The 57671-nt window shown below is 55.0% G+C and carries 45 protein-coding genes (2 of these 45 running past the window's edge); 23 read left to right on the top strand and 22 right to left on the bottom strand.

All coding sequences use genetic code 11. The features are described 5' to 3' along the window. The 8 genes from E0L35_RS04420 to E0L35_RS04385 form a co-directional block, all read right to left on the bottom strand. Positions 1-3365, bottom strand: partial view of a non-ribosomal peptide synthetase gene (locus E0L35_RS04420; RefSeq protein WP_138799734.1) — the beginning only. It extends 8536 nt beyond the left edge of the window; the window shows 3365 of its 11901 coding nt (coding positions 1-3365); it begins with the start codon at positions 3363-3365; its stop codon lies beyond the left edge, outside the window. 3 nt (positions 3366-3368) lie between these two features. Next, a complete protein-coding gene (locus E0L35_RS04415) occupies positions 3369-8723 on the bottom strand; it encodes a non-ribosomal peptide synthetase (RefSeq protein ID WP_138799733.1) in 5355 nt (1784 codons plus the stop codon). A 51-nt stretch (positions 8724-8774) separates the two neighbouring features. Further along, positions 8775-9776, bottom strand: coding sequence for a TauD/TfdA family dioxygenase (locus E0L35_RS04410; RefSeq protein WP_138799732.1), 1002 nt, complete (start codon positions 9774-9776; stop codon positions 8775-8777). Beyond that, positions 9709-10521 (bottom strand): 4'-phosphopantetheinyl transferase superfamily protein, encoded by an 813-nt coding sequence (locus E0L35_RS04405; RefSeq protein WP_138799731.1) that lies wholly within the window; start codon positions 10519-10521, stop codon positions 9709-9711. Before E0L35_RS04405 ends, E0L35_RS04410 begins: the two co-directional genes overlap by 68 nt. Continuing rightward, on the bottom strand, positions 10499-11239 hold the full coding sequence (locus E0L35_RS04400; RefSeq protein WP_138799730.1) for an alpha/beta fold hydrolase: 741 nt from the start codon (positions 11237-11239) through the stop codon (positions 10499-10501). Before E0L35_RS04400 ends, E0L35_RS04405 begins: the two co-directional genes overlap by 23 nt. Continuing rightward, positions 11229-11474, bottom strand: a complete 246-nt coding sequence (locus E0L35_RS04395; RefSeq protein WP_138799729.1) for an MbtH family NRPS accessory protein — start codon at positions 11472-11474, stop codon at positions 11229-11231. Before E0L35_RS04395 ends, E0L35_RS04400 begins: the two co-directional genes overlap by 11 nt. 228 nt (positions 11475-11702) lie before the next feature. Next, positions 11703-11909, bottom strand: coding sequence for a DUF4880 domain-containing protein (locus E0L35_RS04390; RefSeq protein ID WP_138799822.1), 207 nt, complete (start codon positions 11907-11909; stop codon positions 11703-11705). A gap of 141 nt (positions 11910-12050) precedes the next feature. Then, complete coding sequence (locus E0L35_RS04385) at positions 12051-12560, bottom strand: RNA polymerase factor sigma-70 (protein ID WP_236557244.1); 510 nt, start codon at positions 12558-12560, stop codon at positions 12051-12053. Between the two features lie 272 nt (positions 12561-12832). Between E0L35_RS04385 and E0L35_RS04380 the strand changes: the two genes are divergently transcribed. From E0L35_RS04380 to fhuF, 7 genes are all read left to right on the top strand, one after another. Beyond that, entirely contained in the window at positions 12833-15013 is a 2181-nt protein-coding gene (locus E0L35_RS04380) for a TonB-dependent siderophore receptor (RefSeq protein WP_138799727.1), read from the top strand. Between the two features lie 89 nt (positions 15014-15102). Then, on the top strand, positions 15103-16017 hold the full coding sequence (locus E0L35_RS04375; RefSeq protein WP_171051113.1) for an ABC transporter substrate-binding protein: 915 nt from the start codon (positions 15103-15105) through the stop codon (positions 16015-16017). Positions 16018-16164: 147 nt separating this feature from the next. Beyond that, positions 16165-17730, top strand: a complete 1566-nt coding sequence (locus E0L35_RS04370) for an ATP-binding protein (protein ID WP_138799725.1) — start codon at positions 16165-16167, stop codon at positions 17728-17730. Between the two features lie 68 nt (positions 17731-17798). After that, positions 17799-19370, top strand: a complete 1572-nt coding sequence (locus E0L35_RS04365; RefSeq protein ID WP_138799724.1) for an ATP-binding protein — start codon at positions 17799-17801, stop codon at positions 19368-19370. Between the two features lie 110 nt (positions 19371-19480). Further along, a complete protein-coding gene (locus tag E0L35_RS04360) occupies positions 19481-20278 on the top strand; it encodes an inositol monophosphatase family protein (protein ID WP_138799723.1) in 798 nt (265 codons plus the stop codon). 167 nt (positions 20279-20445) lie between these two features. Beyond that, the gene (locus tag E0L35_RS04355) at positions 20446-21213 is read left to right on the top strand and encodes an ATP-binding cassette domain-containing protein (protein ID WP_027957190.1); all 768 of its coding nucleotides are present in this window, start codon (positions 20446-20448) and stop codon (positions 21211-21213) included. Positions 21214-21362: 149 nt separating this feature from the next. Further along, positions 21363-22151: a siderophore-iron reductase FhuF gene (gene fhuF / locus E0L35_RS04350; RefSeq protein WP_138799722.1), complete on the top strand. Its 789-nt coding sequence runs from the start codon at positions 21363-21365 to the stop codon at positions 22149-22151. 24 nt (positions 22152-22175) lie between these two features. Here fhuF and E0L35_RS04345 read toward each other — a convergent pair whose 3' ends face one another. The 5 genes from E0L35_RS04345 to E0L35_RS04325 all read right to left on the bottom strand — a co-directional run bounded on the left by E0L35_RS04345 (position 22176) and on the right by E0L35_RS04325 (position 29009). Beyond that, positions 22176-23828, bottom strand: coding sequence for a multidrug ABC transporter permease/ATP-binding protein (locus tag E0L35_RS04345; protein ID WP_138799721.1), 1653 nt, complete (start codon positions 23826-23828; stop codon positions 22176-22178). 183 nt (positions 23829-24011) lie between these two features. Further along, positions 24012-25100 (bottom strand): DUF1513 domain-containing protein, encoded by a 1089-nt coding sequence (locus tag E0L35_RS04340; protein ID WP_138799720.1) that lies wholly within the window; start codon positions 25098-25100, stop codon positions 24012-24014. A gap of 3 nt (positions 25101-25103) precedes the next feature. Then, positions 25104-26129, bottom strand: coding sequence for an imelysin family protein (locus tag E0L35_RS04335; protein ID WP_009286895.1), 1026 nt, complete (start codon positions 26127-26129; stop codon positions 25104-25106). Between the two features lie 23 nt (positions 26130-26152). Beyond that, positions 26153-27622: a di-heme oxidoredictase family protein gene (locus E0L35_RS04330; RefSeq protein WP_009286894.1), complete on the bottom strand. Its 1470-nt coding sequence runs from the start codon at positions 27620-27622 to the stop codon at positions 26153-26155. 91 nt (positions 27623-27713) lie between these two features. Beyond that, positions 27714-29009: an imelysin family protein gene (locus E0L35_RS04325; protein WP_138799719.1), complete on the bottom strand. Its 1296-nt coding sequence runs from the start codon at positions 29007-29009 to the stop codon at positions 27714-27716. A gap of 208 nt (positions 29010-29217) precedes the next feature. Between E0L35_RS04325 and E0L35_RS04320 the strand changes: the two genes are divergently transcribed. Beyond that, complete coding sequence (locus E0L35_RS04320) at positions 29218-30084, top strand: LysR family transcriptional regulator ArgP (protein ID WP_027957195.1); 867 nt, start codon at positions 29218-29220, stop codon at positions 30082-30084. A gap of 206 nt (positions 30085-30290) precedes the next feature. Further along, positions 30291-32096, top strand: a complete 1806-nt coding sequence (locus E0L35_RS04315; RefSeq protein WP_138799718.1) for a diguanylate cyclase — start codon at positions 30291-30293, stop codon at positions 32094-32096. 16 nt (positions 32097-32112) lie between these two features. Here E0L35_RS04315 and E0L35_RS04310 read toward each other — a convergent pair whose 3' ends face one another. Then, complete coding sequence (locus E0L35_RS04310; RefSeq protein ID WP_009286892.1) at positions 32113-32670, bottom strand: cytochrome b; 558 nt, start codon at positions 32668-32670, stop codon at positions 32113-32115. Between the two features lie 129 nt (positions 32671-32799). Then, complete coding sequence (locus E0L35_RS04305) at positions 32800-33672, bottom strand: LysR substrate-binding domain-containing protein (protein ID WP_138799717.1); 873 nt, start codon at positions 33670-33672, stop codon at positions 32800-32802. A 101-nt stretch (positions 33673-33773) separates the two neighbouring features. Between E0L35_RS04305 and E0L35_RS04300 the strand changes: the two genes are divergently transcribed. Next, the gene (locus tag E0L35_RS04300; RefSeq protein ID WP_138799716.1) at positions 33774-34652 is read left to right on the top strand and encodes a DMT family transporter; all 879 of its coding nucleotides are present in this window, start codon (positions 33774-33776) and stop codon (positions 34650-34652) included. Positions 34653-34783: 131 nt separating this feature from the next. Here the strand turns inward: E0L35_RS04300 and E0L35_RS04295 are convergent, their stop codons facing one another. After that, positions 34784-36229: a hypothetical protein gene (locus E0L35_RS04295; protein WP_138799715.1), complete on the bottom strand. Its 1446-nt coding sequence runs from the start codon at positions 36227-36229 to the stop codon at positions 34784-34786. Positions 36230-36554: 325 nt separating this feature from the next. Between E0L35_RS04295 and E0L35_RS04290 the strand changes: the two genes are divergently transcribed. The 3 genes from E0L35_RS04290 (at position 36555) to E0L35_RS04280 (ending at position 40993) form a co-directional block, all read left to right on the top strand. Beyond that, complete coding sequence (locus tag E0L35_RS04290; protein WP_027957199.1) at positions 36555-36935, top strand: septal ring lytic transglycosylase RlpA family protein; 381 nt, start codon at positions 36555-36557, stop codon at positions 36933-36935. 242 nt (positions 36936-37177) lie between these two features. Continuing rightward, positions 37178-38176 carry an NADP-dependent oxidoreductase gene (locus E0L35_RS04285; protein WP_138799714.1) on the top strand — a complete coding sequence of 333 codons (999 nt, stop codon included), beginning with the start codon at positions 37178-37180 and terminating at the stop codon, positions 38174-38176. 261 nt (positions 38177-38437) lie between these two features. Continuing rightward, the gene (locus tag E0L35_RS04280; RefSeq protein WP_022523620.1) at positions 38438-40993 is read left to right on the top strand and encodes a glucose/quinate/shikimate family membrane-bound PQQ-dependent dehydrogenase; all 2556 of its coding nucleotides are present in this window, start codon (positions 38438-38440) and stop codon (positions 40991-40993) included. A 93-nt stretch (positions 40994-41086) separates the two neighbouring features. Here E0L35_RS04280 and E0L35_RS04275 read toward each other — a convergent pair whose 3' ends face one another. Then, on the bottom strand, positions 41087-43150 hold the full coding sequence (locus E0L35_RS04275) for a TonB-dependent receptor (protein ID WP_138799713.1): 2064 nt from the start codon (positions 43148-43150) through the stop codon (positions 41087-41089). Positions 43151-43304: 154 nt separating this feature from the next. Here E0L35_RS04275 and E0L35_RS04270 point away from each other — a divergent pair, with 154 nt between their 5' ends. The 6 genes from E0L35_RS04270 (at position 43305) to E0L35_RS04245 (ending at position 48716) form a co-directional block, all read left to right on the top strand. Further along, complete coding sequence (locus E0L35_RS04270) at positions 43305-43478, top strand: YqaE/Pmp3 family membrane protein (protein ID WP_009722289.1); 174 nt, start codon at positions 43305-43307, stop codon at positions 43476-43478. Between the two features lie 192 nt (positions 43479-43670). Next, a complete protein-coding gene (locus tag E0L35_RS04265) occupies positions 43671-44648 on the top strand; it encodes a GlxA family transcriptional regulator (protein ID WP_022523622.1) in 978 nt (325 codons plus the stop codon). A gap of 183 nt (positions 44649-44831) precedes the next feature. Next, positions 44832-45818 (top strand): TRAP transporter substrate-binding protein, encoded by a 987-nt coding sequence (locus E0L35_RS04260; protein WP_022523623.1) that lies wholly within the window; start codon positions 44832-44834, stop codon positions 45816-45818. 60 nt (positions 45819-45878) lie between these two features. Beyond that, entirely contained in the window at positions 45879-46376 is a 498-nt protein-coding gene (locus tag E0L35_RS04255; RefSeq protein ID WP_022523624.1) for a TRAP transporter small permease, read from the top strand. Beyond that, the gene (locus tag E0L35_RS04250) at positions 46373-47653 is read left to right on the top strand and encodes a TRAP transporter large permease (protein WP_138799712.1); all 1281 of its coding nucleotides are present in this window, start codon (positions 46373-46375) and stop codon (positions 47651-47653) included. The genes E0L35_RS04255 and E0L35_RS04250 overlap by 4 nt, the downstream gene beginning before the upstream one ends. A gap of 46 nt (positions 47654-47699) precedes the next feature. Next, positions 47700-48716, top strand: coding sequence for a proline racemase family protein (locus tag E0L35_RS04245; protein ID WP_138799711.1), 1017 nt, complete (start codon positions 47700-47702; stop codon positions 48714-48716). A gap of 44 nt (positions 48717-48760) precedes the next feature. Here the strand turns inward: E0L35_RS04245 and E0L35_RS04240 are convergent, their stop codons facing one another. Next, positions 48761-50023: a dicarboxylate/amino acid:cation symporter gene (locus E0L35_RS04240; protein WP_138799710.1), complete on the bottom strand. Its 1263-nt coding sequence runs from the start codon at positions 50021-50023 to the stop codon at positions 48761-48763. Positions 50024-50086: 63 nt separating this feature from the next. Further along, positions 50087-51031, bottom strand: coding sequence for an AraC family transcriptional regulator (locus tag E0L35_RS04235; protein WP_138799709.1), 945 nt, complete (start codon positions 51029-51031; stop codon positions 50087-50089). A gap of 210 nt (positions 51032-51241) precedes the next feature. On the opposite strand from E0L35_RS04235, the gene E0L35_RS04230 reads away from it, so the two are divergent. Beyond that, complete coding sequence (locus E0L35_RS04230; RefSeq protein WP_022523629.1) at positions 51242-51982, top strand: SDR family oxidoreductase; 741 nt, start codon at positions 51242-51244, stop codon at positions 51980-51982. A gap of 404 nt (positions 51983-52386) precedes the next feature. Next, a complete protein-coding gene (locus E0L35_RS04225) occupies positions 52387-52593 on the top strand; it encodes a cold-shock protein (protein ID WP_007111402.1) in 207 nt (68 codons plus the stop codon). A 139-nt stretch (positions 52594-52732) separates the two neighbouring features. On the opposite strand, the gene E0L35_RS04220 is transcribed toward E0L35_RS04225, so the two are convergent. Beyond that, positions 52733-53599, bottom strand: coding sequence for a putative RNA methyltransferase (locus E0L35_RS04220; RefSeq protein ID WP_138799708.1), 867 nt, complete (start codon positions 53597-53599; stop codon positions 52733-52735). Between the two features lie 36 nt (positions 53600-53635). Continuing rightward, on the bottom strand, positions 53636-54565 hold the full coding sequence (locus E0L35_RS04215) for a DMT family transporter (RefSeq protein WP_138799707.1): 930 nt from the start codon (positions 54563-54565) through the stop codon (positions 53636-53638). A gap of 97 nt (positions 54566-54662) precedes the next feature. Here E0L35_RS04215 and E0L35_RS04210 point away from each other — a divergent pair, with 97 nt between their 5' ends. Further along, positions 54663-55598 (top strand): LysR substrate-binding domain-containing protein, encoded by a 936-nt coding sequence (locus tag E0L35_RS04210; RefSeq protein WP_138799706.1) that lies wholly within the window; start codon positions 54663-54665, stop codon positions 55596-55598. Between the two features lie 39 nt (positions 55599-55637). Here the strand turns inward: E0L35_RS04210 and E0L35_RS04205 are convergent, their stop codons facing one another. Continuing rightward, positions 55638-56375: a helix-turn-helix transcriptional regulator gene (locus E0L35_RS04205; RefSeq protein WP_138799705.1), complete on the bottom strand. Its 738-nt coding sequence runs from the start codon at positions 56373-56375 to the stop codon at positions 55638-55640. A 159-nt stretch (positions 56376-56534) separates the two neighbouring features. On the opposite strand from E0L35_RS04205, the gene E0L35_RS04200 reads away from it, so the two are divergent. Beyond that, positions 56535-57671: the 5' portion of an acyl-[ACP]--phospholipid O-acyltransferase gene (locus E0L35_RS04200; RefSeq protein ID WP_138799704.1), read on the top strand. The gene runs 2337 nt beyond the window's last position; only the first 1137 of its 3474 coding nucleotides appear in the window; it begins with the start codon at positions 56535-56537; its stop codon lies beyond the right edge, outside the window.

Here is a 57671-nt window from a genome sequence, read left to right as displayed (position 1 = left end):
TCCAGCATCAACGACTGGTTCCAATGGTGTGGCTCGGCGAAGTTCTGCTCGAAGAACCAGCGCTGTACCGGCAGCAGTGCGAAGGGGGCCACCTTATCGGGCGCAGCCGCTTGTTTAGGAGCGGTAGCAGCTAGAGGCGTGGCCATCGCCGCCACGGCGGCAACGGTCTGCCCTTCCATCAACTGCTTGGGCGTTACCTTGTAGCCACGCTTGCGCGAGCGCGCGACGATCTGCAAGCTGAGGATGGAGTCACCACCCAGTTCGAAGAAGTTGTCATTACGCCCCACCTGCTCACAGCCGATTACATCGGCCCAGACCGCTGCCAACACCTCCTCTGCTTCTCCCTGGGGAGCTTCAAAGGTTTTACCACTACCGGCTTGCACTGGCTCGGGTAATGCCTTGCGATCCAGCTTGCCATTGGCGGTTAGCGGCAGAGCCTCCAGCCGTACCAGGGCGCTGGGCACCATATAGTCCGGCACGCGCTCGCCAAGCTGCGCGAGTAACACAGCATCATCAACGTCGCTCCCGGCTGCCATAACCACGTAGGCGTACAGTTGCGCGCGGCCTTCCTCGTTTTCTCGTGCAATCACCTCAGCCTCCGCGATGCACGGTTGATCGCGCAACAGGGCAGCGATCTCGCTCGGCTCCACCCGATAGCCGCGAATTTTGACCTGATCATCCACACGGCCAAGAAACTCCAGGCTACCGTCGGCCAGTTGGCGCACCCGGTCACCGCTGCGATAGAGCCGTTCCCCTGTATGGAAAGGGCTGGCGACGAAACGCTCCGCCGTTTGCCCCAGGCGCTGTAGATAGCCTTGAGCCAGTCCCGGCCCGCCCAAGTAGAGCTCCCCAGCTACTCCCTTCGGCACCGGATTAAGCCAGGGGTCAAGTACCCAGGCCTGAGCATTGGCCAGCGGTGTGCCGATCGGCAGTGTGCTGGCACCTCGATCGGCCATTTCGGCTTGTTGGGTGAGAACCCCTACCGTGGTTTCAGTGGGGCCGTAGTGATTAAGCACCCGGCAGGTTGGCTTGAGCTCGGCGATACGCTCCAGTAGCGCCCAGTCGGTAGCCTCTCCACCTAGAACCAAGCGCTCGTGCGGAAGTACATCTGCCGGATTTGCAGCACTCAGCAGCGCCCGCAGATGGCTAGGCACAATTTTGAGCACATCCACCTGCTGTTCCCGCATATAAGCCGCAAAGGCATCCGGGTCGAAGGCGCACTCGGGGGAAATAAGATGCAAGGTACGCCCGGTGCACAAGGCACCAAACAGCACCGTATGCCCCAGATCCGCCGCCACCGTCGAGACCATCGCCATGTTGCGGGCACCCTCTGGTAGCGCCAACGCTTCCAGAACGCTCTGTACGTAATTGACCAGAGCACCGTGACTAACCGCCACCCCTTTAGGCTTACCCGTGGAGCCAGAGGTATAAATCACATAGGCCGTCTGCTGGGGATGGATGACGGGGGATTCACTCTCTACGGCAGCTGGAATATCGTCGGCAAACGCCAGCTCCATTACCGGAACGTCACCATTCCAGTCGCAAGCCGTACTGCTCAGCATTAAGCGAGCGCCACTGTCAGCCAGTTGATAGGCCAAGCGCTCGCTCGGCAGTTGTGGATCAAGCGGTATGAAAGCCCCGCCCGCTTTGAGTACGGCGAGAATACCAAGTACATATTCGCATGAGCGTTCAGCGTGAATGGCAACGCGTACTTCGGGGCCGACTCCCTGTGCCATTAACTCTGCCGCTAACCGTTGGGCCTGGGCATCCAAGCTGGCATAGGTGGCTGCATTATTCGGTTCATCTTGCATTGCAAGTTGTTGGGAATGCTCTTCGACGGCTCGATCCCAAAGCTCTATAACGCTCCCAGAAGTGAATGTGGTTGTATTTCCTTCAAGCACCGAAGTGGGGGCGGGGATTTCGAGCAATGCCAATGGCGTACTCGGCGTTTTCAGCACTTGCTCAGCCAGGCTTTGTAGTGCTTCGGCGAATCTCTTGACTGTTGTTTCGTCGAACAGTGCCGCCGCATAGGCGAATACACAGCGAATACCATCAGTAGTATCAGTAAAGTCAAAGCTCAGATCGAAGTGCGCATCGCCGCCGCTGAGTCCTTCAAGATATACCTTTAAGTCACCTACGGTCTTTTCCCTCTCCAGCTCTTTCTGTTGGGTGCACTTGACCTGAAATAGCGGATGTACTCCCGGTTGGCGCTCAGGTTGTAACGCTTCTACCAGAGTATCGAAAGGAATATCCTGGTAGTCCTGTGCATCAAGCACGGTTTCTTTAACGGCGCCTAATAAACTGGTAAACCCCTTGGTAGGCTCTAATAAGGTTCTCAGCACTTGAATATTGAGCAGGTAACCAATCAAACCATGTGTTTCAGCTTTGTTCCGATTAGCACTGGGAGAGCCTATACGTATGTCGCTTTGTCCACTGAAACGATGTAGCGTCAGCTTTAAAAGTGACAGCATCACCATATACAGTGAAGCGCCATACTCACGGGCTAGCTGATGAATACCATGGCTCACCTCTCGAGATAATTGAATATGGCACAGACCGACTTTCGATGTCGCCTGTGAGCCTCTTGGCCGATCCAAAGGAAGATCGATAGGCGAATGCGAGTCACCCAGACGCTGGCGCCAGTGGTCTAGCTGCCGCTCCATTTCGCCAGCCTCGAACCAGCTTCGTTGCCAAACAGCATAATCACCAAACTGAATGGGTAACGAAGGTAATGCAGCATTGCGCTGTTGGACTCGGGCTTCGTAAAACTCGAACAACTCATTGATGAGCAACTGAATCGACCAACCGTCACAAGCGATATGGTGCAATACAATGGCAACTGCATGATGGTTAGTATCTAACTGGTAGATTGCCATGCGGAATGACGGCTCAACATCAATCGCAAACGGGTGCTGAGAGAACCTGCCAATGAGGCGCTGTAGCTCTTTTTCCTGTTCGAACTCGGTATATTGCTGTAAATCATCGTGTAATACGGGAACACGCCAGTCATTGAAAACCTCCTGGAGGGGTTCTCCATTCTTGCTCTGAGGATATATCGTGCGGAGTACTTCATGACGCGTCACAAGGTCATTCACACTCGACTCGAATGCAGCAACATCCAGCGGGCCTTGCAAATAAAACACACCTGGCATGTTGTAAGCCGGGCTTACCGGATCAAGCTGCCATGTCAACCATAAGCTACGCTGCGAATATGACAACGGAAGTTGCTCAGCTCGGTTAGCGGGCACGATAGGAAGCTCACGAAAATCAATGCCACTACTTTTCAGCTTATTCAGAAAACTTCGCTGCGCATCAACCTGTAATTCTGCAAAACGTTGAGCAATCTTTCTTTCGTCCAATTCCATGCCTTACTCCTCCAATTCGTTGAGCAGTTGATCCATAGTGGAGAGCCGCTTCGCGCGACCACCATCGGCATTAACCTGTTGTAACGCGACTCGTGTTGCCATTTTCGCCAGCGTCGGGTGTTCAAAAATAAGTCTTACTGGCAACGCCTCTCCAAAGCGCTGCGTGAAACGTGCTGATATCTGAATCGCTGCAAGCGAGTGACCTCCTACCTCGAAGAAGTTGTCATGGCGGCCTATCCGTTCTGTCCCCAACACCTCGCTCCAGATCGCCGCTAGTGCATCTTCCACCTCACCTTGAGGTGGCTCGTACTGCGTGCCGCTGATTAAGTCCGGCTCGGGCAGCGCTTTGCGATCCAACTTGCCGTTGGCATTCAGCGGCAGCGCATCTAGTGCTACCATCGCTCGCGGCACCATATAATCCGGCAACTGTTGGCTCAGTCGCTCGCGTAGTGGGCTAGTGTCGAGTTCGATGCCTACTTGGGGAACCACGTACGCCACCAGCTTCGAGCCATTAGGATCTTCTTGGGCGATCACCACTGCCTCGCTAACCTCTGGCTGAGCCAGCAGTTCAGCTTCTATCTCGCCCAGTTCGATGCGTAGGCCGTGGATTTTCACCTGGTGATCAAGGCGCCCTAGGTACTCGAGCTGTCCATCCTCCCGCCAGCGCACCAGATCCCCCGTGCGATAGAGGCGTTCGCCCTGCGCAAACGGATCAGCAACAAAACGTTCCGCCGTTAAATCACTACGGTTTAGATACCCCCGGGCCAGACTTACCCCACCCAAATACAGCTCTCCAGAGATGCCCTGAGGTACTAGGTTGAGTTCACCATCTAATACATAGGTGCGGGTGCCGCTGATGGGCCGCCCAATGGGAATTTGGCGGTGAGTTTGATCACGACACCACCAATGAGTGACATGTATCGTGGTTTCGGTTGGGCCATACAGGTCATGCAGATTGGCACCATCAAGTCGCTCAGCCACATCTTGCTGTAACGTAGCTGGAACAGCCTCGCCACCGCACATAATATGTTTGAGACGCGTCTTGGTTTTAACATCGGGAAAGGCCAGGAAGGCCTTCAGCATCGAAGGCACAAAGTTCAGTGTGGTAATTCCATGCTTCTGTATCAACTCAATGATACGCTCAGGATCGCGATGATCACCCGGCTGTGCGATCACCAAACGTGCCCCGACACTTAGCGGCCAGAAAATCTCCCATACAGAAACGTCGAACCCGAACGGTGCCTTGTGAAGTACGGCATCGGTATCGGTGAGCTGGTAGGTCTCCTGCATCCAGATCATGCAGTTGGTCAAGGCATCATGTCGAATGGCGGCGCCCTTGGGCCGACCGGTGGAGCCTGAAGTGTAAATCACGTAGGCGAGGTGCTCGCCGTGCAGCACCACTGCAGGATTGGAAGAGGCGTGATGTGCTATATCCAGTCGATCTAACTCAACAACGCTGAGTCCATCCGCTACCGGCAATGAGCCACGCAAGTGGTGCTGAGTCAGCAACAGCTCGATGCCACTATCTTCGGCGATGAACGCCAGCCGCTCCGAGGGATACTCTGGATCCAGCGGCACATAGGCACCGCCCGCCTTGAGAATCGCCAGCAACCCCACCACCATCTCGATGGAGCGCTCCATGGCGATGCCCACTCGGGTTTCGGGGCGCACTCCCAGGCCGATTAGATAGTGCGCTAGATGATTGGCGTGGGTATTAAGCTCAGCGTAGCTGAGTGACTGATCAGCAAATACAAGCGCCGTGGTTTCAGGGGTTGCCGCAGTTTGTTGCTCAATCAAATGATGAACTGGCGCAGCATCGGAGTATCCTTGAGAGTTTACTCCCCATTGAATAAGTTGCTGCTGCTCAGAATTTTCAAGCAACTCGATATCGCCCAGTGCCTGCCCTGGTGACGTAAGCAACCTTTGCAGTAGTGTCTCAAAGTATCCTGCAAGGCGTTGAATGGTCTCAGGCTCGAAAAGCTCTGACGCATAAACCATGCTAAATTTCAGCTGTCCATCAGGGAAATCCCGCACCTCTAGCGTTAAATCGAACTGAGCATCCTGCTGTAGAAACCCTGACTCAGTCAGTGTCAGGTCGGGCAATGTCTGAAACGCCGTGAGATCCTCTTGCCGATAGTTGAACATGACCTGGAAAAGAGGGTTATGAGTCGAATTACGTGTGGGCTGTAGCGCTTCAACTAGCTGCTCAAAAGGTAAGTTTGAGTGCGCCAAGGCACCGACAACAGCGTCTTGACACTGTGTCAGTATCGTTTCAAATGAGTGGCGACTATTGATGTCATTGCGCAATACCAAGGTATTAACAAAAAAACCTATTACCCCCTCTATTTCCTGACGCTGCCGATTAGCTACCGGCACTCCCACGCGAATCTCTTGCTGCCCGCTATACCGTTGCAACAGTCCTTGAAAGCCGGCCAAGAGCACAGTGAAAAGGCTTGTATTCTGGCTCTCGGCGAGTCGGCGCAGGCCCACTTGGAGCTCGTTGGAAAGAGAAAACTCATACTGACCGGCACGCTTGGCCGTCGACGTCTGGCGGGGATGGTCGGTTGGCAAGTCCAACACAGGGTGCTCACTGCCAAGCTGTTGTTGCCAGTAAGCAAGCTGTCGCTCTCCCTCACCAGCTGCCAGCCAGTCACTCTGCCAACTTGCGTAGTCAGCGTATTGGACACGCAACTCAGGTAACTGAGCAGGCTCACGACGCATATGGGCACGATAGAAGGCCACCAACTCATCAAGCATGATCTGCATCGATACGCCATCGGAGATAATGTGATGCATGACAACGACCAAGGCATATGCATCGTCGCTCACACGCAGCAACACGGCCCGCAACAAAGGGCCTGTTGAGAGATCGAACGGCTCATCATTAATCCGTCGTATCGTGTCATTCTCACGCTGCTGAGCCTCCTCAGCAGGCATGCCACGAAAATCGACGACCTCCAAGTCAAAGGAAGTGTCAGGTCTAATTAACTGTTTGGGACTCCCTCCCTTGTCAACGTAAAACAGAGTACGCAACGACTCATGCCGCGCTACCAAACCGTCAAAGGCATCACGCATTGCTGCAGTGTCCAATTGGCCTGATAAATGCAGAACGCCACCGATGTGGTAAGCCGTACTCTCAGGTTCCAGTTGCCATAAAAACCATAGGCGTTTCTGGTCATGAGAGAGAGGTAGTGGCTCGGCACGGTGTGTAGGTGACAATATTGGGATCGGCGAGCGCCCAGAATTGACATGATCACTGCTGATACGCTCGACTTCATTTACCATAGCGCCCAGTGAGGAGTGTTCGAACACTGACTTAGCTGAAAAATCAATCGCCCAATGATCGCTAATGCGTGAAGCTAACTGCACCGCCGCCAGAGAGTTACCCCCGCTAGCAAAGAAGTGGGCATCTTTTCCCAAAGGCTTTTCCTTGCCGTCCCCTAGCACTTGGCGCCAGAGCTTCGCCAACGCCTGCTCCGTTTCGCTCCCAGCTTCCGCAGGCGATGGCGATGACTTTCCTCCGCCCTCAGCGTCACCACCACTGGCAAAACGCCCAAAGGCGTAAATGGCGTAGGCATCCAGGCTACCCGCTTCCCAGCCTTGGCGGCAGGCACTGCGCTGCAGTTTGCCGCTGGAGGTTTTGGGGAGGCCACCTGGGTTAAGCAGTAGCACTACCGAAAGCGGCTCGTGGCAAGCGCTCCCCACCGTCTCGCTTAGCGCTTCGACCAGCCTCTCGGCGGGCACTAGCTTCTGTATGCCGCGGGAGACTTCTGCCGCAACGCCGATCCCTTCAGCGCCTTCCGGCGTGGTCACGGCAAAGGCCGCCACGCGCCCTTTGCGCACTGCTTCCACCTCGGCTTCGATAGCGCTCTCGATATCCTGGGGGTAAACGTTATGGCCACGCAGAATGATCAGGTCTTTGATACGCCCGGCGATATACAGCTGCCCTTCGTGCAGAAAGCCCAGATCGCCGGTGCGCAGCCAGCGATCATCGCGGGCGTCGTGGTTCTGTGCATCAGTATCATCGGTGCGCTGCCAGCTGACCCCATCGCGGGTGACAAAGGCTTGCGCTGTTGCTTCTGGGTTCTGCCAATACCCGTGCGCCACGCTGGGCCCATTGACCCAGATCTCGCCGACGTCACCTTCGGGCAGGGATTGAAGCCCCTCGGGATCGACAATATCAATAGCGTGATGGGGTTGCGGCGTGCCACAGCCCACCAGGGTATTGCCTTCAACCGCTGAGTCAGCCTTTCCCTCGGCCAGCAACTGTTGAGAAAAAGCCGTGCCCACTACGCCTGTACCGCGCGAATTACAGCTAACCAATAGCGTCGCTTCGGCCAAGCCATAACAGGGTGCTGCGGTGTCAGCGGCAAAGCCCGCTGGGCGGAAGCGTTCGATAAAGCCAGTGAGGGTATCGTGGCGCACCGGCTCGGCGCCTGAGAACGCGACCCGCCAGCTGGATAAATCGAGCGCCTCAAGCTGCTCGTCGCGGATACGCTCAAGACACAGCCGGTAGGCAAAATCGGGGCCACCGCTAATGGTGCCTCGGTGGCGGGAGATCGCTTCCAGCCAGCGTACCGGCCGCTGTAAAAAGAAGGTGGGGCTCATCAATACCGCAGGGATACCGCGATAGATGGGCTGCAGCAGGCCACCGATCAGCCCCATATCGTGGTAAAGCGGCAGCCAACTGACGAAAACATCGTCGGCACCAATCGAGAAGCCCGTCTCGATAGCACGCTCGTTCGCCATCAGGTTCCCATGGCTAACCATCACCCCTTTGGGAGTGGCCGTGGAGCCTGAGGTGTACTGTAAAAAGGCGAGATCACCACGCTTTGGGCGATGCTCAATCCAGTGTTCAGCGCGGCTCTCATCTACGGCATCCACGGGGATCAGTTCGGCGCTGCCGAAGCCTTCGCTTGCAGATGCGACCACATCGATAATCGTTGTAGAGGTGAGCACACAGGCGGCCTGGGAGTCGGCGGCAATGGCGAGCAGACGTGCCAGATGTTGCTGCTTGGCCGACTCTGGAGGGAAGACCGGCACGGCAATCACCCCGGCATATAGGCAGGCGAAGAACGCCACCACATAGTGTTCATCGTTATCCAGCAGGATCAAGGCACGCTCACCAGCCGGGAACCGCTGCTGGAGCTCGCTGGCCAGGGCGCGGGAACGCCGCTCCAGGGTGGCGTAGTCAAGGGTGGTCTCACCTTGTGCGTTCACTACAATCAGCGCCCTGTCGTTGGGCCTTTCCCGGGCCAGACGACTTAAATGCTCGACATAGCTTCTAAAAACGTCGCTGTGGTTAGCAACATTATGGGACGGGTGGCTGTTCATCGTCTGGGCGTGCCTTATATTCATATGCGTACCTGCTGGAACTCCTGGCCGTGGCGTGGGATTGAGCCGTTGTATTCAGTCTTTGGAGAGGTTGCCGTGACCTTCCGCCATGGCCACGACGACTTTGCGCGGCCCTTTGAACGGCGTGCGCGCATGGGCGACCAGCATGTTGTCGAGCATCAGCACATCGCCTGCCTGCCAGGGGAACATCACCGTTTCGTCGGCCAGTACGCCGCGGATCTCATCGAAGATGGCATCGTCAATGGGGCTACCATCGGCAAAGAAGACGTTACGCGGCATGTCTTCGGGGTCGAGCAGCTCTTCCAGCGACTCTCGCACCTCTGGCTGCAGGTTGGAGACATGGAAAAGATGGCCCTGGTTAAACCACACCTGCTCACCGGTGACAGGGTGAGTCTCTATGCTTTGGCATAACTGGGTAGTACGCAGGTCGCCATCAGGCTTCCACTCACAACGAATCCCCGCGCGCTGGCAGAATGCCTCCACCTCGGCACGGTCTTCGGTGTTAAACACCTTTTGCCAAGGCATGTCGAAATCGCCGTAGTTGCGTACGTAGAGAATGCCGGGGGCAAAGCGCTCGCGGATCTCTGCAGGCATACGGCGGTAAATAGCACGGCTATCGGCTATCGGCGTCTCTCCCCCTTCGGGGGAAGCGGTGACACAGTGGAACCAGATTTTCATCGGCCACTCGCGGGTGTAGGCCTGCTCATTGTGGAGGGGAATATGTTGATGAGCGGGGTACTCGGTCGAGGTATAAATGCCCGACGAAACCGCTGAACGCGGTGTTGAGGCGAACTCATAACTCAGCAGAGGATGACCAAAGGCGGCAGCAAACTGCTGAAAATCGTCCACGGAGGGAACATCGAAGCCTCTTAGCAACACCCCACCGACTCTGGCCACCAGCGTCTCAATATCAGCACGCAACTCGCCAAAGGCTTCCAGCAGCGGCTGCCCTGGATAGGTGGGGGAAATCATAATGGGCAGCTCCGAATCAGCAGGCCCCTGACGTTTGGATATGGTGTTGGTTTGTTGCGTTGGTGTTGCGCTTTGGCTGTCCATTATTGAACTCCTGAAAATTCGTTGAGTAGCGTTTACCCTGGGCGTTTGTGTGTGAATAGCCTGAATCGACATAGCTTGATTCGACATAACTCAGGGCAGCGGCATAGCCACTCGGCGCTGGCAGCGGCCATGCTTGCAAAGGTGATGAAACGGGAAGCGAGTGCTCAAGGTGATAGGTGCCTGGCGGCCCTAAAGAGGAAGTGATCGAGAGCGCCTGCAAATGATCAGCGATGCCCAGGCCCAAGGCTTTGAGCACCGCCTCTTTAACCACCCAGCGCTCCATAAAGGGCAGTGCGAAGCCGTCGCGTGCGTGGCCGAGCTGCTCACTCGGCGATAGCACCAGGCCTTGCAGCGGCGCCAGTTCGGCCTCGGGTCGGCAACGCTCAATATCGACCCCCACCGCGCCGCCGGGAGCAATCGCGATCAGGGCGACATGGCCAGAGTGGGAGACATTGAAAGCAGGCCCATCAGCGTTTTCCAACGCTGGTTTGCCGTAAGCGTTCTGAGTGAACACCAACTTTTCTGGCGCTATACCGGTGTGCGCTGATAGCAGTCGCCGCAGGGCCGCGCGAGTCGCCACGGCGCGTACGACATCGGCGTGATGGCGAAGCCGCTGGGCGCGCTGCCACTCGGCTCGGCTCAGCAACCGATCATCGTCGTCGGCCACCGGGGCATTCAGGTCGAGCGATAAGCGCCAGACTTCAAGCCCCTCAGGAGCCCCTTCAGCTAACTGCAGGCGCTGCATGGGGCTCCTCCTCAAGCCGTCGAGTCAGCGCCCGTTCGATAGTCTCCAGCACTTGTGCTTGCTGCTGGCGAATAAAGAAGTGCCCTCCTTCGAACCAGTCCAACGAGAACGCCCCGCCCGCTTCTCGCTGCCACGCTTCTAAACGCTCTCTTTCGATATCGTCATCGCGCCCAGCAAGTACCTGGAAGGGATAACCAAGCGGCGACCCGCCGCGATAGCGGAAACTGCGGCAGAGGCGATAGTCCGCTGCCAACACATCAAGAGTGAGGCGCAGCAGCTCTGGGCTTTCGAACACTTCCTCTGGGGTGCCGCCCTGCTGGCGTAGATCCGCAATCAGGGCTTTGTCGTTATCAAGGCCCGCCAAGCGTTCTGCGTCGCGCATTGAGGGCGCCGCGCTGCCTGAGGCGAACAGCATCCGCGGCTGAGGCCGCCCTACATCACGCAAGCGAGCTGCCATGCCGTAGGCCAACAACGCCCCCATGCTGTGACCGAACAGGGCAAAGTCGCCGCGCATCCGCGTTGCTTGCTCTTCGCACAGCCGCACGACCTGGGACTCGAAGTCATCGATGAGCGACTCACCCAGGCGCTCACCACGCCCAGGCAGCTCGACGGGATATACCTCGATCCAGGCGGGCAACTGACGCTTCCAGCGCAGATACATGGTGGCGCTAGCCCCGGCACAGGGCAGGCAGAGCAGTCTTAAACGCTTAACCTGCATCCACCTGCTCCGCCTCAGCGCTGGCCTGCTCATCCATCCACTGGCGCAGCGAGAGTGGCCGCATATCGGTCCAGGTTTTTTCGACGTAGTCGAGACAGGTTGGTTTATCGCCAAGCACGCCGGTATCGGTCCAGCCTGCGGGAATCGCTTTCCATTCTGGCCAGAGGGAGTACTGCTCTTCGTGGTTGACTAATACGCGGAAAACACCATCTTCACGATCAAAACAACTTGTCATGGGACTAACCTCATCGTTGCCAAAGGAATGAGAAATAAAATGCAATTACTTCTCATTACTCAATGACGAGTGAGGCACATGAAAATTTAATGTGAAGGAAGAAGAAAGTAGAAAAAATACGTGCGGGGGCTATACGGCTCTAGCACTTAAAAACGCGACAGCCGTGAAATCATCAATGAAGAAAACCAGGGGGAACAAAAAACGGAGTGGGCAAAAAGCAGCGATTTGTCAGTTGCGCTCATCACTGCGCGGAATCATCCCCGTTAGCAGCCATAGCTGTTCGGCTTCACGAAATACACGGCGGTGCTGAGAAGAAGCCGCTAACCACGCATGAAGCGCCTCGCGATCAGCGTCGCTCAACGTCTCTTCATGCTCGCGCATCAGCCAGTCTAGCGCCGTTTGCCAAACGGCATCATCGCCGCTGTCGTTATCCATCGTTACTGTCAAACCTCGCTACTGCTGCCTGCTGAACACCTGTCTCGGGAAGCGTGTAATATTATCAACGCTATTTGCTGACAGTGTAACAAAGCGACAACAAAGAAGGGACGGAACGTGGGCTTACCGATCTGGCAACGTTTAACCTTGTAGCGACTGGCGGCAATGCGTCAATGCATCGCGAATCATAAAATTAACTAACGTGGTGGAAATACCTAACAAGTGGGCCACTTCCCGCTGCGTATGACTTCCCGAACGATAGAGCTCAAAAGCGCGCCGCGTACGCTCGGGCAGCTCATCCAAAGCGTTAACCACCTGGGCCAAGGCCTGGCGATCAATCGCGATCACCTCTGGGGAGTGTGACGCGTAAGAGGTGGTATCCCCTTCCTCTTCTTTTGCAAACAAAGTTGACTCAAACGCCGAACGGCGGCAGCGGTCAATGGCGAGGTTGCGCACCACACGTGACACGTAAGATATAGGCTGCTTCACCTCAAAAAGCGTGGTTGCTTCCGAAATTTTTAGATAGGCGTCCTGCACGACATCATCGGCTTGATCAGCATTGCCCAAGACTCTTGCGGCGACACAGCAGAGCCGGGGCCGCTGATTAACGAAGATATCTTCTAACTCAGCGCTCCAGGTCTGGGTATCCACAGCTCGGCCTCCTGCCTTGATTAACACCACGGAATAAATGGCAATAATTATTATTTGCGTTAGAGCCTGGCAAGTCAACTGGTGAGAGCTAACTCACTTTTTATAACGATATGCTTGTTGACGTTATTTTCAGAAGCCACGACCTTCACCTGCTTGGGCAGACTTGCCCAAGCTCATTAAGCAGCGTTGACACTGCATAAAAGACATTCATAATACAAACAATAATGATTAACATTAAAAATTAAAACGAACTCTATGCAAGGAGAATATTCTTGAACCAACCTACTTTCCGCAAGCGGTGGCTAACGGCTGCCGTTGCAGTGGCTGTCTGCAACACGCCGACGGCTGTGTTTGCTCAGCAGGCCGAACAGAGGGCATCTTCAGGTAGTGAAACCTCCACCGCGCTACCCACACTGCAAGTCACGGAAAGTCGTCTTTATGAAGAAGCTACAGGGCCTGTGCTGGGTATTGCCGCCACCCGCAGCGCAACCGGCACCAAAACCGACACGCCGATCATTGAAACACCGCAATCGATTTCCGTGATTGGTAGCCAGGAGTTTCGCAACTATGGCGCACGGAACGTCAACCAGGCGCTGGGCTACACAGCGGGCGTATCAAGCGCTTATGGCGGAGGAGGAGCTGATACAACCCACGACAGCATGATGATTCGCGGTTTCAGTGTGTATAACAGTTACCGGGATGGCAGCAAGTATCAGGTTAACGTATTCGATGCCCAGCAGGAGCTCTATGGCCTGGAAAGGTTGGAGGTACTCAAGGGCCCATCGTCAATTCTCTATGGCGTGGCGTCTCCCGGGGGCTTGATCAATGCGGTCAGTAAGCGCCCTACCAGTGAGCTCCTGCGCGAAGTTAATCTCCAGGTAGGCAGTTTTGATCGGCGCCAGGTATCTGCGGACTTCTCTGACTCCCTGGATGAAGATGGTGAGTTTTCCTACCGTTTAACCATGCTTCGCCGCGATAGCAACACCTTTGTCGACCATGTGCCAGATGATCGCACCTACATCGCGCCTGCCTTTAAGTGGCAGCCAAACGAGGATACCTCGCTCATCCTGCTCAGTGAGTATCAGCGGGACGAGACGACTTATATCTATGGGCTGCCTGCCAGTGGCACTATTCTTGCCAACCCCAATGGCGATATACCGCGGGAGCGGTTCGTTGGTGAACCTGGATTCGATGACTACGATAACGAAAGCTACTCACTTGGTTATCTGTTCGAGCACGATTTTTCCAACCGCCTGAAGCTGCGCCACAATTTGCGCAGCTTCCACTCAGATAGAAACTTCGACAACATCGGTATTGTTCAGCAGCCTCAAAGCTCCGCTGGGCGACTTTTTTCCAGAACCGCCCATGATCGGCGTGATGCTTCCAGGGCAATCTCCTCCGATACGTCCTTGCAGTATGACTGGGAGGCCGGAACGACAACCAATACCTCTCTGGTCGGCCTTGACTATGTCCGCCAGCGCCACGAAACAGAACGCTACCAGCAGAGCGTTCCTGCTCTGGATCTCTATAACCCTGCCTATGGAAGTGGGCAATTGGGTGAAAGCACCCCTAATAACTATTCCAATCTGAGCCGTAAGCAGCAGGTGGGACTGTATGTTCAGAACCAGATGAAGATTGCCGATAAATGGGTAGTCATGCTGGGCGGGCGTCAAGATTGGACGGATACCGAAGCTGCTCGGTACTTCGATCCCTCTCAAGAACAACAGCAGGATGATGATGCTTTCACCGGTCGTGTTGGATTCGTTTACCTGGCCGATAATGGCTTGGCACCCTTCGCCAGCTTCAGTCAATCCTTTGAGGTAGCGACTGGCACCGATCGCAACGGCAATCAGTTCGAGCCCACCCAAGGCGAGCAGTACGAGGTAGGCATCCGCTATCAGCCCAAGGGGTTCGATACCATGCTCACCGCCACCGCTTACGAATTGACTCAAGATAACGTGCTGGTCGCCGACCCGGTCAACACTAACTTCCAGACACAAATAGGCGAAGTGCGCTCTCGGGGTGTCGAGCTGGAGGCCAAGACGGAGATCGGCCTCAATGCCAATCTGGTCGCAGCGTATGCCTACACTGATGCCCGAACAACAAAAAGCAGCCCGGCGACCCCCGAAAAAGTCGGGGAACGAACCGGTCAGGCGCCCTACAACCAGTTCTCACTATGGGGTGACTATCGCTTCAGTGATTTCGGTCTGCCGGGACTCAAACTGGGGGCGGGGGTACGCTATGTTGGATCAACGCTTCCTAACGCCCACCTTGATGGCGAAGTGCCTGATTTTACCCTGGTTGATGCCATGGTCAGCTATGAGACGGGCCCATGGTTACTTTCCTTGAATGCGACCAACCTGACCGATGAAACCTATATCGAGTCCTGCACCTACGCATGTTATTACGGAGAGCCTCGCAGTGTTGTAGGCACGGCGTCCTATCAGTGGTGATGAAGGCGCTTCTTTATTCGCTAAACACAGGCATGATCGTGACATATCAAAATGGGACTTTTTATCCCCCTGTACGCCCTAAAAAAAGCATGATCTTATCGATCGCATTGCTTATCAGCTTATTGATGGGCAATGTATCGACGGCCAGCGATAAAAACGGAGTGGTGCCATTAGCAACGTTTGACTTCGCTATCGCGGAGACCCTCAATGCCATTGGTCACCCGCCTAGGTTTCTGTCGGGCCTTGAAGGGTATGAAACCTACTCCCGTCAAGATGGCGTTATTCCCGATACGACTAACCTGGGTTATCGCCACCTCCCTAACCTTGAGCTACTGGCAAGCGATCCCCCACAACATATTCTAATTTCACCGCCTGCTCATGCCAGCTTACTCCCACGGCTCAGAAAAATTGCGGAGGTTAAGGAATACCCGCTTTATAAATTTGCCGATAGCGATGGCGACCATAACGACTGGGAAACCATCGAGGAATTGACGCGTCAGCTTGGCGATTTGGTTGGTCATCCTAACGCTGCGGAGCATTATATCGAGCAGTCCCGCCACCACTTCGCTGCGCTAAAGCAAGCGCTTAATGATATCGACTCCCACGTTTTACTGGTGCGCCTGATGGATGAGCGCCATGCCCGTGTATATGGCACAGGAAGTGTTGAAGGCATGATGTTAAATCACCTTGGCCTCCAGAACGCCTGGCAGGGGGATTTAGGCCAATGGGGAATGACAACCGTCAACGCAACGCCTCTGTTTGATATCGATGCGAAACTAGTGTTTCTTGACAGCCCCTACGGCCCAGACGGAGGTGTGAGACAACTCCTATCCGATGGCCAGTGGCGACACTTGCCAAGCGTGAAACAGGGAAATTATACGATTATTCCTGTCAATTATTGGTCTTGGGGAGGACTACCAGCCGCCCGACGCTTTGCCGATAGCCTTGTCAGCCACCTGACTGAAAGCAATCGCACAGGCAGTGCCTCTGTCGATACAAACTAGTGGCTTACTCTTTTTGTCTAAAGCAGTAAAATTCACTCTGTGTGGCCACATGCGCCCTCCACAGGCAAGCTCGTCACTGCGCAATGCAATCGGTGAGCATGCTAGACTATTGGTCGTAACGTTGTTTTTTTGCTCTGGAGACCCACCGTGACGGATGCCCACCGCCGTAAGCTACCCATCGGGATTCAGACGTTCTCGGATATCCGCGAAGGGAACTATTACTACGTCGATAAGACACCGCACATTGAGCGTTTGGTTAACCAGAACAAATACTACTTCCTCTCGCGGCCACGCCGCTTCGGCAAAAGTCTCTTGCTGGACACCCTGCGTTGCCTGTTTGAAGGTCGCCAGGCGCTGTTCGAAGGGCTGTATCTCCACGACAGGTGGGATTGGCAGCAGCGCTACCCGGTGATTCGTATTAGCTTTGCCGATGGCGTGATGCAGAGCCGTGAAGGGTTGGATGAACGTATCCGTGAGCAGCTACGCGTCCAGCGTGAGCAACTCGGCATTACCCACCACCATAAAACCGATATACCGGGTGAATTTTCCGCCCTCATTCGTGCCGCCCACCAGCAGAGTGGTCAGCGGGTGGTCATCCTGATTGACGAGTACGACAAGCCGATTCTGGACAATATCCTGGTACCGGAGCGCGCCCGGGAATTGCGTGAGGGTTTGAAGAACCTTTACAGCGTTATTAAAGACGCCGACCCATACTTGCACTTTGTGTTGCTCACCGGCGTTTCCAAATTCAGTAAGGTCAGCCTTTTCTCAGGATTGAATAACCTCAACGATATCACTCTGGATGCCCCCTTCAGCACGATTTGCGGCTATACCGACGAGGACATTGACACGGTGTTCACCGCTGAGTTGCCCGGCCTTGATCGCGAGGCGATCCGCCAGTGGTATAACGGCTACCGCTGGGGTGGCCGTGAGGTAACGCCCGTCTACAATCCCTTCGACGTGCTGTTACTGTTTCAGAAACGCGAGTTCGGCCCGTACTGGTTTGAGTCTGCCACACCGACATTTTTGGTGGATATCCTCAAGCAGCGCGGAGTATTTACCCCGTCATTGGATCATTGGGAAACCGAGTATGAATTGCTCAGCCAGTTTGATGTTGACCAGATCAGCACTGAAGGTCTGCTGTTTCAAACCGGCTACCTCACCATTCAGCAAGTAGAAGAGCCTCTGCGAGGCTACCGCCAGTACACCCTTGGCTTCCCTAACCGCGAAGTCGAAACCAGTCTCAACCATGCGCTGCTGCCGTCACTGGGGGTCGAGAACGCCCCACGCGAGCGCAGAACACTGTTTCGTCATTTAAGCCAGCACGACCTGGCCGGATTGGAAACGCACCTCAAAGCGCTCTACGCAGGTCTGCCCCACGACTGGTACCGCAACAATCCCATCGCCAAATACGAAGGGCATTATGCCAGCGTCTTTTACAGCCACTTTGCGGCCTTGGGGCTGGATGTAACCGTGGAAGACGCCAGCCACCATGGCAAGGTGGATATGAGCGTGGACTTTGGTGGGCATATCTACCTGTTTGAGTTCAAAGTGGTGGAACAACTGCCGGAAGGTAAAGCGCTGGAGCAGATCAAACATAAAGGCTATGCCGATAAGCACCGCGCTTCGGGCAAGCCCATCCACCTGATCGGCGTGGAGTTTTCCAGCGTTGAGCGCCAGATTGTGGCGTTTGAGGTGGAGACTCTTGAGTAGGTCGTAACACCCATCTGTGAGCATGCTAAACTGCTGCTCGTATCGCTGCTTTGCTCTGGAGACCCACTATGCCGGATGCCCACCGCCGTAAGCTACCCATCGGGATTCAGACGTTCTCGGATATCCGCGAAGGGAACTATTACTACGTCGATAAGACACCGCACATTGAGCGTTTGGTTAACCAGAACAAATACTACTTCCTCTCGCGGCCACGCCGCTTCGGCAAAAGTCTCTTGCTGGACACCCTGCGTTGCCTGTTTGAAGGTCGCCAGGCGCTGTTCGAAGGGCTGTATCTCCACGACAGGTGGGATTGGCAGCAGCGCTACCCGGTGATTCGTATTAGCTTTGCCGATGGCGTGATGCAGAGCCGTGAAGGGTTGGATGAACGTATCCGTGAGCAGCTACGCGTCCAGCGTGAGCAACTCGGCATTACCCACCACCATAAAACCGATATACCGGGTGAATTTTCTGCCCTCATTCGTGCCGCCCACCAGCAGCGTGGTCAACGGGTGGTCATTCTGATTGATGAGTACGACAAGCCGATTCTGGATAACATCCTGGCGCCGGAGCGTGCCCGGGAACTGCGCGAGGGTTTGAAGAACCTTTACAGCGTGCTGAAAGACGCCGACCCGCACCTACACTTCGTGCTGCTTACCGGCGTTTCCAAATTCAGCAAGGTCAGCCTGTTTTCGGGCTTGAACAATCTCCGCGATATTACCCTTTCGCCCGACTATGCAACCTTGTGTGGTTATACCGATGACGATATCGATACCGTATTTGAACCTGAACTTTCTGGGTTAGACCGTCAGGAAATCAAACAGTGGTATAACGGCTATCGCTGGGGTGGTCGTGAGGTTACCTCTGTCTACAATCCCTTCGATGTACTATTGCTGTTCCAAGAGCAAGAATTCGGCCCGTACTGGTTTGAGTCCGCGACGCCAACGTTTTTGGTCGATATTCTCAAACAACGCGGGGTGTTTACCCCTCGATTGGAGACCTTGCAAGCAAAAGCACAGTTGCTCGGCCGCTTTGATGTCGACGATATCACCACCGAAGGGCTGCTGTTCCAAACCGGCTACATCACCATTAAAGACGTGCAGGAACCCATGCTGGGTTATCGCCTCTATACGCTGGGCTTTCCGAACAGGGAGGTAGAAAGCAGCCTTAACGATTTATTGCTGCCAGTATTGGGTATTAACACAAGCGATGCGCAAACCTACCAACTGGCGTTATTTGACACTTTTCAGCGCCATGACCTTGCTGCGTTGGAAGCTCACTTAAAGGCGCTCTACGCCGGACTCCCCCATGACTGGTACCGCAACAACCCCATCGCCAAATACGAAGGCCACTATGCCAGTGTCTTTTACAGCCACTTTGCGGCCTTGGGGCTGGATGTAACCGTGGAAGACGCCAGCCACCACGGCAAGGTGGATATGAGCGTGGACTTTGGTGGGCATATCTACCTGTTTGAGTTCAAAGTGGTGGAACAACTGCCGGAAGGTAAAGCGCTGGAGCAGATCAAACATAAAGGCTATGCCGATAAGCACCGCGCTTCGGGCAAGCCCATCCACCTGATCGGCGTGGAGTTTTCCAGCGTTGAGCGCCAAATTGTGGCGTTTGAGGTGGAGACCTTGGCTTAGCTACCAATCTATCCGCCACTGTCATCTCCGCGTCATGAATGGCTAGTTACATTGAATGCATACAGTTTTTGCCATTCACTAAGGCACGATGAATGCCCAGGGGAAATACAATGCTCGATAGCAGTAACGACCTACTCGAAACGGTGAAACAGGCGGCGTACGAGGCAGGTGCGCTGTTACGCGAGGGATATTCGCTAAAGGGCAGAATCGCCTTTGAGCAAAAGGGGGCGTCAGACTTTGTCAGCTACTACGATACGGCCGCAGAGAACATCATTATCGACTGTATCAATAGCGCCTTTCCCGATATCGCTTTCCTAGGTGAAGAGAGCGGGCTTACACCCACCGATAGTGACTATACCGTCATCATTGACCCTCTCGATGGCACCAGCAACTTTTTGCATGGGGTACCTCACTTCTCAGTCTCCATCGCGGTTACTAAGGGCGATGAGCTGATCATCGGCGTTGTCTATCAACCGCTGCTTGATGAAATGCTTTGGGCCAGCCTTGGCACCGGCGTCTTCCTCAACGACACGCCGCTCACTACGCCTGAACCGCGCCCACTGAACGAGATGCTGGTAAGCACCTGCCTGCCCTACCACGCTAAAGGCGACTGTACGACGGCCCTAGATCAACTCGCTGCTCTAATGCCCCAGGTGGCCGGTATCCGCAGCCCAGGATCGGCGGCGCTGGAGATCGCCTACACCAGCCTGGGCCGGTTTGATGCTTTTTGGTCTCAAGGCGCTAAGCTCGACTTTTGGGATATCGCCGCCGGTATTGTGATTGCCAGAGAAGCTGGCTACACCGTCACGGATCTCACTGGCGAGCCGAATCCCTCTCAATGGAACAGTTTACTTGCGGCGCACCCCGAGAGGCATGGACAACTGCTAGCGTGTTTAGCGTCTTGCTGATAAACGATCAACGTCATCTCTAATCACCTGAGACCTACCCCTTGCCTGCTTTCCCCAAGCGGCGTTTGCCATCTATCACGTAAATCTTTTCATTTTTTTGTTAAAAATGAGAACTATTAGCACTAGAATGGAGGCATTATCATCAACCCTATCGCCAGGAGTCATTCATGTTCGAGGTCAAAGGCGCCACCTTTGAAATCAATGGTAAGCAGATTTTAAATCCCATTGACCACAGTTTTCATGAGGGCAAGGTTTACGGCCTGATTGGCCATAACGGCTCGGGCAAGTCGACGCTGATCAAGCTCATGGCCCAGCAGCAGCCGGTAAGCCAGGGGGAGGTTCACTTTGATCAACGCCCGCTGAGTGACTGGGGAAATCGTGAGTTCGCCCGTCAGGTGGCTTACCTGCCCCAGCATTTACCAAGTGCAGAAAGTCTTACCGGACGCGAGCTAGTCGCCTTCGGCCGCTACCCATGGCACGGGCTTCTGGGCCGCCACACCCAGAAAGACAAAGATGCCATTGATCGCGCCATAGCCCTGACCCACACAGAGGCCTTTGCCGACCGCTTGGTCGACACGCTCTCTGGTGGTGAACGTCAAAGGGTCTGGTTGGCGATGCTACTCGCCCAGGGCAGCCGATTCCTGCTGTTGGATGAGCCGCTAGCGGCGCTGGATATCGCCCACCAAATCGAAGTGCTGGCGCTGATCCGTAAGCTGTGCGATGAGCTAAATCTTGGGGTGATTATTGTACTGCACGATATCAACATGGCCTCGCGCTACTGCGACGAGCTGATGGCACTGCACAGCGGTCGCTTGCTGGCCCATGGCAGCCCGGGTGATTTGATGAGCTGCAGCACCTTAGAGGCGATTTATGGCCTACCGATGCAGGTCATGAAGCACCCCAACGGAGAGCACAATATCGCCGTGGCTCAATAGCGCTATTCTCCGAGGTCAGACACTTTTAAAAGCACTCATTCGCAATCAAAAGCTTCAACTGATACGCATTATCGATTAAGCTGAATGCCATATTTTACCTGTGTGCTGTGTCAAAACCTTGTGTTAAAGCCCTGTGATGGAGCCCCGCGATGCCCTCTGCTCTACGTCAGCCGCAACTGTTCGAGCCTTCGTTAGCGTCCTGCTACACCGGGCCGTTGGCGAACTTTACGCCGCCGTTAATAGGTGGAACGCCACCGCTGGAAGCGTTCAAAACAGCCCGTTGGCGGAATGCCGATTGGCTCAAAGAAGATCTCTCCCGCTTCGCTGAACAGTACCCAGACGGAGACCAGCGGGCAGTGGTATCGATCTGGTCGAAATGGCACTTAAGCGCACTAACCGTTCCCACACTGACAGCCAACCTGCTGCTTAACCGTGACCTGCCGGTGGGGCTGGGCGACATGCAGGTTATCTTTAACGACAAGGGCGCCACCTCGCGGCTGTGGTTGCCCCACGAAGGCACGTCGATAACCACTCACGACCCGTTTGAGCGTTTTGCTACCCTGATTGAGCAGCACTGGGCACCGTTGATTGAGCAATTAGCGGCTATCTCCGGCGCTGCACAGCGGGTGTTCTGGAGCAATGCCGGTGGCTATCTGGACTTTTACGTCAACGCGCTGGGCGAGCACCCGCTTGCCAATAGGCAGGCGTTTGAGGCTGCCAAGGCGCTGCTGGAAGCGCGCAACCTGCCCAACGGCAAGCGCAACCCGCTGTTTCAGCCGGTGCGTTACTTTACGCCCAAGGGTAGTGAGGAAGTTAAGCGGGTGCGCAAGCTTTGCTGCCTGCGCTATTTACTGGATGAGTTTGCTACGTGCGGCACCTGCCCGCTAGAGGGCTGCGACCTGGAAGCGCGAAAGCGCGCCAAACAGGTCGCCCGTTAAAACGTTAGCTATTTTTAACACTGTTTAGATATTAATTTGCGCAACAGCGTCCTCACTCGCTCGAGCACGCTGCTCGCCTTTCAGCTCGCTAAGCTGCCCCTTCGACATCTCCAGCAACCGATCAGCGTGAACGAAGTAGCTGTCGTCATGGCTGATAGCAAACACGGTTTTACCCATCGCTTTTAAGTGCGGTAACAGCTCGCGGTAGAACAGCCGCCGGAACTGCGGGTCTTGATCCGCCGCCCACTCGTCGAGCAGCAGGATATCGCGTTTTTCGGCAATCGCTAGTAGCAGTGCCAGGCGCTTACGCTGCCCCTGGGAGAGCTGGGTGTTGATGACGCGATCACCCTCCCACTGCAATTTGTGCTGCATCTGCAGTCGCTCAAGCCAGGTATCAACGACCTGCGGGTCAGCAGGCAGGCCTTCAGGGCCCATGGTCTGATCAAACTGATGGAAATCGGTAAACACGCTGGCAAAGCGAGCGCGGAACGCTTCCCACTGTGCAGCAGTGACCACCTCGCCATCAATCTTAATAGTGCCGCTTTGGGGGCGGTATAACCCCGAGAGTAGCCTTGCCAGGGTCGACTTACCGCTGCCGTTGCCGCCGATCAAGAACACCTGCTCACCGCGCTCTAGGGTCATATTGAGTGGCCCCACCTGGAAGCCCTCGCCCTGGGCAGTGTCCGGGTAGTGATAAGTGACTTCCTCCAGCTCCAGACGCTGCCAATCGGCCAGCGTATCGTCGACGGCAAAGCTTGACTGGTACTCGGCTAGCTCCAGGCTGCTCAATTTATCAAACGCGACCTGGGCACTGATCAGCGTTGGCCAAGCGCCCACCGCCTGAATCAGCGGCGTACGCAGGAACAGCAGCGTCAGCGCGAAGGTGGAAGCCACCGTGGTATTCGCCCAGCCCAATCCATTAGAGAGGAAAAACACCACCCCGATGGCGCCCAGCATCATAATGTTAGACCAGTTGTTAGCGCTTAAATGGTAGGTATCGGCGCGGATGATATGATGACGATAGTCACGGGCATTGGCGGTATAGCGCTCGTCATAAAAGCGCCGGGCACGGTCGCGGTTGAGCGCCAGTTCTTTGCGCCCTTCAATGGCCGCCTGGAAATCTTTATACAGACTGTCTTCGCTTTCACGCACGAGGCGAAAATGGCGATACACCCGCGACACCAACACCCACCCCACACCCATGGTGAACGCGATCCACAGCACCGTGATCACCACCATTTGTGGCGACAGCCATGCCAAATAGGCCACCGAGGCAAGCGTAAGCACCACGCCCTGAATCAGCTCCGGCAGACGCACAAAGCCAATAGTGATGTTACGCACATCGCTGGACAGACTGGCAAGCAAGGTGGCGTTGCCCAACTGCTCCAAGCGCTCAATATCGGTGTCGAGAATACGCTTCACCAGCCGCGAGCGTAGATCAAACACAAAGTGGTGCCCCAGCACGGTCAGCGCTAATTGCGTACTGAGTGTGACCGCCAGGAGCACCACCAGCAGGCCTAGAAATTGCGGCAGCGCCGCCATACTGCCTACTTCGATAAGCCGCTGGTTGATAAACGCAATCACCCCGACCCCTAAGCCAGCGCTCAATAGGCTCAAAGCAATGGCGCCTAAAAAGGGCCAGCGGTAGTGATGAAATACTAAGCGCAGCAGTTCCATGGGGCTCCTTGCCTTCCTGTAAAGAGCGCTGAAGTCTAACAGCAGCGCCTCTCACCAAGAAGACGTCATTCATATTGGGTGGCAAACGAGCAGCGACAGAGGCCTGACAAAGAGTAGTCTGAACCGGAACGCTATTCCTAAGAGCTATTCCTAAGGGCGATTCCGAAGGGCGATTCCTAAGAACTATGTCAGATGGTTATCCCAGCGGAGTTCCAGACTGGCGACCAGTTGGGGTGTTGCCGAGCCAGGCGTTACTCGGTAGAGCCCGCCCTGGCCGGAGGAGACCAGAAAGCCGCCGTTGCCGTCGCAGCGGGCGCCGGCGGCGTCGGGTAGCGCTAGGCTGGCAACAAGCTTGCCTTGCGCGGCATCCAGCAGCAGTACCCGGTTGCCGCGAGGGGCAGTCACCAGGGCATTGCCAGAAACACGGCTAAACGCCACGCTGGCAGTGTAGTGCTTCAGACTGGCGGTGACTTCATCGGCCAGCGCCAGCTCAGAGAAGTGCCCTTGGGCATCCAGACGGCAGATCAGCGGATGGGTCTCCCACTCGGGCCCTTCAAACTGGTAGCCAGCGATCACTGTACCGTCCGCCGCCACATCCAGATGACGGCAACTGAGCTGGTGGTGCGAAGGTTCGTGACGTGCCAATATCTCGCCGCTGTGGCGATCCAGCAGCATCAGCGCTGGTGCCATGGTATCAAGATTGAGTTTAACCCGGCCATAGTCAGGATGAGTCTTGATCCCCCCCAAACCAATCACCAGTGTGTCACCATCCGGCATCAGCCTAAGCTCATGAGGCCCGATACCACCCAGCGGCATATCGCGCACATGGGCGTAGTCGTTGGCAGCGTCGTAAACGCGCACTAGCCCGGCGCTGTCCTCCAAACGATTGGCGGTGACATACAGATAGCGCCCGCTCAGGTCGAAAACGCCATGCCCGTAGAAGTGGTAGCCCTCCCCGGCCGCAATGGTGTGGGCTAATTGGCGGCTGTCCCCATCGATCACATGCATCCGTGTGCCAGGGCGGCGAGCAAACAATACCGCCTGGCGAGAGTCGGGCTGCAGACAGCCTCCATGGCAGCGCTCGGGTACTTCGATCATAAAGCGGGTCTGACCATCCAATACCACCCCGGCGATGTAATGCCCTCCTCTGGGGTCGTCTACCGCGCTGAACAGCCAAGCGGCTTCCTCCCGCGCGGGCAGCGCCCAACTCAGCGGGGTCAGCGCCATGGCGACGCTGCCCAACCCTACTTTGAGTACTTGGCGTCGCTGCATGGTTCAATCCCCATCGCTGGAGTTAAAGCCTCGTACCAGCCCCAGTTCACCAGCGATCTCGTTACCCAGTAGATGGCGTAGCTGGCTGATGTCGAGGTAGAGCGACTGCAGACCGCGAAACGCCTCTTCGTCTTCAAGGGAAGGCACCAAGCCCGGTGGCAGTTCGCTGGCCTGAACGAGTGTCTTATCCAACTGATCACGAAACGCCTCGGCGAGCGGCAGCGCATCGGCCTCGCGCAACAGCGCGGTGAGCCCCGGCAAGAAGCCGGTACGCAGACCCTCCAGGCTGCTCTCTACCAATCGAACCGTTTGTCCGCTTCGCCACGCTTCCGCCAAGTAGCCGTTGGCGGGTGCGCCTTTAAGGCCCATGGGCTCACCGAGCCGTTTATCTTCGAGTATTTCGAGAGCCTGGATGGCGCTCGCCAGCGTGGTCTCCGTGTAGTCAGGAGTCTCAAGATAGTGCTCGCCAAAGGCCTGCCAGTCGCGATGCAGCGCGCTTGTGGTATCAGCAAGATGCGTGGTGATGGCCTGCATCAGCGAGCAGGCTCCAGGGTCGCTCAGGGCCTGTTCGTCCATGGCGTCGTCATAAAGCAAGTATTCAAGGGCGGGAAAGCCTTGAATCGCCACGCTGTCACTGGCGATATCTTGGGCATCCGGGGCTTCGGCTGCCTTCAGCCAGCCGCGCACCTTGCTGCCCACCAGGTTTTTACGGTCTGGCCAGAATTGCAGTTGCCAGCCTCGGCTATTCTGCTCGACCGGGCCGAACTGAATAAAACGCACCGCCTGCCAAGCTTGATAGGCGCTCAGCCAGTCATTTTCCAGCCGCTGTCTGAGCGCTTCGTCTGGGCTCTGGCAAAAGCGTGCGGCGCTAGCTTCCAGGCGCTCGGAGGCGGCGCTCAGCTCAGCATACTGAAGTTCCACCGCGCCGTGCCACATTTCCCGCGGCGTAGGGGTGTCCGTAGCAAAAGAGAGCGGCGTCGCGAGTAGCGCGCAAGCCAGCAAACTCAGGCGGCGAAGAGATGCGATCACGTTAACTCCTTAACAGTAATGACTTACAGGGATTCAAGGAAACGTATAAGTTCCGCTCGCTGGTCAGCGGGCAATGCGCGATAGCCCTGGGTAGCGCTTTCTGCCTCACCACCGTGCCAGAGTATCGCCTCTTCCAGAGTGCGGGCGCGACCATCGTGGAGAAAACCAGCCCGGGGGTTAACCGTTTGCGCCAAGCCGATGCCCCACAGCGGCGGGGTGCGCCATTCGCGGCCATCGGCCTGGAACTCGCTGCGATGATCAGCCAGGGCATCGCCCAGATCGTGGAGCAGTAGGTCGCTATAGGGCCATATTTCCTGATTGGCTAGCGCCGGACGGGCAGCATCCGCAGCGGTGCGATGGCGCGGCGTATGGCAGCTCGCGCAGCCGAGCGCGTTAAATCTCTCAGCGCCCTGTTTCACCGCTGGGTCATCCATATTGCGTCGCATCGGTACCGCCAAGCTGGAGGCGTAGAAGGTCACGAAGTCGGCCACGTCATCGCTGACCTCAGGCGTGCCACCGTTAGGAAAATCATCGCACCCCTGGCTCTCCATGCAGTCGGTTTGTGGCACCAGACTGGAGGTCAGCCCCATATCCCCGGCAAAGGCGTGCAGCCCCTGCTGCTCAATGCTGGGCTCGCCGGCTTTCCAGCCAAAACGCCCTAGCACCGTGGTACCACTGCGCACATCCCATACCTGGTTGTAGCGGCCGGAAATCCCGTCGCCATCAGCATCGTCAGGGTCTGCGGCAGCGATAAGGTCAGCTTCAGGAATCGCTTCTAGCAGGCCCAGGCCAATCATTGGAGGTGCTAACCGTGGCGAAGTTTGCAGTGACTCCGGCAGCTCTCCGTAAGCGGGCTCGGCAATCGAGTAGAGCGGCTCCTGCAAGGTGACGCTGGTGCCATCGGTGAAACTCACTTCCCGAGGACGATACTCAATCACCAGCTTGGCCTCGGGCTTGGCACCGCTAATCGCCGCGGTTTGGAGCTGCAAACCGTAGTTAGGTACCGGAAGCGCGCCCCGCTGCTCCAGTGTTTCTGGATCCGCTTGGCTTGCGGGTAGCGAGAGGCGCAGAAACAGCGCGATGGGGTTTTCGTCGCCGGTGGGTGGGTGCCCCCGACCATCTTTAAGGTGGCACCCCTGGCAGCTATTGGTATTGAGCAGCGGCCCCAGGCCATCCCGGGCCTCGGTGCTGGCGGGCGCCGCCACCCAAGGGTTGCGAAAGAAGCTGTTACCGACGCTGAAATCCAGCCGCTTGGTCATCGACATATTACCCAACGGCAGCGAATAGGCGTTATGGTCAAACTGCTCCACCGAGCCATCGCCACCACTCATGGGCGTCGTTTGAATGGGATAATCTTGGCTAGGTGGCGCATTTTGTATAGGTGATTCGGCTGCCTGCAAGGGCACGGCCAACAAGAACAGTAAGAAACTGCTGTGGGCTAATGTGCTGGGCACCCACTTGGCTAGGACAATAAACCGGGGTAAGCGGTACATGGTGATACCTTGAGAAGGAAGATACTGACAAAACCAACAGAGCCGCGCGATAGCAACACTATCGGCGGCTCATAGTAGACGCTAGTCCGCTCTAGAACCGGTGACCGGCATCATCAGGCTGTAGGGAGGTCACGCCCAGTTCACCTGCGGCCTGTTCGATAGACCCTGTTTGCGCCACCAGAGAGAGAATCGCCTCGTTGATCAATTCACTGCCCTGCTCGTTACCCGGCGCAATCATCATATCGAATGCCATCGGCGAGCTTTCCGCTTCAGCCGCCTGCTTGATAGCATCAAGCCTCGCCATGGTGGCTTCAAGCTGCGCACCAAGGGTGTCGGCTAGCTCGCTATCTGCTTGAGACAGTAAGTCTTGCAGCGAAGGCCCCTCTACCACACTGCCATCAAGGCGTTGATAGCTGCCGGTGTAGATATTCTGAACACCCTGGCCGTTGTAGTAGTGAGAGTTGTGGGTATTGTCACTGAAGCAGTCGTGTTCATCCTCAAAAGAGTTGGCTTCCAGCGCTACCTTCATGCGCTCACCCGCCAGCTCGCCAAGCGACAGCGAGCCCATGCCAAACAGCATGCGGCGCAGGCCTTCCTGATCGCTCTCCGCCAGCAGCTCCTGGCGATAGTTGCCTTCAGTTTCCGGCGCCCACTGGGCCACCATCCACTCAAGGTCGTCAACGAGCAGGTCGGACACCGCGTCCAGATAGCTGCGGCGGCGATCGCAGTGGCCATGAGTGCAGTCATCGCCGGTTTGGTAATCACTCACCGGTCGTTCGCCGTTGCCTTCCTCAAAGCCATGCAGATCCTGCCCCCAGAGCAGAAACTCGATGGCGTGATAGCCGCTGGCGACGTTAGCCTCCGAACCGCCAATTTCATTCAGGTCGGCGAGTAATGCTGGGGTAATGTCGCTAACGTCCAGAGTTTCGCCGCCGACAGTGATTTGCTCGTTGGCAATAATATTAGCAGTGGCGCCTTCGTTACCCAGCTCATGCTGGTAGTCGTCGCCTTCGACATAATCGATCATGCCTTCGTCCAGAGGCCAGGCGTTGAGCTGTCCTTCCCAATCGTCCACCACCGCATTACCAAAACGAAACACTTCGCTCTGCTGATAAGGCACCCGCGCCTGCAGCCAGGCTTGCTTGGCTGCGCTCAGGGTTTCGGCCGTGGGATTGGCGAGCAATTCGTCGATACGCTCGTTCAATGCTTGGGCAGCATTCAGTGCATCGGCGTAATTGGCATGAGCCAGATCGGCGTAGTGTTTAACCACGGCGTCAGCGCTAACGGTGTCAGCAGCAGCGGTGTCGACAGCAACTGGGGCAAAAGGCATCAGCGCGCTAAGCGCAACGATGCCAGCAAGAGGGCGACGGAGCATGATGGCGGGCATTACAGTGTCCTTTAGGCTGTGGCATTACAGAAACTACTCACATAAAGTGCTAGGCAACCCGAGAGGGTTTTGGTGCTCTAGCCCTGCCTGAAATGTAATTCATTGACCTATGAGATTCAATCCTATTTGATCTTAAATAGAGAGCACTACGCCGTTTCATCACCATTTTTTGCTCTGTGTCACTTTTTGCTGCCTTGGGAAAACCGACATGCTGGATTATAAACTGCTTCATGCCTTGGCAATCGTGGTGGAGTGCGACGGTTTTGAGCGCGCAGGCGATGTACTGGGGCTTTCGCAGTCAGCTGTCTCCCAGCGCATTAAGGCACTGGAGGTTCGCCTTGGGCAGCCGGTGCTTATACGCTCTCCTCATCTAGCGCCGACCCCTGCGGGCCAGCGGCTGTTGACCCATTACCAGCAAGTACAGCTATTAGAGCGCGATCTCCGCGGCTCCCTACCCACGCTGGATGACCAGGCGCCGCGTCTGCGGATTGCTATCAATGCGGATAGCTTGGTCACTTGGTGGGCCGAGGCCGTTGCCACGATCTGCCAAGAGGAGGGTTTACTGCTGGATTTGGTGATTGAAGACCAGGATGTCGGACTCAAGCGCTTGCGCGATGGCGATGTAGCGGCCTGCCTGTGCGCCACACCACAACCGATAGCCGGTGCACGCAGTGTTGCGCTGGGAGAAATGCGCTACCACCCTTTGGCGACACCGGCTTATATCGAACGCTACTTTCCAGAAGGCCCTTGCAAAGAGAGCTTTCAATCCGCGCCAGCCATCGTCTTCGGCCCTCACGATCAGTTGCAGCATCGCTTTCTTGCTCAGTGCGGCTATCACGGCCACTTTCCTTATCACCTCTGCCCATCTTCAGAAGGGTTTGTGCGCTTAGCCACAGCCGGGGTCGGTTACGGCATGATGCCTCAGTTGCAGGTCGGCGAATTAATGGCCAGTGGCCAACTAGCCAGTGTTGCTCCCGGTCATTTTTTAGCAGTGCCCTTGTACTGGCATTTTTGGCGCCACAGCGGGCAACTCATTCAACGACTTACGCAACATTTAAGTCGTGCTATGACTTAAGCATGAGAGTTTTCAACGTTTCCTTTCACCAAAGCCAACTACACTCAAAGAGCTTATCGTACGGCACAAGGAAATTTGAGCTGCTTTTGAGCGGGGTGGCATGCAAACCGCATCTGAGCGCTATGCCGACGAATTAGCGGCCCCCGGCGGGTAAGGGAACCCAGGGAACAGCGAACGGGGTAAAAAAACGAAAAAAGCGATACCCTATGCATGCACAACGTTTAACAGCGGGTGTTTACACCGGCTTATTACTGCTGCTTGCGGTTTGTTTTATGCCCTGGGCGCAGGCAAATACTCTCCTATCCGCATCGCCAAGCCAGGCGAGCTATTCACTTGCCCCTTATAACGAGTTCTGGCACGCCGACGAACAGTCTGTAACGCTTAACGATTTGCTCGCCCAATCGCGTACTTTTACACCCACGCACCAAGCCCAAGATTTAAATTTCGGCTATACCCGTGGTGATGTGTGGCTGCGCACTCAGGTGCGCAATGATTCGTCGGAACCCCAGCGTTGGATGGTGGAGTTTGAATACCCGTTCTTGGATTACGTTACCCTTTATACGCTTCGCCAACAACTCCGCGATGTGCAGCAAAGCGGCAGCGCGGTTCCCGTTGAACAACGCGCGCTCGCCCACCGGCAGGCGGTTTTTCCACTGGAGCTGGCCGCCTTTGAAACCGTCACGCTGTATACCCATGTGGCTGCCTCAGGCAGCAAGATGCTTAATTATAACTTATTAACGCCAGAGGTGTTTTATACCCAAAATGATCGTCATAATTTTTGGCTGGCGACCTACTTTGGCATGCTGCTGGCGATGGGTTTATATAACTTACTGCTATTTTTCGGCTTAAAAGAGCGCATATTTCTTCACTACTCGCTATTTGTCGCTGGCTTTGGACTTGCCATTCTGGCGTTTAACGGCATTGGCACACTCATGTTTTGGAGTTTTCTGGGTGAGAACACATCTCGCTTGGTGGCGCTCGGTTTCACCTTTGCCTCTACCATGGCCACACTGTTTGCGCAGAGCTTCCTAAACACAGAGACGTATTGCCCACGCTGGCACCAGGTATTAAACACCTTTCGCAGCTACTGTTGGCTCGCCGTCATTGCCTCGCTGCTGCTGCCCATTCCTGCGGCCCTCCACCTAATGGATGTGACGGGGTTTATGGCGGCTTTACTGCTCCTGATATGCGGCAGCTACTGCAGCTTTCGACGCATACCCAGCGCTAGACTCTTCGTGTTTGCGTGGTCGCTATTTCTGCTGGGTGCAGGTGTCTTTGCACTCCGCAATCTGGGCATACTGCCGGCTAATTTTATTACCCTACACGGCATTCAAATTGGCTCAGCGCTAGAAATGTTACTGCTTTCGTTTGCACTGGCATCACGCTTTAACAAACTTAAACGGCAAAAAGAGCGCGCTCAAGCCGCTATGCTAGCTGCGCTAAAAAAGCAGGAAGCCGTGCTGGAACAAAAAGTCGCTGCCCGAACTAAAGCGCTAGAGCATTTAGCCAACGGCGATATGCTGACCGGTTTATTAAATCGCCATGGCCTGGCGCGCTGCGCCGCAGAAGCTCTGGAGCGTAATCGTCAAAACGGCCATCGCTTGGCGCTCCTGATGCTTGACCTGGATCGTTTCAAACCCATTAACGACTGCTACGGCCATGAGGCAGGTGATTTTGTCTTACAACAAATTGCCAAACGTATTGCCCATATGGCGCGTACCGGTGACCACTGTGCACGCTTTGGTGGTGATGAGTTTATTATTATCATGGAGAACATCGAACCTCACGATACGCTTGAGAATATACAGGCACGTATCGACGAAGCCATTCGCTCACCCATAAAACTCCCCTGCGGCGAGCGAGTTAGTGTTAGCGTGAGCATTGGGGTAAGCACTTGCCAGGGAACAGAGGGCGCCACTCTTGAGAGTTTACTGCGTGAAGCCGATAGCCATATGTACGCTGTCAAATCACGCCAAGCGGTAGAGTTCTATCGCTACGGCTCGGCGAGTTAGGTATTAACCTTGGTCATTAATCAAACAGGCTCATACGTTTCATAACGTTATCGCGTTTGATTTTCCAATGGAACATGGCACCGGCAACGTGCAGTACCACCAAACCTAAAATGGCCCACCCCAGGCGCCCATGCCACATAAAGAGTTGTTCAGATAGTTGCTCGCGCTCGCCAATCAGACCGGGTAAATGCCAGTGGAAAAACTCCACGGGAAAGCCGCCGCTTGCGGTAGCCGCCCAGCCCAATAAAGGCATAACGACCAACGCCAAGTAGAGCAAATGGTGAACGCTGGTACTCACCACCCTCTCGAAGGCATTTAGAGGCGGTTCATGGTCAGGCACCACAAAGGCCAGGCGGGTAATAATACGTAGCGTCATTAGCAACAGGATCAGCACACCCAGCGTCTTATGGCTGGTATACAGCAAGTTCGTCAACATATTGCCGACTAGAGCGAGGGTGCGTTCATAGCCCAAAAAGCCTAACGTTAAACCGCTGGCCAAGGAGAGCAGCACCGCGCCAGCCACCAGCCAGTGCAACACCCGATGCGGGTAGATATAGTGATCCAGTTCGTGCATGCAGTGCTCCTAACAGCCAATTCATTTGCTCTTCATTCTAGTCAGTAACGCTCCCTTACGCTGATTAAAGCACTACACGGCCATCAACGCTAAGCATTACCTAGGCTCTACTTGGTCTCAAAAGCCACTTTATAACGCTTGTTCGGGCACTGCCAGTTGATCGCGTATTAACTCTGCCAAACGGCGCGCAGGCTCCGAAGGTCGGTGCGGCGCCCGGTGCAGCGCCAACTCAATCATCGGCAGCGCAGGCAGCCCACTGCTCTCATCCAGCGGTCTCAGTGCAGGGGTTAGCATGCTGCGAGTCACCACCACGATGGCCAGCCCAGCGGTCACAATTGGCGCCAGCCCTGCCATGGATTGGCTGGTATAGGCCACGCGCCAGCTGCGCTCCGCCGATTGCAGCGCCTGCTCGGCCACTTCACGGAATACGTCAGCTCCCGGTGAGTAGAGCGCCAACGGCAACGGGTCGCTTAGCAGCGGCTGCTGGTTCATACCGACTGCCCACAACAGCGGTTCCCGGCGAATCACATCGCCGCCCGGCGAGTTGCGCTGCCGGGTCACCAGAGCGAGATCCAGCTCTTTAGCTTTAACCTGCTCAACGAGATGCGCGCTAGTGCCGCAGATCACCTTTAACCCCACGGCGGGGTAGAGCTGATGAAAGTAGGCAAACACCGAAGGCAGCAACGAAGCGTAATCTTCAGGAATGCCGAGGGTAAGATCGCCTGTCACCTGGCGCGCCTGCATATCGCTCCACGCGTCATCGTTAAGTGCTAATAGCCGTCGGGCGTGGTTAAGCAAGCGTTCACCTTCTGAGGTAAAGCGTATTCGCCGCCCTTCCCGCTCGTGCAGCGTGAGCGAGAGCTGCGCTTCTAACCGCTGGAGCTGCATGCTCACAGTGGACTGGGTATACGCCAACCGTTTAGCAGCTGCGGTCACACTCCCAGTGTCCGCAATCGCCACCAGGGTGCGTAGCAGGGTTAGGTCTAACGTGGGGGCACGCATATATCACCAAGCTTGATGAAAACGATCACAAAAGATCGATATTGTGATGCATTGATGATGAGTATGCTGCTCGGTACATGCTCAAATCAAGGAGAACTCTTATGCATCCCGTTCACTCCCCTGCGTTATTCCCACGTTGGTACAGTGTTGGTGCGGCGCTGGTGGCCGTGATGCTTTGGAGTTCGGCACCGCTGCTGGCTGAGTTTGCCAAAGCGACACCGCCCTTGCAGTTAACTGCCGTTACCCTGTTAGCGGGATCATTGGCGACGCTACCATTAAGCCGCCGCGTAAACGTCGCTGCCAGCGGCGTGGGTTGGCAACTCAGCGTTTGGGTGGGTATCCCACTGCTCATCTTTGGCGCCGTCAGCACCTACTTTATTGGTATGCGGCTAGCCCCCGCCGCCGAAGCGGCGCTAATTACCTACACGTGGCCTGTGCTGTTCGTGCTGCTCAGCCAATGGAGCCATTTTGGCCGCCTACGCATCGCAGGGGTGGTCGGCGCTCTGATTGCGTTTTCAGGCGCTGCGCTACTGCTGGTTCCTCAAGCCATCAGTGGAGGGCTGGGTGGTGCCACCACGGGCTACGCGCTAGCACTGCTGGCCGCCTGCTGCTGGGCGATCTATTCATGGTTAAGCCAAGCTGCACCAGTGGCCTTAACACCCCTGCTGCCGCGGCTACTGCTGATTACCTGCGCTATTGCCGTGGCTGCCAGCTTAATACTGGAAGGCACCCTCGCCCTCCCCAGCGGTGAAGCGTTACTCGCGGGCATCGCACTGGGTTTAGGGCCTTACGGAGTAGCCATGGTGGCCTGGGATAAAGCATTGCGCTGGGGGCACGCGAGCCTTGTGGGCAGCTTGGCGTATGGCGTGCCGATTCTAGCCGCCCTACTGCTGGTGCTAGCAGGCATGAGCGTGCTCGACTGGCGCCTACCCGCCGCGACCGTGCTGGTAGTGGCAGGCTGCCTCAAAGCTGGCCGTTAACCCCTTGCCATTTTCTCCTCACACCTGACAATTTACTCCTCACAATTCACTCCTCACCATCGACCAATAAACCAACGCCCCTATCACGATAAGCAACAGGGGCGCTGGGTATTATCGATTAACGCTAACAATTAAAGCTCTGGGGGAATGTCCGTCGGCTCCATGTCGAGGCTTAGTTCAAATAAGCCGCTACCGGTAGCGCTAAACCCGCGTGCGCTTACCGTGTAAGTGCCGGGCAGCAACTGCTCTTGAAGCCGTGAGTCGGTACCGCCCGCGCCGTCGTCATCGCTGGCGACAAAACCCTGGCCACTGATCTCAATAAAGGTATCAAAATCGTCAGAGCGCATTTCCAACGTCACTAACGAGCTCTCTTCTACTTCCAACTGATACGTCAGCGGTTCACCGCTATACCAACCGTTAAGCGCTTCACCAGGGGTAAGCGTGCCTTCATTACGCAGATTAACATCTGGCATATCACGCGGTGCCATGGAGAGCGTAAACATGCCACTGCTCTCGCCATAGGCAGTACGTGCCGTTAGCTGATACTCACCGGGAGCAAGAAAATCAGCGATGCTAGCATCCAGATTGCCGGCACTGTCATCATCTTCGCGGTAGTAACCGTTAGGCCCTTCAAGCACCAGGTAGGAATCGATATCGCTGGAGCGCATCTCAATTTGGTACATGCCTGCTTCTTCTACTTCTACTTGGTAACTAAGCCCCTGGCCACTAAACCAGCCGTTGAGAGAGTCATCGGGAGTGAGCGCTCCATCATTACGCAGCTCACCATCACCCGGTAACTCGTGAGGCTCTACTGAAAGCGTATAAACGCCATTGCCATCATCGTAGGCGCTACGTGCCGTCAGCGTATATTCACCGGGTTCAAGGAAATCAGCGATGCGCGCGTCTAAATCACCGGCGCTGTCGTCGTCTTCGCGGGCGTAACCGTTCGGCCCTTCAATCTCCAGGTAAGCGTCGAAGTCGTCAGAGCGCATTTCCAGTTGGTAGAGGCCTGCCTCTTCTATGTTCAAGGTGATTTCACGGGCATCCCCTTGCAGCCAACTATCGATGGGCTCGCCCACTGCCACTGTGTCAGCATCCGTCAGCTCAACGGTTCGGCTGACAACGGTAAACGGGCCATAACTGTGGGCATCGGCACCGCTAACCACCACTACATAGTCGCCGCTCTCTTCTATACGGTGACGAACGATAGGGGCATTATCGAGCAGTTGTAGCTGAACATCATAAAGCGCCACAACACCTTGCAAGGCTCCGTTGAGAGAAATCTCAACAATCTCATCCTCTTCCAGTGCGATGGCGTAGCGCATGAAGCGGCTGCCATCGTTACCGTTCAGCTCGCTGGCCGAGGTTATTTCGCCACGCATGCGCTCATCAAGCGTGAGCTTTTCAAGGCCAACAATAGCCTCGGCAACGGACGGCTGATCAGTTGTCTCAGCAGTTTCGTCAGGCGCTTCATCGGCGGTTTGCCCCGGTAAGGGAATAATTTGAGCAGCGAGAAAACCAACGGCTGCGCCACCGATCGCCACCAATACAAACGTAAACGAAGAAGATCTAGCCATGAGCGGTTCCTTGTTGAGTCGCAATGACAATCATTAATTAGATAAGTGTCAGTGATTATAAGATGCTTACTCAATTAAAGTGAGCGTTTCATGAAGAATGCTGCTTTGCACAAAGTGCTTTCTCTATTCATTTCATACCTGGGTTGATAAGTCACTGAAACCCAAGGCCACATAAGTAGAGATTTAAAAATCTTGAAATTGAACCTATTTGCATCGATCTTCTCAAAGCTTGCTGACTCGTTGCGACAAGGGTAGTATCGAAAAGCCTATTCAGGCACCTCATCAAGAGTGCGGGATTCGCAACAAGCAAAACCGAGGTACTCCCATGGGAGCCGAAAAACGACTGATCCGAACGATTTGTTTGGCAGCGATAGTGGTAAGTAGCGCTGCTAATAGTGCTTTTGCACATGAAACAGAAACGCAGGAAGGCGTCGCCTCCTTTTACAGTGACCGCTTTCAAGGAGCGACCACTGCCAGTGGAGAGCCCTTTGACCAGCAGGCGTTGACCGCCGCCCACCCGAGTTTGCCGTTTGGCACCAAGGTGTTGGTGACACGCCCGGACACGGGGCAAGAGGTAGAAGTACTGATCAATGATCGTGGCCCTTTCATTCAAGGACGCATTATTGATTTATCTAAACGCGCGGCAGCGAAGCTTGGCATGATTCGCCGCGGTACAGCTCCAGTGATGGTAACGCTGTTGGATTAACGGATAACACATCCTTGGTTGTTGTGTGATACCCATTAGCCTAATCAATGCGACAGCACACGAAGCATCGTTATCTTAAAGTAGTCAACAGACAGGGTGACCAGCAATGGTCACCTTGTTTCTTTATATGGCTTACCTCTTGTGACTTACTTCCCGATACATTAACGAACTTGCAAGCAGGCTAATGGTCTCTATGCTGCAAGGAGTTCGATACACGCTCAGTATTCGCAGGAGACAAATCCATGCAGTCACAATTCTATACGCTTACCGATTATCCCAAAGGCCTACCCGATCGCACGCTCTTCAAGCTGGAAACACAAACCCTACCCGACCTAGCCGAAGGTGAAGTGCGTATTCGCAACCGCTGGCTTTCCGTAGATCCCTATATGCGTGGTCGCATGAGCGGCATTCGCACCTATGTGGAGCCGTTTGAACTCGGCAAGCCGATGGAAGGCGGTGCCATTGGCGAGGTCATCGAGACCAATGATTCAAGCTTAAAAGTGGGCGACAAAGTGAGCCATATGGGCGGTTGGCGGGATATTGCCCAACTGCCTGCGCAGGGCGTCACGCCGCTACCCGATATCGATGTTCCCGAACAAGCCTATCTGGGCGTACTCGGTATGCCTGGCATGACCGCCTGGACTGGCCTCAACCTGATTGCCGAATGCAAGCCGAGTGACAATGTGTTGGTTAGCGCGGCTAGCGGTGCCGTAGGCTCCCTGGCAGTACAGTTGGCCAAAGCCAAAGGTTGTCATGTGGTCGGTATTGCCGGGGCTGCGCATAAGCTGGCCTGGCTTGAATCATTGGGCGTTGAACCGGTTAGCTATCGTGACCGTCCCGCACAGGAGTTAAGCGACGCCATTAAGCTCGCCAGCCCCAACGGCATTGATGTGTATTTCGAAAACGTCGGCGGTATCTGCCTAGAAGCAGCATTGAACCAGCTAAATGAAGGTGCGCGGATTGCCGTATGCGGCATGATCGACAGCTACAATGCAAAAGAGCCTACCCCCGGCCCGAGCAATCTCTCTCAGTTAGTAGTGCGCAAGGCCAAAATGCAGGGCTTTATTGTGGCTGACCATTGGGCTAGCTACCCCTATTTCCTGAACGAAGTAGCCCCCCAAGTAGCGGAAGGTAAGCTGGTATATAAAGAGACAGTGAAAGAAGGCCTGGAGAACACCCCCGATGCATTCCTGGCCCTGTTTGACGGCGGCAATACCGGTAAAATGCTGGTCAAGCTATAAACCTCACGCCTTCTGGCTAACCCTACCGCGACATTAACTACCCTGGCGGTAGGGCACCCGCCTTAGAAAAAAACATCAAATCGTTAGACCAATAGCGAATTGATTATTAAAATCATCCACCATAGCGGTGTGTTTTAACCCATCGGCGCCGCCGATGGGTTAAAGCGCGTTGCGGGTTCGCCGCTTGGCACTTATTGCTTGAATTTAGGGTTTAAGCGGCATGCATTAACGTATTAAGTACGTTTCACTAGGGGAAATCTCATGGAAGAAAGCACGCGCGCTCACAGTAAATGGCCAGCTATTATAGTTGGCCTGCTACTATTTATTATCGGCTTGGTGCTTGCTTTTGGCGGCAGCAAGCTCGTCAGCGTAGGCGGCAGCGCCTACTACCTAATTGCCGGGCTTAGCATTATTGCTTGCGGCATTCTATTTGCCCTGCGCAAAGGCGCCGCTCTGTGGCTCTACGCGCTGATTCTTTTTGCCACATTAGTGTGGGCTCTGTGGGAGGTTGGTCTCGACTGGTGGCAGTTAGTGCCTCGCGTTGCCATTCTCTGTTTAATAGGTATTCTGCTGCTCCTGCCCTGGTGGCGTAAGCCACTACACTCAAAAGGCGGCAGTCTGGCGCTTGTTGGCAGCATTACTGCCGCTGTTATCGTGGCCATTGCCAGCCAGTTTAACGATCCCGGTACTATCGAAGGGTCGCTAGCCGCTAACAACCAATCAACGACCGATAGCGTAAACCCTGCCCAAGTGGCGGGCGATGATTGGCCCGCCTATGGCGGCACCAATGCAGGCACCCACTACTCTTCCCTTGATCAAATTACGCCGGAAAACATCGGCGAGCTTGAAGAGGTATGGCGGATTCAAACCGGTGACAAAGCGGGCCCCAATGCGCCCCCGGAGATCACCAATCAAAATACCCCGCTGAAAGTGAATGACAGCCTGTATATCTGTACCTCTCACAGCCGGGCAATGGCGCTGTCACCCGAGACCGGTGAAACCCTCTGGGCATTTGACCCCGAGATCAGCACCATGGGGGCGGATGACTTTTCTGGCTGGGCACATATGACCTGCCGCGGCCTCGCCTACTATGACGCCGCAAACTATTCTACTGACACTAATGACTCTGCAACCGATAGCACAGAAGTGACGAACAGTGACGCTGCCCCGAACAGTGCAACGGCACTCTCTTTTGATATCTTCGATGACAGCGATATTTTCAGTCTGGATCTCTCCTTCTTGTCACTGCTGTTTGGTGTTGAAGAAGAAAACGGCGCCCCGCAGCAACCCATGCTCAGCGAGACCGACGTCATGTGCCCACGCAGGCTCTACCTACCCACGGCGGATGCACGCTTGATTGCGCTGAATGCGGATACGGGTGAGCGGTGTGCCAGTTTTGGTAATAACGGAGAAATCGATCTCACCAACAATATTGGCGATTTCTCACCGGGCGGTTACTACTCCACCTCCCCTGCGACGGTAACCGAAAATCTGGTTATTCTGGGCGGCCACGTCACCGACAACAGTTCCATTGACGAGCCCTCAGGCGTTATTCGTGCCTTTGATGTGCATACCGGCGAGCTGGTATGGAACTGGGATAGCGGTAATCCCGACGACACCGACCCGCTACCAGAAGGCGAAACCTACACCCGCGGCTCCCCCAACGTATGGGCACCGATCAGCGTTGATGAAGAGCTAGGCCTGGTTTACCTGCCAATGGGTAACGCCACGCCTGACCAGTATGGCGCTGACCGCACCGAGAACGATGAAACCTACAGCGCGGGTCTAGTGGCACTCAACCTGGAAGATGGTCAGGTTGAGTGGGTTTACCAGTTCGTACACCACGACCTATGGGATATGGACTCACCTGCGCAACCGGTACTGATTGACCTGGCCACTAGTGATGGCACCCAGCCCGCGGTTATTCAGCCGACCAAGCAGGGCAGCCTATATGTATTGAACCGTGAAACCGGTGAACCGATTGTGCCCATTGAAGAGGTTCCTGCACCTCAGGGCGCCGTGGAAGGCGACTGGACCGCCGAGACTCAGCCGCGTTCAGCGCTTAACCTGCTGCCACCGCCGCTCACCGAGCGCGACATGTGGGGCGCTTCACCGTTTGATCAAATGATGTGCCGTATTCAGTTCAACTCTTTGCGCTACGAGGGCCAATACACGCCACCTTCGCTGGAAGGCAGTATTGTTTATCCAGGTAATGTCGGTGTAATGAACTGGGGTGGTGTGGCCGTTGATCCCGAGCGCCAAGCGCTCTTCACTGGCGCTAAATACCTGGCGTTTGTGTCTACGTTAATTCCTCGTGAAGAGGTAGAAGAAGGCCAAGGCTCTGCCAGCGAACAGGGTTTACAAGCCAATGAAGGCGCACCTTATGCCGTTGAGCTTGGCCCGCTGCTTTCAGTGCTCGGCCTGCCCTGCCAAGCGCCCTCCTGGGGCGATGTAGCCGGTATCGATCTGCAAAGTAACGAGGTGGTGTGGAAGCACCGCAATGGCACCACACGCGACAGCATGCCGTTTGATCTACCGATTGGCTTGAACGTCGGCGTTCCTGCACTAGGCGGCCCGCTGACGACGGCTGGCGGGGTGTCGTTCTTAAGCGGCACGCTGGATCAGTACCTGCGCGGCTACGACATCACTACTGGCGAAGAGCTGTTTAAAGCACGCCTGCCAGCAGGTGGCCAAGCCACGCCGATGACCTACACCGGCCAGGATGGCCGTCAGTATGTGGTCGTCACGGCGGGTGGACACGGCACCTTTGGCACCAAGATGGGCGATTACGTGATTGGTTACGCTCTGCCTGAGTAAACGGCTAACTTAGCGTTATCACCCACGAGAACGGGCGGCCTCAGCAATAATGAATGAGCGCCGCCCGTTTTTATTTACTTGCAGTATTTCGACTTAAAAGCGTACTTCTAAACCGCCATACACACTGCGCCCCGGAGCAGGTTCATAGAAGCGACCAAAGGTGCCGTTCAAGCGCACGTTGGCGTAGTGCTCTTCATCTAAGAGATTGCGCACGCCCACATACGCATTTAGCCGTGTATCGCTTCCCAACTGCCAACCATCACCCACCCGCAGGTTCACTAGCCAGTAGCTATCGACTTCTGTCTCATTGGCGTTGTCCGCCACCATATCGCCCACGTACTGGGTTTCCAGCGTGGCAAAGCGCTCATCCAGACCCTGCCAAGTGAGTTGATTGACCCAGGTTTGCTCGGGCAGGCCAGGAATGCGATTCCCGCCAAAGCTTTCAGTTGGTGTAGCAAATTGATCAAACTCATAGCTCGCCAGCGTAACGGCGCTATTCAACCGCCATTGGTCGGCCAACTGCCAGCCCAGCGCCAGCTCGATACCGTCGCGGTCGGTGTCGCCTGCGTTTTGGTAGAAGGTGCGACCGCCGTCATCATACGGCACGAGCTCGTCACGCACGCGCACCGAAAATAGCGCCAGATCGTAATCCATGGCCAGTGGTTCAACGTAGCCCCGCAGCCCCACTTCACGATTCCAGGCTTTTTGCGGCGACACCGACGGGTTAAAACCACCGCCCGCCGGATTGGCAAACTCGGAGAACGTAGGCGTTTCAAACGCCGTACCAGTATTGATATAGGCTTGATGCTGCGGACGATAACGGTAACTTAACCCCGCCGAACCGCTCCACTCATTGAAGGTCTGGTCACCGCTTTGATCGCCATCGTCCTGATAGCGATCATCTACTTCTAGCTCCACTCGGTCAAAGCGTGCGCCAAGCGAGAGCGTTACCTGCTCGGTCAGCGCTAAATCGCCCTGGGCAAATACCCCAGCGGAGGTCGCCGTTTGGGTCTCTTCCGCCAACTGCTCGCCGACCACACCTTGGCCATTTACCGCATTACGAAAGCGCTCGTCGTCTTGACGCGCCACATCGACACCGGTGATATAGCTCAGCGGCAGGCTGCCCAAGCTGACTTCATGATGATACTCAGCACTCGCGCCCAGATAATCACGCTGGTAGCCGATACGGCTATCGCCCACGTAGGGTAGCTGCTGCTCAAAATCACGCTGCGCAACAAAGCCTTTTAAATAGAACTCACCAGGGCCGGCGGATAAATCTTCGTACTGTAAGCCAAGAAGCTGCTGATCTACGTTCTGTCCTGCATCCAACGCCAATGAGTTTGGCGCTGCTTGATCACGGCCACTGGCCACTTCACGCGCGTTCAGCGCGCCAGGGTCTTCGGAACGGGGATTTTCAAGCAGGTTGATAATCGCGGTTAACGCCCGATCACTGCCTAACTCTCGGCGCAGTTTGGCATTCAGCAGGTATTTCTCCGTAGAGCTCTGTTCCCGATAACCATCCACATTGAGTGCCGAAAAGCTCACATGGTGCGACCAATCACCCTGGGCTCCACCGGTTTGTACGACCGCCTTACGGTAGCCATCACTGCCCACCTCGGTTCGCACGCTTGAGCCAGGGTTATCGCGGCCATCGGCGGTGGTCACATCAATTACCCCACCCGCCGCGTTGCCGTAAAGTACCGAAGAGGGCCCGCGGATAACTTCGATGCGCTCAGCGCTGTCCAGATCAATGGCATCTAACTGTGCCTGGCCATCGGGTAACGTATACGGAATGCCATCCACCATCACGGTAATACCGCGAACGCCAAACGGCGCCCGAGCGCCGAAGCCGCGAATGGAGATTCGCTGGCCTTGGGCAAAGTTATCGCGGTTTTGCAAAAACATGCCAGGCACTCGCACTAACGCCTCATCCAGCCGTGTGCGCTGCTGTCCCTGAGCAATCGCCTCACGGTCGAGCGTTGAAACCGCAGCGGGCGTGGCGTAAAGCTCTCGCGATAGTCGTGGCGCTGTGACTTGCAGTGTGGCTAGCGTGTTATCAGTTGTCGGGCTCTCTTGCGCCCAGCTTTGGCCTGCGCCAAGACAGCTTAATAAACAAAAAGACGTGGTGGTTACTTTTAATGGCACTTTGATGAACACGGAGTCCCTCCCAAACAGCGTAGAGCGGAAATAAATGGCGGAATTGAACGATTGCCTACTTGGCCAGTCACAGGAAATTAGCCAAGGCATGGATAAATAAGTTGATCGTGCCTACACTTGTACAAGTTACACCAATGAAAGCAAAGGAGGCTTCATGGCGTTTACAGCGACTGATCCAATCAAGATGATTTTTGCCGTAATACTTCCCCCACTCGGCGTATTTTTTGAGGTCGGTTTTAAAGGGCATTTCTGGCTGAATATTATTCTAACGCTATTTGGCTTCGTACCGGGCATTATTCATGCGTTTTATGTGATATTGAAGCACTGATACCCGAGAGCAGTAGATTGCTTTAACTAAACAGGCGTCTCTATGTAGGGGCGCCTGTTTGGGTTCAAATGGGATCGTTATCGATGACCACTATGCGTATGGATATGCGTAAAGTCCGGCCATGGCACCTTAGGCTGGCTCAGGGCATACTCTAAGGAGTCGTGCCCACTCACCATCAAGAGCCTCGCCCCTATGCCATTGGGCCATCAACCGCCTCTGCGCGTCGGATTTATCCTACTCCCGCTATTTACCATGAATGCCTTTGCAGGGTTCATCGATTCATTGCGCTTGGCTGCCGACAAGGGTGGCCGAAGCAGGCAAATCCACTGTAGCTGGCAGATCATGGGGCCCGGCCCAATCACCTCCAGCTGCGGCTTGGAGGCCCACCCACAAACACCATATCGTGAACCGGGTGAATTCACTCATATTGCCGTTTGTGGTGGTAATGACTATCTCAATCCCCACGAAGATCAGGCACTGAGTCAATATCTCAAGGAAGCGCATAGCAAAGGAGTGAAACTTGTCGGTGTATGTACTGGCACATTTGCCATTGCCCGTGCAGGCCTGCTGAGAGGCCAACGGGTATGTGTGCACTGGAACGTAATCAATGATTTTCGCCAACAGTTTCCCAAAATCGATGCCACTCCCGATCGAATATTTCTGGAATCCGCCAGGGTAATCACTTGTGCAGGCTCGTCAGGTGCAACGGATATGGCCCTGCACCTGATTCATCGCACATGTGGCCCCGAGAAGGCCCAGCAGGCGGTTCGTCACATGATCTTAAACGGCATGCGTACGTCCAACTCTCCACAAACACACTTTTTTGAAGCCATCCATGAAATTCGCGATGAGCGAGTCCGGGTAGCCGTACTCACCATGGAGCAATCGCTGAATACCCGTCTAAGTGCTTGTGACCTGGCCAAGCGGATCAATTTAAGCCCCCGACAGCTTGATCGACTCTTTCGTCAAGAACTGGGAATCACACCTATGCGCTACTTCAAAATCATGCGCCTGCGCTATGCAGACTGGCTACTCCACCATACCGACAGCTCAATTGCCGATATTGCCGCTGACTGCGGTTTCTCCGATGCCGCTCACCTCGCCCGAGACTTTCATGCGCATTTCGCTTGTAGCCCAGGCCAGTCACGCCGTCAGGAAAAACGTTTGTAGCTCTTCGTTAGCCGCCTGCTGTCATGATTTTCAAACAGTTACTACGTGCGCAATCCGTCCAAAAAATTCAATTTTCTGTCTCTTTTATTCTATAAATCATGGTGGCGCAGACCTACTCTAGAGACACGTGATCGTAAAGGTCCGTGACATGACTCCCGCAAAAACAACCTCCGGAGCGTCACCATGAAAGCACTTTCCTCCGTACGATATATTGCTTCCTTCGCCCTAGGGCTCGGTTTGGCAGGCCAGGTAGCTGCCGCCGAGCTAGAGCTTCGAGCGGCGACCATTGGAAGCCAGCAAGGCATCCAGATGGCGGGGTTGAATGCCCTAGCCGCACACGTGGCAGAAGCGACCAATAACAGTGCCGACATAAAACTTTTTCATTCTGGTTCACTTGGCGATCAAGTCAGCAATATAGAAGCAATAGATACACGCTTGTTAGATATCGCCACTATTGAAACGCCGATTACTACCATTGATGAGGATATGGGTATTCTTTCACTTCCCTATCTATTTCGAGACAGGGAGCATGTGAGCAATGTCCTGAGCGGTGAAATCGGTCAAGAATTAAAAGACAAGCTTCAAAAGCAAGGCTACCGTGTTATCGGTTTTTATGAAGGAGGTTTCCGTCATATTACCAACAATAGTCATGCCATTGAAAAACCTGAGGATCTTGACGGGTTAAGAATCCGTACCCCTGGCAGCCGCCAGCGTGTCGAGATGTTTAATGCCTATGGCGCTAACGCTTCCCCGCTGCCTTATCCAGAACTTTACTCCGCCCTTCAGACCGGTGTCTTCGATGGCCAAGAAAATCCTCTCGTCGAAGTAGAGGCCAGCCGCTTTTACGAAGTACAGGATTACCTTTCACTCTCTGGGCATGTTTACACCGTCGGCTTCCTGCTGATGAACGAGTCACGTTTCCAGGATCTTGATGCCAGCGTTCAGCAAGCTCTACTCGAGGGTGGCGAACAGGCCTTCGAGGCAACGGTTAACTTTGGAGAACAAGCGGATCAGAGCGTCGTGGAGCTTGTAAAAGAGAACGGCATGGAAGTGAACGAGGTAGACACTGACGCCTTCATAGCAGCCTCTCAACCTCTATGGGACTCCTTTACCGAAGGACTGTCACAAGAGGCACGTGACATGGTGCAACGCATCGCCGACCTCCCCTAACGACAGAGCACACTTCCCGGCGGGCACTTCCTGCCCGTCGCTACTCCCGGGAGCACTACCATGCTTGATCGTTTTTTTGAAGCGGTCGCGGCACTGCTGTTGGCTGCCATTACTCTCCTGGCAATAGCGGCAGTGGCTGCGCGCTACATCCTGAATGCCTCGCTATCGTGGAGCGCCGAAGTCTTAGTGGGTCTGCTGGTCTACATTACCTTTTTCTGCGGTTATCTGGCACTCAGGCAAGGCGCTCACCTACGTATTGATGTTATCGCTGCCTTACTTCCCTATCGCGGTCAATGGGTATTGTTCTTTATCAACCAGACACTGATAGGGCTGGTCTGCGTCATCATGATCGTGTGGGGCTTGGAACAAACACTCACCTTTTCCAACCGTACAACGCTGATGCTAGGTGCACCTCAGTGGCTTTTCTACTCCGCCGTGCCTATCTCCGGCGCGGGCATGTTGCTGGAATTGGTTCGCCAGTGTGTCGTTGCCGCCAAGGCAAAGATACCGCCCTATGAAGCCGCTCGAAGAGCCGCTCTGGAGGAGTCAGAGCTATGATTCTACTCGTCATACTACTTGCACTTCTGGCTCTGATTGGGCTGGCCATGCCAATCGCCTTCGCCTTGACACTTGTTTCTATCGGCGTACTCGCTTTTTCCGGTGTCGATATGCTCGTGCTGGTACAGCGCCTATACCGAGGTACCGAGTCCTTTCCGCTATTGGCTGTTCCGCTGTTCATTCTAGCGGGCCAGATAATGAACCACAGCGGTATTTCAGCACGGCTTGTCGATCTGGCTCGTTCCATGGTGGGGGCCATACGGGGTGGGCTGGCGGCGGTCAATATCTTGACCTCCATGTTCTTTGCAGGCATGAGCGGCACCTCCATGTCAGATACGGCCGCCGTGGGCGGTGTGATGATCCCCCAGATGGTCAAACGGGGTTACTCCGCACCCTTTACTGCCGCCGTGACTGCCTCCTCCTCCACTATTGGCATCATCATTCCTCCCAGCGTGCCCATGGTATTATTGAGTGCCTATATGGGACTTTCGACAGGGGCGTTATTTGCTGCCGGTCTAGTCTCAGGGCTCCTCATTGCCATAGGACTCATGCTGATGGCGTGGTGGATATCGGTGAAACGCCAATATCCTATCGAAGCTGCATTTTCGATCAGGCAACTGGGCAGTAGCTTGGTCAGTGCATTCCCGGCCCTGCTAATGCCAGTCATCATCCTCGGCGGTATCCTCGGCGGCATTTTCACACCGACCGAAGCCTCCGCCGTGGCAGTCGCTTATGGCATCTTCGCTGGTATGGTGCTTTATCGTTCGCTTTCACTACGTGCGCTTTATCGTGCCCTGGTTGAGAGTGCCGTGTTGACCGGTGCGGTCATGTTTGTGACGGCAGCGGCACATACACTCGGCTACACCTTCACTTACCAAAGTCTCGGGCAGCTAGTTCTCGGGCCGATCGCAGCTCTGGATATGGGCCCCATCGGCTTTCTACTGATTTTGAGCATCGTCTTGATTATTGCCGGTACCTTCCTCGATGGCATCGCGATGATGTTCATAGTGGTGCCACTGTTCCTGCCCAGTGTTCAATTGCTAGGCATAGACCCTCTCCAGTTCGCCATGGTGGTCATTCTTTGCTGGGGTATTGGCCAGCAGACGCCTCCGGTCGGGGCCGCCTTGTTTATTACGAGCGTGATTTCACGTGTCGATATCATCCGCATTACCTACGCCAACCTACCGTTCATTGCCGTGATGTTCGCAGTGCTGCTCGCCGTGATTGTCTGGCCTGCTGGCATGGTCATGAGCGTACCCCGCTGGTTTGGTCTTTAACCCAAGACTAATAACCCAACCGCACAGCCCACAGGAAGAAGCAACCATGAAAAACCAACAGTTCCTTGACGTTATCTATACCCATACGGAAGGCGAGCCAACCTGCATCGTGCATGCTGGCATTCCCTACCCGTATGGCAGCAACATTCTATCCAAACGCGCTTATTTGAAAGAGCATCACGACCATGTCCGCACTAGCCTGATGCGTGAGCCCCGCGGCCACCAGCACATGTTTGGTGTTTTTCTAACCCCACCTTCCGATGAGCATCATGACGCTGGCATGCTATGGATGGATGGCGAACAGTTCGTCGACATGTGTGGTCACGGCACCATAGCCCTTTCCATGGCGATGGTTTCTCACCGCTTGGCGCCACCAGCACAAGAAGACGGCATGACACGCATCCGTTTTGAAACTACCGCTGGCACCGTCGTCTCGGAGGTCAAAGCCGATGCCGACAAAGTGCATTGGACTCGCTTTGAAAATGTGCCCGCCTTCGTGATGGAGCAGGACATTCCTGTTGACGTTCCGGGGCTGGGTACACTAAAGGCTGACCTGGTATTTGGTGGCAACTTCTTCGCTATCATTCGCATTCCATCTGACAAGCAACCCATCTGCCCCGAAAATGGCAGTTATTTTTCGATGGCGGGAGAGGCGGTCAAGGCAGAATTGAATAAACGCATGACGATTCGTCACCCCGTACATGCTCACATCAATGGTCTAAATTTCGTTACGTTCTGGCATGAGGGAACGCAGCCAGATTCACTTTACCGCAACGTCCATGTGTTCTCAGGCGGCAAGCTGGATCGCTCGCCTGGTGGCACTGGAACCAGCGCCATGATGGCCATGTTTCACGCACGAAATGAACTGGAAGAGAACAAGGAAATCTACTCGGAAGGCCTGCTGGGAAGCGGCCGTTTCACGGGCAAAATATTGGGTGAAACCGAAATTGGTGGTTATTCTGCCATTCGTCCAAGCGTGCAAGGTACCGCTGAACTGATCGGTTATGCCAAATGGCTGATTGATGAGAGAGACCCCGTGGGTCGCGGCTTTATGATTGGTTAACGCGATCTCCCCCCTAAGTCGTTCTCAGGGGGGAGATAAACGCACTACCCTCTTACTGCCAAGCCCGCGTCTTCGACGGGCTCCTCTTGCAACTCCTCGCCTTCACTACGGGCTATCACGGAGGTGCCGACCAAGTCGCCTGTCACGTTCAGCGCAGTACACCCCATTCCCACCAGTGCATCGATAGCGGTGAGCAACGCGACGGTTTCAATTGGCAGGCCCACCTGAGCAAACACCGTGGCAATCATTATGATACCGGCCCCCGGCACCCCTGCCGTGCCCACCGACACTAGCGTGCCGATCAACACTATTTGCACCATGCTGATGAAATCCAGCGGTGCACCAATCACGTTGGCGGCAAACACCGCCGAGATGGCGATACGAATCGCCGCCCCATCCATATTTAAAGTAGCCCCTAACGGCAGACTAAAACCATAGATGCTTTTGGGAATTCCTAAGCGGTGGGCAGCATTAACCGTTAGCGGTAACGTACCCGAGCTGCTTTGGGTGGCAAACGCCGTGGCCATGGGCGTACGGGCTTCGCGAAAAAAGGTGCGCAGCTTCACGCCAAACAGCCGCATGATGCCGCAATAAATCAGCAGTTGAGTTGCCAGGGCGATATAAAGTACAACCACCATATCACCTAGTGAGAGTAGCGTTTCCAGTCCCTGCTGACTCACCGTTTCGGCGACAATCGCAAACACGCCGATGGGCACGTAGTGCAATACCCCCGACATTACTTTTAGAGTGACCTCATTTAGCGCTTCAATCACCCCATAAAGGCGTTCCCCCATGGCATGCTGGCGCTCCGACTGGCGCATTTTTAGCAGCGCAATGCCAAACACCAGCGCCGTAAAAATAATGCCCAACATGTTGAGTTCGGCAAACGCACCAATAATATTATCCGGCACTATATTCAGCAGCGTATCGACAACGCCTGGATTCTCGGGCACCGAGAAACTGGCACTCTCATCCAACGTCATACCGCTGCCGGGACTAAACAACGTGGCAACCGCTAAGCCCACCATGATCGCCAGCGCTGAAGAGGTAAGGTAATAACCAAACACCTTGCCGCCCACGCGGCCAGCTCTTCCCTCCCGGGACTGATTCACCCCCACCATCAGCGTAAACAGTACAATGGGGACAATCAGAAAAGTAAGCAGCCGTAGCAGCAGGTCACCCAGCGGCGCTAGCCAGACAGCCACTGTCTCACCACCAATAAGCCCAACGACAACGCCCAGAACAAGCGCAACAGTGACGCGTAAAATCAACGATGCCTGAGCATAGGCCTTCCATATACGAGTCATTTGCGTCCCTACAGATTTGAAGAAGTTGGTAGGTCTAATTTGATAAGCGTACATCACACTCTATTAGTGTGGCACAGCGATATCTACCAGGTGAGTAGGCGGCAATAAATCAAGGCTTGCCTTCATGGTGCGCACCTCCTCCGCTGGTGGGCGGCCAAAGAAGCGCTTGAATTCACGACTAAACTGGGAGGGGCTTTCATAGCCCACTCGGCTAGCGGCCGCGGCAGCCGTCAACCCATCACGTATCATTAACAGCCTAGCATGGTGCAAGCGGGTGGATTTAATGTACTGGATAGGTGAGGTCTGGGTGACCGCCTTGAAGTGTACGTGAAAGGCTGGCGCACTCATGCCAGCTTCATTCGCCAGGCTTGCTACTTCCAGCGCATCGGCATAGTTAGCATGAATACGGTTGAGCGCCTTAGCAATTTTACCAAATTGCCCATAATGGGAGAGCGCTGTTCGAACACTACCGCCCTGCTCTCCCGTCAATACCCGATAGCAGATCTCCCTGACAATAAGAGGGGCAAGAATATGCGCATCCGTTGGTGAGGTAAGCGCATTCAATAAACGTAATGTCGCATCTGCCAGCGGCTCTTCCAGCGGGCTTGAAAGCATGCCGCGCGGCGCCTCAAACCCATACTCGCCTGACGCCTCCAACATCGTCACCAATTCGGCGATTACCACCGCATCCAGGCGGATAGCAATACCCAGCATTGGCTCGTCAGGGCTGGCTTCTGTTTCCGAAGTAAACGGCAAGGGTACTGATAGCACCAAATAGCGCTGCGCATCGTAGATATACACCTCATCTCCCAAATAGCCACGCTTTCGGCCTTGGCAGATGATGACGATACTCGGCTCGTAGAGCACAGAGGTGTTTTTAAGCGGGCGATTGGAACGCATAAAGCGTACGCCGTCCAATAGCGACTGGGTATACCCCTCGTGTGGTGCGAGTTGGTATAAGCATTCGACGATATTGCTGTAAACCACAGAATCGCTCTTCAGTGTCATGTTAACCACCTTGGTCATGCGTGCCGCACCTGAATCAACCCTAAGAGCCAATAACACCATAAGAGCAATATACATGCTGTGTTGCTTGCCTCGCCGCCCACCTTTAACAAACAAATAGGATTAGGCAAGCATGCAATAGGATCGCCTATACAGATGCCAGCCGCAGCAGCTTAATCTTCTCTGGGTACCCACCACCCTTAGGATTATCCAATGACTGCTTTAACAACCCCATCTTCCAAAGTCGTTTTACTGACCGGTGCCAGCAGCGGCATCGGTGAAGCCACTGCTCGCTGGCTTGCAGGTCAAGGGCACCGTTTGATTATTGGCGCACGCCGAACTGATCGGTTGGAAGCATTGACCCACTCCCTTCGCGAAGAGGGCGGCAGCGTGGATTTCCAGGCGCTGGATGTCACCGACCTTAAAGACATGCAGGCGTTTGCGGATTTCGCGATCAAAACCCACGGCCGCATAGATGTCATCGTCAACAACGCGGGCGTCATGCCCCTATCGCCTTTGGCAGCGCTCAAAGTAGATGAGTGGAACCGCATGATCGATGTCAACATTCGCGGCGTACTCAATGGTATCGCCGCTGTTCTGCCTACTATGCAGGCCCAGGAAAGTGGCCAGGTGATCAACATCTCCTCCATCGGTGGCCTCACTGTTATGCCCACCGCAGCAGTCTATTGCGCCACTAAATATGCGGTGCGCGCTATTTCCGATGGGCTACGTCAGGAAACCGACAAGATACGCGTGACCTGTGTCTACCCCGGGGTAGTGGAATCAGAGCTGGCCAATACCATCACCGACTCTGAAACCGCAAAGGCAATCGACCTTTTCCGCCAAATTGCCCTCAAGCCCGAAGCGATCGCCTCCGCCATTGCGCATGCCATCAACCAGCCCGATGACGTGGATACCAGCGATATCGTCGTACGGCCTACGGCGAGTCACTAACTGCGCGTCAGGTGCTGTCCGAGCTTTTGGCCAAACGTAAACATTAGCACGAGCGATATTCATGTAAGAAAACAAGCTTCCCATTTACTGGAAACGTGCCCTGATGGTCGCTGGCATTATCACTATTTTCCAGCGACCACCTCTAATAGAGGCTCTCACTGCGCCCCATAGGCAAGACAATCCAGAAAGGCTTTGACACGCGCTACAATTCATGACAATGTAGCGCCAGTTGGTTAGCAAGCAAGCATGGTTTCAGAAGTGTACGAAAAAGATTTAGAAATGTACGAGATAGACGTGTACAAAATCTTTCGGCAAGACTGTAATTGTATTCCTTGTTTTATCCGCTATTAATCTGGGTGATACCAGGAACTTTACAAAGCGCTTTGCGCGAAAGGATTTTTACTATGTCTACTGGCACAGTTAAGTGGTTCAACGATACTAAAGGCTTCGGTTTTATTGCTCCTTCTGACGGCGGCGATGACCTGTTTGCCCATTTCTCTGAAATTCAAGCAGACGGCTTCAAAACCCTGCAAGAAGGCGCTAACGTTTCTTTTGACGTTACCCAGGGTAAGAAAGGCCTCCAAGCTTCAAACATCAAGCAAATTTCCTAAGCCCTAGCGCTTAAGAATTTGCTCGAACCTTCTAAGGTTCGGATAACAAGGCCCGCTTATGCGGGCCTTGTTGCGTTTGGGCATATTAAAACTGCGCGTTTAGAGCAGACTAAAGGGAAGCTGCGTTTGCACTACCCTTCTATATTCGCATGTACATCACTATTCGCACATCCACCGTCACCACCAGCACCTCAAGTGCCGCTGCGCGATCACGCCCCTCAGAGCTAGTTCGGTAAAGATGCGGCGTCATCGCCAACAGATCGGCAATTTCCTCACTTCCGTTTAGTGCAATTGAGTAGCTTACCCTCTCGCTGCCATGGTGAATAAAGCCATCGGGCACTACCGTCTCACTCACACGCTCAGCTTTTAACGTGGGGTAGATAATCTCCCGCAGCTCCCTCAAGTGATTAGGCCCCGCTTCAACCTGCAGTAGTACGCCACCGGTTTTCAACACACGAGCAAACTCGCTTACCACTGGAAAGCCAAACAGACACAGCACGCTATCCAACGTTCCCGTCTGCACCGGCAAGTGTGCATTACTCCCCACGACCCAGCTGCTTAGCGGTGCCTGCTTAGCATCCTGTTTTGCTGCGGCCAATACCGCCCATTTAGAGATATCCAGCCCCATCAGTGAAAGTGGCTGCGCGTTAGTCGCCGCGTCAGCTAATTGGCGAAGGTAATAACCTTCACCGCAGCCCGCATCCAGGCAGCTAAAAGGCAGTCTGTCTGCCTTTTGAACCTCGGCATGGCCCAACACAGCATGACTGGCTGCCTCCGCAATGGGTTGATAGTACCCCGCGTTAAGAAAACGCTGGCGAGCAGCTACCATCGCCTTGCTATCACCCGGATCGTGGGAACGCTTTTGCTGCACAGGTAGTAAATTAACGTAGCCCTGCTTAGCAATATCAAAGCTGTGACCATCAGAGCATCGCCAAACACTATCCGACCAACTGAGTGGTTTTCCGTCTAGCGGGCACGCCAGTGCTTGAAAAGGGGTGATGCTCATATCGGTGTCTTCGCAAAGGTAGATGGGTGCATGCGTTTAGCGAGTCACCAGAATGATGCCAACTAAAATAACGCCACCGCCAATTATAAAATTAATACTCAGCGGCTCATTGAGCAGCAGTGTACCAAACAGAATACCGAAAAGCGGCGCCAAGAAAGAAAACACGCCTAACTGCGAAGCGCGGTAGCGGCGCAGCAAGGTAAACCATAACAGCAGCGCAGCAAACGAAATGATCAGCGTCTGAAAACCAAGGCTGGCTAACGCCATTGGGGTAAACTGCGCGCTCATTAGCTGCCCGGATATAGCCGCCACCGGCAGGAGCAACAACGCCGTCACGCTCAGTTGATAGCTCAGAGTGAGCTCTGCTGGCGCCTCAGAAAGCGAAGTCTTGCGGATCACGACGGTCGTGGCCGCCCATGAGAGGCCAGCGAGCAAGCCCAGCGTATCCCCAATAAGAATCTCGGTGCTGTAAGCACCGCTTGGCGCCATGGCAACCACCATTCCCAGAAATGCCAAGCCAACGCCCCACCACTGGCGAATGGAGAGCTGCTCGCCAGGTACCCAAAGATGCAAACCCAGGGCAGCGAAGATGGGCGCAGTATACAGAAACACCGACATGTGGGACGCCAAGGTATAGGTTAATCCCCAGGCGATAAAAGCGAACTCAGCCGCAAATCCCAGGCCCACCAGCAACCCAGGGCCCCAATGATGCCCCACATCCGCCCAGCGAATACCGCGCCAATAAGCCAGCCCGCCGACCAGACACACCGCCAAAGCCGAGCGCAGGGCCATCTGCACCACGGGTGAGATATCCTCAGCCACACCCTTGATCGCCACCTGCTGAAAACCCAACACTAGGCAAAATAGCAGCATCAACGATGCTGCCGCTGCGTCCACTGACTTTCGCTGCGATCGACCAACCATGCAGACAGTGTGGTTGGTGGAGGCTATTCTTTGATTACTCATTGCGGGCTCCTATAACATATAGGTGCCCATTGCAGCAGTAAGCGTCATTGCATACAAACGATTACTTATCGGCCCTAGGCTTAGGAAAACTCACGCTATGAGAATAGAAAGGCTACCGCTGAATGCATTGCGCGCGTTTGCCGAGGCCGTGCGAGAAAATAGCTTCAAAGCCGCCGCTTATCGCCTCGGGGTGACGCCTGGCGCCGTTAGCCGACAGGTCAAACAGTTGGAAGGCCACTTAGGCGTGGTGCTGTTTGAGCGTCATGCCAATGGGGTATGCGTTACCGAAGCAGGCCGGGTACTGGCTGAAGATGTGCAGGCAGGCCTTTTGCGCATCGCCAGCGGTGTACAGAACGTCACCGAGCGCTCAGAAGAGGCTTTTCGATTGTTACTGAGTGCACCGCCCTCCTTTCTACAACTCTGGCTACTCCCCCGCTTACCCCGCTTTGAAGCTAATGAACGGCAAATAGAAATCTCTCTGGATGCCGAGGCGCGCTTAACGCCACCGCTGTGGTTGCCCAACAGGGCACGCTTATCATTGCGCTATGGCCAGGGCCCTTGGCCCGGTGTCACCAGCCTACGCCTGTTTGAAGACACGTTATTTCCGGTTTGTTCGCCCTCTCTATTAGCGCAGGCAAACATGCAAACCCCCGACGATTTGCTGGCACAGACACTGCTCACCGTGGATTGGTGCAGCCACGCAGGCCACCCCATTCCAAGCTGGAGCGATTGGTTTAAAAGCGCTGGGGTAGCGCTAACCAAGATGCCCAACCAGCGGCAATACTCGCTTTACAGCTTGGCTCTCGATCAGGCCATTGCCGGGCAAGGCGTGGTACTCGCCAGCTACCCACTGGTGGCTGACCGGCTAGCGAGCGGTGTATTGGTACGCCCTTTTGCGGAGCAGTATCCTCTCGCTTCTCCATTCGCCTACGAACTGATTCTACCTAGTAATGGAGAAGCGCCACCGGCGGTAGCTCGATTCACGGAGTGGCTTGAGCACGAAGCTGCCAGCTTTCGTGATACATCACTATAGCGGTGGCAGTCTCAACCTTTATTTCATCTACCTTCTTACTTAACCCTCACGCTTATAGCCTTGGAACAGCCCATACTGCCACTGCCGTACCGCCAGCACCGAGGTCGTGCCAAACCGCTGATGAATGGGTAGCCCACTCTCTCGTTCGCATAGCGCATGAAACTCTTTCGCCAAGCGTTGCATGGTCTGCTGCCATTCAGCATTTCCCGCAGGGGATAATAGTCCGTTAAGGACAATGAGTTTTTCGCTGTCACTATCAAAACGGGAACGGAAAAACTCGTTAGCGATATGCTGCTGAAAGAAACGCTGGATTGGCCCATCCGCTCGCCAGCGGAAATTAGCAGCGACCCGCCGCCGGATCCGGTTATCGGGAAGTAGCTCTATCAGCGTAAGCCGCTCAAGCTTCAGTAACTGCCGGATACACTCTGCTTCACTTAGCTGATACTGGTGATGAATTTCGTCGAAGCTATAGCCATTGATGACGCAGACAGCCACCAGAAACAGCTCACGGTCATCCACAATACTCTGCTCTTGGCCATGGGTTAGCTCCTGCAAACGCTGCTCGTCCGCTTGCATGGTCTGCACCAGTTCAGCGAATTCGATATTTAGCTGGTCGCAGATGCACTCTAGCCGCGATAGCGTAAAGTGCTTTTCTGCGAACAGGCGCTTCACGGAGGCCTCGCTCAGCGCCAACCACTGAGCGACATCGGCATAGGTTTTACCCTGAGCGCGGAGCTGGCGCTTTAGCGTTTCAATCAGCGAATCGGCTTGGGACATTGAAATCTCATCAGTGAAATGAAAGAACAGACAACATAAAAGTAGCAAATAACGATACCAACCAGCACCCATAACACAACTTTGTGCAAATGAGTTGCAACCAGTAAGCCTCACAGAGAAAGTGCTACGACTTCCAGGGATTAAGAAGGCTAAACAACGATGCATCGACTACTGCACTTGAAGGGCGCTTTGCCCTATTTGATCGCTATTTTCCTCAATGCCTTTGTGGATCTGGGCCACAAGATCGTCATTCAGAACACGATCTTCAAAAGTTACGATGGCGAAGCACAGGTCGTGCTCACCGCACTGGTCAATGGACTTATCCTGCTGCCGTTTATTTTACTGTTCAGCCCGGCGGGCCATGTAGCTGACAGCTACCCCAAGGTACGCATTCTGCGTACATCGGCCTGGGCCGCCGTCGTGGTCTCACTGGGCATCACCGCCGCTTACTACCAGGGCTGGTTCTGGTTGGCTTTTTCCATGACGCTGCTGCTGGCGATTCAATCAGCCTTTTACTCACCGGCCAAATACGGCCTGGTAAAAGGGCTATTCGGCAAGCCGCGCTTGGCGGAAGCCAACGGGCTGATCCAGGCCGTCACGATTGGAGCCATTCTGGCGGGCACCGTGGCGTTTACCGCGCTGTTTGAAACCTGGATTACCCCTGATGATCAAACCCCAGCGCAGCTGTTGCGCCAAATAGCCCCTCTGGGCTGGCTGCTGGTGCTCAATAGCGCCATCCAGGTGGTGGCGCTTTACCGCCTTCCGCTTGATAACACCACTCGGTCAGATATACCGCTGACCTGGCAGCGCTACATCAAGGGTGCTGCCTTGAAAGACAACCTGAGGATTATCGCTCGCCAGCCTGTCATCAGGCTCTCCATTATCGGCCTTGCCACCTTTTGGTCAGTGGGCCAAGTGCTGCTGGCGGCCTTTCCTGCTTATGCCAAAGATGCCCTGAGTATCGATAACACCTTAGTGCTTCAGGGAATTCTCGCCGCTAGCGGCATCGGAATTGCACTTGGCTCGCTATTCGCCAGCAAACTTTCCCACAACCGTATTGAAACCGGCTTGATCCCCGTAGGCGCTATTGGGGTGGCCGTGGGTTTATGGTGCTTGCCGCTGTTGACCACACCCGTTGGCCAAGCGCTGAACTTTGTGTTCATCGGCATCATGGGTGGGCTGTTCATCGTGCCGCTCAATGCGCTGATTCAGTTTCACGCCGCCGACAACGAGCTAGGCACCGTACTGGCCGCCAACAACTGGATTCAAAACATCGCCATGCTGGGCTTTTTGGTG

The sequence above is a fragment of the Halomonas sp. ATBC28 genome, from assembly GCF_005937175.1.
GTDB lineage: Bacteria > Pseudomonadota > Gammaproteobacteria > Pseudomonadales > Halomonadaceae > Vreelandella > Vreelandella titanicae.
The sequence above is the reverse complement of the archived record's forward strand: the minus strand, read 5'-3'. Positions and strand labels throughout refer to the sequence as shown.

Bases quoted from the DNA above. Each gene is read 5' to 3' on its own strand.
- E0L35_RS04400 (WP_138799730.1), bottom strand. From the start codon at position 11,239: ATGCAGGTTAAGCGTTTAAGACTGCTCTGCCTGCCCTGTGCCGGGGCT.
- E0L35_RS04340 (WP_138799720.1), bottom strand. From the start codon at position 25,100: ATGCAGCGACGCCAAGTACTCAAAGTAGGGTTGGGCAGCGTCGCCATG.
- E0L35_RS04270 (WP_009722289.1), top strand. From the start codon at position 43,305: ATGGCGTTTACAGCGACTGATCCAATCAAGATGATTTTTGCCGTAATA.
- E0L35_RS04220 (WP_138799708.1), bottom strand. From the start codon at position 53,599: ATGAGCATCACCCCTTTTCAAGCACTGGCGTGCCCGCTAGACGGAAAA.
- E0L35_RS04255 (WP_022523624.1), top strand. From the start codon at position 45,879: ATGCTTGATCGTTTTTTTGAAGCGGTCGCGGCACTGCTGTTGGCTGCC.
- E0L35_RS04415 (WP_138799733.1), bottom strand. From the start codon at position 8,723: ATGAATATAAGGCACGCCCAGACGATGAACAGCCACCCGTCCCATAAT.
- E0L35_RS04250 (WP_138799712.1), top strand. From the start codon at position 46,373: ATGATTCTACTCGTCATACTACTTGCACTTCTGGCTCTGATTGGGCTG.
- E0L35_RS04365 (WP_138799724.1), top strand. From the start codon at position 17,799: ATGCCGGATGCCCACCGCCGTAAGCTACCCATCGGGATTCAGACGTTC.
- E0L35_RS04390 (WP_138799822.1), bottom strand. From the start codon at position 11,909: ATGGATAACGACAGCGGCGATGATGCCGTTTGGCAAACGGCGCTAGAC.
- fhuF (WP_138799722.1), top strand. From the start codon at position 21,363: ATGCCCTCTGCTCTACGTCAGCCGCAACTGTTCGAGCCTTCGTTAGCG.
- E0L35_RS04330 (WP_009286894.1), bottom strand. From the start codon at position 27,622: ATGTACCGCTTACCCCGGTTTATTGTCCTAGCCAAGTGGGTGCCCAGC.
- E0L35_RS04230 (WP_022523629.1), top strand. From the start codon at position 51,242: ATGACTGCTTTAACAACCCCATCTTCCAAAGTCGTTTTACTGACCGGT.
- E0L35_RS04295 (WP_138799715.1), bottom strand. From the start codon at position 36,229: ATGGCTAGATCTTCTTCGTTTACGTTTGTATTGGTGGCGATCGGTGGC.
- E0L35_RS04285 (WP_138799714.1), top strand. From the start codon at position 37,178: ATGCAGTCACAATTCTATACGCTTACCGATTATCCCAAAGGCCTACCC.
- E0L35_RS04235 (WP_138799709.1), bottom strand. From the start codon at position 51,031: ATGACACTGAAGAGCGATTCTGTGGTTTACAGCAATATCGTCGAATGC.
- E0L35_RS04290 (WP_027957199.1), top strand. From the start codon at position 36,555: ATGGGAGCCGAAAAACGACTGATCCGAACGATTTGTTTGGCAGCGATA.
- E0L35_RS04215 (WP_138799707.1), bottom strand. From the start codon at position 54,565: ATGAGTAATCAAAGAATAGCCTCCACCAACCACACTGTCTGCATGGTT.
- E0L35_RS04205 (WP_138799705.1), bottom strand. From the start codon at position 56,375: ATGTCCCAAGCCGATTCGCTGATTGAAACGCTAAAGCGCCAGCTCCGC.
- E0L35_RS04395 (WP_138799729.1), bottom strand. From the start codon at position 11,474: ATGACAAGTTGTTTTGATCGTGAAGATGGTGTTTTCCGCGTATTAGTC.
- E0L35_RS04325 (WP_138799719.1), bottom strand. From the start codon at position 29,009: ATGCCCGCCATCATGCTCCGTCGCCCTCTTGCTGGCATCGTTGCGCTT.
- E0L35_RS04405 (WP_138799731.1), bottom strand. From the start codon at position 10,521: ATGCAGCGCCTGCAGTTAGCTGAAGGGGCTCCTGAGGGGCTTGAAGTC.
- E0L35_RS04375 (WP_171051113.1), top strand. From the start codon at position 15,103: ATGATCTTATCGATCGCATTGCTTATCAGCTTATTGATGGGCAATGTA.
- E0L35_RS04355 (WP_027957190.1), top strand. From the start codon at position 20,446: ATGTTCGAGGTCAAAGGCGCCACCTTTGAAATCAATGGTAAGCAGATT.
- E0L35_RS04345 (WP_138799721.1), bottom strand. From the start codon at position 23,828: ATGGAACTGCTGCGCTTAGTATTTCATCACTACCGCTGGCCCTTTTTA.
- E0L35_RS04260 (WP_022523623.1), top strand. From the start codon at position 44,832: ATGAAAGCACTTTCCTCCGTACGATATATTGCTTCCTTCGCCCTAGGG.
- E0L35_RS04300 (WP_138799716.1), top strand. From the start codon at position 33,774: ATGCATCCCGTTCACTCCCCTGCGTTATTCCCACGTTGGTACAGTGTT.
- E0L35_RS04320 (WP_027957195.1), top strand. From the start codon at position 29,218: ATGCTGGATTATAAACTGCTTCATGCCTTGGCAATCGTGGTGGAGTGC.
- E0L35_RS04225 (WP_007111402.1), top strand. From the start codon at position 52,387: ATGTCTACTGGCACAGTTAAGTGGTTCAACGATACTAAAGGCTTCGGT.
- E0L35_RS04310 (WP_009286892.1), bottom strand. From the start codon at position 32,670: ATGCACGAACTGGATCACTATATCTACCCGCATCGGGTGTTGCACTGG.
- E0L35_RS04265 (WP_022523622.1), top strand. From the start codon at position 43,671: ATGCCATTGGGCCATCAACCGCCTCTGCGCGTCGGATTTATCCTACTC.
- E0L35_RS04280 (WP_022523620.1), top strand. From the start codon at position 38,438: ATGGAAGAAAGCACGCGCGCTCACAGTAAATGGCCAGCTATTATAGTT.
- E0L35_RS04410 (WP_138799732.1), bottom strand. From the start codon at position 9,776: ATGGACAGCCAAAGCGCAACACCAACGCAACAAACCAACACCATATCC.
- E0L35_RS04245 (WP_138799711.1), top strand. From the start codon at position 47,700: ATGAAAAACCAACAGTTCCTTGACGTTATCTATACCCATACGGAAGGC.
- E0L35_RS04305 (WP_138799717.1), bottom strand. From the start codon at position 33,672: ATGCGTGCCCCCACGTTAGACCTAACCCTGCTACGCACCCTGGTGGCG.
- E0L35_RS04360 (WP_138799723.1), top strand. From the start codon at position 19,481: ATGCTCGATAGCAGTAACGACCTACTCGAAACGGTGAAACAGGCGGCG.
- E0L35_RS04240 (WP_138799710.1), bottom strand. From the start codon at position 50,023: ATGACTCGTATATGGAAGGCCTATGCTCAGGCATCGTTGATTTTACGC.
- E0L35_RS04315 (WP_138799718.1), top strand. From the start codon at position 30,291: ATGCATGCACAACGTTTAACAGCGGGTGTTTACACCGGCTTATTACTG.
- E0L35_RS04210 (WP_138799706.1), top strand. From the start codon at position 54,663: ATGAGAATAGAAAGGCTACCGCTGAATGCATTGCGCGCGTTTGCCGAG.